This is a genomic window from Pontibacter rufus (assembly GCF_015694705.1).
In the GTDB taxonomy this organism is placed as follows: Bacteria; Bacteroidota; Bacteroidia; order Cytophagales; family Hymenobacteraceae; genus Pontibacter; species Pontibacter rufus.
Map to the genome: position 1 here is coordinate 57672 of NZ_JADQDR010000004.1, position 57671 is coordinate 115342.

Sequence of the window (57671 nt, forward strand, 5' to 3'; positions counted from 1 at the left end):
GGAGTATGATCTGCTGCATTACCTGCTCCTGCACAAAAACCGCATTCTTACCAGACTACAGCTGACGGAGCATATCTGGGGCAACATTCTGGAAGACGATTATGACTCGAATTACATTGACGTACACATCAAGAACCTGCGCAAAAAGCTCGCTTCCTATGTGTCGGGCGAGTGGCTGGAAACGGTGCGCGGCGTAGGTTACCGGCTAATTCAGTAATATGCGGCTACAATCCAAGCTCACCCTTTTCAGTGCAGCTTCTAAAATTATTATTTTTCTCCTGCTGGTACTGGTGCTACCGCCGCTCATCCATAAGGTGGCCCTGCATAATACCGATGAGCGCCTGCTTCAGAAAAAGGAGCAGGTGCTGCGTATAGTGGAGGAGCAGGGAATCGGAAATTTCATAGCTGAAGGCGATAACAGCGCCTACGGAAGCTACAACCTCCTGAAAGAAGAGTTTATATCCTTGGAGCAGGTGCCCGCCGGCCAGGAAGTAAACTCCATAGAGAACAGCCTGCGCAAAGTAGAGGACGAGGTGGTGGATTACCGGGTGCTGAGCCTTACGTTTCAGATAGATGATCAGACATATCTGCTGGAGATTGGCCGGAGCATCGCCACCATCCGCGAAAGCATCGACATACTTCAGCAATATGCCCTGATTTTCCTGGTGGTTGTGGTCGTGCTGACCGCTTTCGTAGATCTGGCTTTCAATAAAATACTGCTTCGCCCGCTGTCGCTTATCATCAGGCGGCTGCAGCGCATCGGTCACCCCGGCACCTTCCAACCCAAGCAACTGCATACTTCCACCAAAGATTTTATCTACCTGAATGATACCATCAACAGTATGATGGGGCAGGTGCAGGCTGCTTTTCTGAAAGAGAAGGAGTTTATCGGCAATGTATCGCACGAGCTGCTCACCCCGATTTCTATCCTGCAGAACCGCATGGAAAACCTGCTGGCAGATCCCGAAACGCCAGAGCACCTGCTCGTGAAGCTGGTAGATAACCAGCGCACGCTGCACCGGCTCAAAAGCATCGTTCAGGCACTGCTGCTTATCTCGCGCATCGAGAACGAACAGTACCTGAAGAACGAGGCAATAGACATAAAAACGCTGGCCGAAGAGGTGGCAGAGGAAATAAGAGATCGCGCCGAAGCCAGGGAAGTAGAACTCTCTGTTGCCATAGCGGACGACTGGACACTGCCGCAGGGAAATGAATCGCTGCTGTTCACGATGCTGTTTAACGTGGTAAACAACGCTATCAAGTATAACCGTCCGGGCGGAAAGGTTATGATAGAAGGGCGCGTTATGGATAAAGCATACGAACTCTGCATTATCGATACCGGAGTAGGCATAGCAGCAGAGCAACTGCCGCATATTTTCAGCCGCTTTAAACGGCTCCACGCTCCAGACGGCGAAAGTCATGGCCTGGGCTTGCCCATTGTACAAACCATCGCGCAGTTTCACCGCATTAAACTCACTGTTGATTCTGTACCTGGAGCGGGCACAACCTTCTGCTTCCGGTTTCCGGGTGCCTGATGCCGCACCTTTGCCTGTCTATAAAACTTTTCTTTCACTCTTTTCCGAACTATATCTGCTGTTTTACCGCATAAAGGAATCAGTATCTTTAAGCAGTTATACTTTAGACGCACATGAAGGTAGGATTTATAGGATTAGGCCTTATGGGCAGCCGCATGGCCGCCAACTTACAGAAAGCCGGGCACGAGTTGGTAGTATACAACCGCACACAGCAAAGGGCAGACGAAGTGGTAAACAAGGGCGCCACCCGCGCGCAGTCGCCGGAAGAGGTGGCGCAGCAATACCGGGTGCTGTTTACCATACTCTCTACACCTGAGGCAGTGGAAGATGTGGCGCTCGGCCACGATGGCTTTCTGAAAGCACTGCCGGGCAACTCGCTTTGGGTAAACTGTAGTACCGTGAACCCCTCTTTCGCTATAAAGATGGCCCAACACGCCCGGAAAATGGGCCAGCGCTACCTTGATGCCCCGGTATCCGGCACGACAGGACCTGCCGAAAAAGGCGAGCTGGTTTTTTTAATCGGCGGCGATGCAGCTGACATCGAACAGGTGCAGGAGTTGCTGGATGTGATGGGCAAAGAAACAGTGCACGTAGGCGAACACGGACAGGGCTCAGGCATGAAAATGGCCAACAACATGATGCTGGCGCAGGCGATGACAGCTTTTGCCGAAGCGCTTCGGCTGGGAACTTCGCTCGGCATTTCAGAGGAAATGCTCTGTAAAACCCTGCTGAACGGACCGGCGGCAGCTCCTTATCTCAAGCTAAAACAGCCGAAGATTTTGAGCCGCGACTTCTCGCCACAGTTCCCACTGGAGTGGACGCACAAGGATCTGCACCTGGCCAGCGTATCGGCTTATGAGCAGAGTATTGCCTTACCATCGTTGCAGGCCACCAAAGAAATTTATGCGCAGGCAAAGCAACAGGGTTTCGGCGAAGAGGACTTTACGGCCGTATACCGGGTATACTTGCCGGACGGAGAGGAAAAGTAACCGCAGTTATTGGTATCGTCTGTATCCGAATTTCTATAATCAAGGGATAACCAGAATTAGGCGCTTATCCTTTCGCTGGCGCGGGCTTGCAGCCCGTGCCCTTCCTGCACAGTGCTTTTTTATACTTGTTCAGACACTCGCAGGAGTTGAGCACGCTTCGAGGTCTTTGGAGCAGCCGCTATAGCGACAAATAGGGCCGCAGCTTCTGATACAGTTCCGGCGTTACCAGTTTTATCTGCTGCAGATCTTCTATACTTTTAAACTGGCCGTGCTGCTCCCGGTAGGCCACAATGGCGCGGGCAACATTGGAGGTGATGTAGGGATGTGCTTTCAGCTCGTCGGCGGTGGCTGTGTTTATACTTAGCTGTGGCGGGGCATAGGCATCGGGCACAAACGTATACTTGCGCAGGCTGTCTACCACCTCTGGCGACAGGCCATATACTTCCTGCAGTTGTGCCATACTATGAAAGCCGCCCAAGCCATCCCTATACTTTACAATGCGCGCCGACAGTTTGCTGCCAATACCCCTGATTTGCTTGAGTTGTGTGGTGTCAGCGGTGTTGATGTTGAAGGGGGCAAGTATAAATTTCTCGCGCGGCGGGCGGTTGCTGCTCCAGTCCGGACGTGGTTCGGAACGGCTGGAGGCATACTCGCTGCGTTTGCCATACTTACTCGGGCGTTCCTCCGGCAGTTGTATATGAGGATAGAGCCGCCGGAAAACGGAATCCGGCAGCCCGTAAATTTTGCCCAGCTCTGCTTTGTAAGTAAAATCGCCTACTTTGCTGCGGTAATTGAGGATGCGTTGCGCCAGGTACTTCGGCAACCCGAAAGCCTGCCACTCCTCCACCGTCAGCTCGTTTGGGTTGAAAGGCCGCAACGCTACGGTGGCTATTTTATACTTGTCATATCTGTTGCCGCGCTGCTCCGGCTGACGGGCCTCCAGTTGTGCCACCAGGCTGTCAAGCGTTTGCTTATCAGCAGTGATGTAATCTGCAGTGGATGGCTGGTAAAGTTTATTTAAAAGAAATGGTGCTGCCGTGAGCAGCACCATGATGCCTATCAGCCACAGAAAGCCGTTTACTTCGCCTTGTGAAAAGCCAAAGTAACGCCGGATCCAGTGCCTGATTTTCCTCATTTGTTTTTTAAGATTTAGGAAGCTGCCGTTCCGGTTCATCATCGTTGTCGATGTAGGAGTCCGGCTCCGGCCTTGGCGGGGTGCTCAGCACCTTGTAGAAGAAGTATATTGTCAGCCCGGTCACCATGATGATGGTGGTGAGCATGATGATGAGTGCGGATGTATTCATAGTTTCTTAGATTTTCCCTTCTCTCACTCTTTTCTTATAAGCCACATACACCAGCAGTGCGATGCTCAGGAACACGGCAATGAGCAGCACACGCGAGGCATTCACATAAAAGAGCGTGTTTTGCAGCCGCTCCACCTCTGCCGGGTTCACTGCCGCAATCGCTTCGGCCAGCTCTTTCTTTAAACTGCTGTTCATCATCTTCTTGATAATGGAGCTGTCGTCCAGTACCCAGTTGCCGCTAAATGCTGCTCCCCAGTCGCCGCCCTTCGGCGTTACCAGCGAACCGACAAACACCCACAGCAGCAGCAGCGGGGTGATGAACTTGATGATGAACTTGTAAATACCAGGCACTTTGATGTCAGAACCCGAGGTAATCTCCCGCCAGCCTTTCTTCATGCCAAACACCCACGCAAACAGGATAGACTCAAACAAGGCAAAGACCACCAGCGAGACGGTGCCTGCCCAGTAATCATACTCATCAAACACGCCATACTTGAAGAAGAGCACCGTCGGCATGCCCAGCACAAACACAATGATACCGAAAGACCAGGCGGAAGCTTTGCGGCCCCAGTTGAACTCATCCTGCAGGAAGCCCATCCAGGGAGTGCCCATGGCCAGCGAAGAAGTGATGCCGGCAAAGAAGAGCAGGCCAAACCACATCACCCCTGAAATGGCACCCAGCACATCTCCCCACTGGAAGAACAGGTACGGCAGCGTTTTAAAGGCAAGTCCCAGGCCACCCAGCTGCACCAGTTCTGTTACCCGTTCGATGCCCAGGTAGCCGATGGAGATGGGGATGAGAATGGCCGCGCCGAGCACCACTTCCACAAACTCGTTCATCCAGCCGGCAGACATGGCATTCAGGGCAATGTCATCCTTGGAGCGCACGTAAGAGGCATAGCAATGCACGGTGCCCATACCTACCGACAGGGTGAAAAATATTTGTCCGGCAGCAGCCAGCCACACGCTCGGTGACCAGAGCTGCTCGTAATTAGGTGTCCACAGATAGTTCAGGCCAACAGAGCTGTCGTTGATGGCTCCGTCCACACCGGCTGTGATGGTCACCCCTTTGTAGGCCAGGAACATGCCGAAGAGGATGAGCAGGGGCATGCCTACTTTGGCCACGCGCTCCACGCCACCCGAGAGCCCCTGTGAGAGAATGAAGGTGTTGAGCAGCAGGCAAAGTACATAGAAGACGATTGGCTCCAGCGGAATGCCTAAAGTAGACTTGCCGATGCTGATGTAGGAGTTGAAGAAAGCAGCTACTGCATCCTGGTCCATGCCCTCGAAAGTGCCCACAACAGAGTGCAGCATGTAAGAGAGCGTCCAGGATTCTATGTAGCAGTAGTATGCGGCTACGGCTATGTTGGTCCAGATGCCGAACACACCAATATACTTCCAGAGGCGGTTCTTGTGCATGGTATCCACGATAAAGGGCGTGGAGTGATGGCCGAACTTACCGCCAAAGCGCCCCATCGACCATTCGATCCAAAGAAGTGGAATCCCCATCACTAAAAAACAAACAAGATAAGGAATGATGAAGGCACCGCCGCCGTTCTGCACAGCCTGCACCGGAAATCGCAAAAAGTTTCCGAGCCCCACTGCGTTGCCGGCCATGGCAAGAATAAGACCCACACGCGAGCCCCAGGATTCTTTGTTAGCACTCATAGAGGAAGTAGTAGTGTTTGATTATTTTAAGTTTACTGGTTAACGAACGTCTTTCAAAGCTTACAATATAGGCAAAGCATCTGACTGTGCCATTAGGAATCCGATATTTTTAATATTCCAATACAGAAAAGGGCTGAAACCGGAAGAAGCGGAAACAGCAGGTAGAAGCGTTTACGCCTCTGTCTGGCCGGCCACAATGCGAATGCCTTCCCTGAAAGTATGGGGCTGGTAACCAAGCACGTGCTGTGCTTTGCTGATGTTAAAACCGGTGCGGGCCGGGCGCCGGGCTGCCTGCGAAAAAGTGGAACCATCAGCTCTATCTATAAAAGATTTGTCGAGACCGAAATATTCGGCTACCTGCAGGGCCATGTCGTAGGGGGTGAGCAGTTCGCTGCCGGAAATGTTGTAAATGCCCTCCGCGTTGTGCGCCACCGCCAGCCAGCAGCCCATGGCCAGATCCTCGGCCAGCGTGGGCGTCCGGAACTGGTCCGTCACGACCTTTATTACTTTTTCCGCCCGCAGGCTGTCGCGCACCCACAGCACGATGTTAGATCGGCCATAATCGTGCACTACGCCATACACCAGCACCGTGCGTAGTATAGCCCATTTGCAGGAGGCTTTCCGGACAATCTCCTCAGCCAGAAGTTTCGTTTCGCCATAAAAATTTACCGGGTTGGCTTCCGCTTCTTCGGTATAAGGCCCGTCTTCGCCATCAAAAATAAAATCGGTGGACACATGGATGAGGTGTACGTTATACTTCTCGCAGGCATCCACCAGATACTGCACCGCATCGCGGTTCAGCTTCAGCGCGCCTTCACGGTCGCTTTCGCATTGGTCTACGTTGGTCATGGCGGCGGTATGGATAAGGTGCGTGGGGCGGAATTCGCTGATGACGTCTTCTACCTGCACCGGGTCGGTAACATCCATACTTCTGAAAGCCAAATCAGGCAGCACCTGCGCCAGCTTGTTTTCGCCGCGGCTGGTGGCCAGCACCTCCACATCTTGCCTGGGAAGCAGCAGTTCGGCCAGTTTTTGCCCCAGCAGCCCGTTGGAGCCCGTAATCAGTACTTTCTTCATCGGTTATTTCTTTTCTAGCGCCTGTGTGTTGTAGTTGTAACCATATTTGCGGGCAATCTTTTTCTTTTTCACCTTCTCCACGGTTACGTTCATCTTTACATCACTTAATGGATGGTCGCGGCCGTCTTTGGGCAGTGCTGCAATTTTGTCGATCACATCCAGGCCATCTACTACCTGCCCGAAGACAGTGTAAGCTTCGTCCAGCATGGGGGTGCCGTCGTGGTTCTCGACAATGTAAAACTGTGAACCGCTGGAGGCACGCTCCGGGTTAGTCAGATCGCCCTGGCGAGCGGCTGCTACTGCGCCACGCACGTGCTTATGGTTTGGGTTGATTTCGGCCGGCACGGTATAGCCCGGATTGCCGGTGCCGTCGTTGCCTGGATCGCTGTCTTTGGTGTTCGGGTCACCTCCCTGTATCATAAAGCCATCTATAACCCGGTGGAAGGTGGTGCCATCGTAGAAGCCTTCTTTCGCGAGCTTCAGGAAATTTTCTTTGTGCCGGGGCGTATCGTCAAACAGCACCAGTTTGAGTTCGCCCTGGCGCGTCTGGATGGTTACCAACTCGTCTTTGCCTTTGGGTTTCTGGGCCAGCACGGTTAGTGGCAGGATGAAGGCAATCAGGGCAATGGAGGAGATGCTTTTCAGCAGTTTCATCAGCTTATAACAGGTTTAAGGTTCCGTGTCTTTTCCTGTCCTTAGCGAACAGTTTTCAAATTTAAGCCTTTTTAGCTCGCATTTATACTTTCCCGGCTATTTCTGTTGGCCGACGATGCTTCTGCCCAGGCATGGGTAACAATTTGGTACGGTAGTGTTAGGATATCAGGAATTAAGAGATAACTTCTTCTTCAGAAGTTATACGGGCACTTTTTTTCTGCTTCTTGTTAAACCACCAGTACATCGGAACGCCTGTTAACATCAGCCCCATCCCGATGGATGCTTCGCGTGGGCGAATAAAAATAGTGTTAAAAAACAGGGCTACGCAAAACAGAACCATGATGGCCGGTACCACCGGGTAACCCCATACTTTGTAGGGCCGCGGAGCATCCGGCATTTTTATTCTGAGGATGAAGACACCCAGCGTAGTGGCACCGTAGAAGATAAACACCGCAAACACAATCATGTCGGTGAGTTGGTCGAATGTGCCGGAGAGCACCAGCAGGCAAGCCCACACGCACTGGTACCGCAGCGAATTGGCGGGCGCCTGTGCCTCGTTCAGTTCTGCCGCACTGCGGAAAAACAAACCTTCGCGCGCCATAGCAAAATAAGTACGGCAACTTGCCAGAATGGTCGCATTGGTACAGCCCAGAGTTGTAACCAGAATGAGAACAGAGATAAACACAGCACCGCCGTATCCCCAGAAGCTTCTGACTGCTTCCACGGCTGCTATCCGGTTGCCTGCCTCATGCACCTGCTCCAGCACGCCTATCGGTAGTAAAGAAAGGTATGTTGCGTTTACCAGCAGGTAAATAGCCACAACGGTTAGTACGCCAATCGTAATGCCCCGCGGAATGTTGCGCTTGGCATCTTTGATTTCGCCGCCTACATAGCCGATGGCCGCCCAGCCCTGGTAGGCCCAGAAGGCTGACAGCATGGCCGCGAAAACAGCACTGAAGGTGACGGGTGCAGCAGAAACAGTGGACATATCCAGGTTTCTTGCCAGCTCTGCCTCACCACTGCCAAGCCCGAAAAAGGCGATAACCCCAATCCCGGCAAACACCAGCAGCAGGATAGCCGTGCTGAGCCCGGCGCCTGATTTAATACCTTTCGCATTCACCCAAGTCAGCACAACTATGAGAAGTATGGCCGTAAGCTTTATGCTGAAACCTGCGAAAGGGAAAAACACGCCGCCAATGGAAAAGTCGGCTAAGGAGCTTAGAATGGGAGGAAGCGGAACGATACTGTTGAACGACTGTGCAAAAACATAGGCTAAGGATGAGATAGCCGCTGTCTGAATAACCGTAAACAGGGACCAGCCGAAAATAAAGGCAAAAAAGCGGTTGTAGATTTTCTTGTAATAGGCATACTCCCCACCCGTATCGGCCAGCAGGCCCGCTACCTCGGCATTGCTTAAAGCGCCAAACAAGGTAATAATGCCTGCCAGCAGCCAGCAGATAAGCACCCATCCCGGCGATTGCAGTTCTGCGGCCATTGGCGCCACTTTTTTGTAAACGCCTGATCCGATGATATTCCCGATAACAACCACTATAACGAGGCGTAAACCTAAAGTGCGGTTGAGTTGGCTGCTCTTGCTCATAAAGTGTCTGTTTGCGGTTTACAGTATTTCCAGCTTGTTAGTGAAATACCTCTCAAGATAGAACAATAACCCGGAATCTTATACTTCTCAGGCATCAGAACCTGTCTTTCAGATACTGTCGGAAGTTTTATACCTTCGATGCTTTAAGAATAGCATAGGAAAGCATGTTTGTGTTATCGTATTTGTCATTCTGAAAGGCTCCTGGTTAAAACAGAGGGTGTCTACCCCGTGAGGTTGAGCTGCAAGTATATATAGAAAAGTTCTTCTTAGCTCACCAACAAGATCCTTTCAGGACGGCAACACCACGAAACCGTATTATTATTCCAGGCAAAGGAGATGATCAAGTATGAGAAAGCCAAAGCAAGGCTATACTCTGCTGGCTCTAACTCTTTACGCAATAGGGTTCCTGAATTTTATACAGGCAACTCTCCGCAAATACTCTAGAAAGTATTACCAAAGTATAACCCTGTTTTATTCCTTCGCTGCCCAGGCGCCCAGATTAGCCGGAAACCATACACAACAGTTTTCTCCTGGCTACTGAAAGCTTTTATACTTCAGTGCGCGCTGCTTTTATACTTCTGAGAATGTCGCTGCCGCCTTTTTCGAGGGTATTGTTTGCCAAGCCCTCACCTAATTCCTCTGCCGTTACAGTGGGGCCACTCAGCGTTTGCTGCAACAGCGTTTGTCCGTCCAGGCTCACAATACCGCCGGTTATATTGATGCCGCTATCTGTAAGCCTTGCCAGTGCAAACGACGGGATGCTGCAGCCGCCTTCCATGGTATGCAGGAAAGCCCGCTCGGCCAGCAGGCAGATATGTGTTTCAGTATGGTTTAGGGCCTGCTTCAGTGCTTTTTTGAGGTCAGGATCCAGGTTTCTGGCGCACTCGATGGCTACGCTGCCTTGTCCGGCAGCAGGCACGAATTCCTCCTCAGGAAAAGTATGAACTATTAAATTATCGTAGCCCATGCGTACCACGCCGGCATAAGCCAGCATCAGCGCATCAAACTGCTTTTCTTCCAGTTTGCGCAAACGGGTCTGCAGGTTTCCTCTCGATTCGGCTGTGGTGACGTTCGGATAGTATCTTTTCAGCAGAGCCTTGCGGCGGGTAGAAGAAGTGCCAATAACAGCTTTGCTGTCGCGGGTGAGTTTAAATTCCGGATCAAAGGAAAGGAGCACATCATTTACTTTCTCGCGCTCCATAAAAGCAACCAACTCCAAATCGGCAGGTATGGTAGACTGCACATCTTTGGCACTGTGCACGGCAATATCGATGGTGCCTTCGCGCAAGCCTACTTCCAGTTCCTCAGTAAACACGCCTTTAGAGCCAATCTTGTCCAGTGATTTATCCAACACCTGATCGCCTTTGGTGCTGATAATAACCAGTTCGGTTGCAAGGCCAGCCGCCTGCAGCTTTTCGGCGGCGGCTTCTGCCTGCCACAAAGCCAGTTTGCTGCCGCGGGTGCCAACGCGGATTGTTTTGTCTTTTATATCGTTTTGCATGAGATTCGTTTTCGTCTTTCGTTAATCGTTTTCCGATGCTCCTGTTTCCTTAACAGCTTACCCTTCACAAACGATGAACAAGCAACCATGAATGAACAACAGTTAAATTAAGCCACGCAGGTAACCGGCCATTTGTATAGAACTATCGACAAATACCATCTTCGGGTTCGCATTTCGCTCGATATGGTAGTGGGCTTGGTTTAATTCTTCGGCCAGTTGCCCGGCGTTGCCTTCGGTAATTACCTTGGAAAACTTCTGCACAAAGTCCAGCTCGGCAGGCGGCAGGTACGAAATCAGCGAAGCATCTACCCCATACAACATCACTTTCCGGAATAAGTTAAGGGCATAAAGCAGGAAATTTTTCTGGTTTTCGCGGCCCAGCGCCTGAAACCGGTCGCTCATCTCAATCACCTCGCCATATTTGTGGCTATAGCAATGGCGCATCCAATCCAGGAAAAACGAGAAATAGTCGCTGCTGATTTCGGAAGTAAGCTTGGCCGCGGCACTCAGGTTGCCTTCAGCCAGTTGCGCAATCTGGTAGGCGGTAGCTTCATCGGCGCCATACTTTTGCTGCAGGTGGGTCACTACTTCCTCCTCGGTAAAGCTGCGCACCTGCATAATCTGCGTGCGCGAAGTGATGGTAGCCAGCAGTTTCTCGGCCGACTGCGAAACGAGCAGGAACAGCGTTTTGACCGGCGGCTCCTCCAGCAGTTTCAGCAGGGCGTTGGCGGCTGCAGGATGCATCAGTTCCGGCAGCCAGATCAGCACGATTTTATAATCGCCTTCAAAAGCCTTCAGCGACACCAGCTTTACCAATTGGCGGCTTTCCTCTTTCGAGATGTTGCCCTGCTTGTTTTCCGCACCGATGTGCTGCATCCAGTCGTTAAAGCCCTGGTAAGGGCTGGCAAGTATAAACTGGCGCCACTCCGTCAGAAATTTCTGGCTCAGCGCTTCTTTGCTAACGTTTTTGGTTGTGGTGACAGGCATCACGAAGTTAAAATCCGGATGCACCAGCTTGTTCATTTTCAGGCAGCTGCCGCACGTTCCACATGAATCGTCGGGCAGTTTGCTTTCGCAGTTGATGTAGGTGGCATAGGCCAGCGCCAGCGCCAGGTTAGCGCTTCCCTCCTGCCCCAGAAACAGCTGCGCGTGCGCCACATGGTTCTGCTGCACCGATTTGCGTAGCAGCAGCTTTGTTTCCTGGTGGCCTATAATCTGTGAGAACTGCAAAGCTTGATGAGGTTAATGAAGTATAAACGGAGAATTACAGATGGCAAATTAAGAAAATGTTTCGTATTTGGCTTTCTGCCTGCTCCTGATATGCTTGCTGATCGGTAGGTTAGTGGCGCAGGTATAAATTGCTGTTAAAGGCAACAGGAATTAAAATTTCAACTCTTTAACGGGTGCCGGAAAAGTACGATGCCGTAAAGTAGCGCAAATGCAGCATAAACAATTCCTGCTACCCAGACGCTGACTAAACCCGGGCCGGCAACAGCTGCTTTAAGGAGCGCAAGCCCACCTATAAAAAAGTGCGCAAAGTTGGCCACAGCCACAGGGCGGCTATATATTCCACCGATAAGGTTCCCTTTTGCCATCCAGTTAAGCATCGCGAAAGCAAAGTAAAGCGCGCCCAAAAGCTGTAAGATTAACGGAAGCCACCCTGTTGCCTCCACATTAAGATAAACTGAAATCTCATCTGGCAGAAAAGTCAGGCTTATTCCTATCAAAGCCATCACTATTGCACTGGCAGACATTAGTAGCTTGGTGTTCATCATAAAGGCTGCTTAGTCATTACACGTTTTGCGCATTGCATTGGAATAAAAATATTACTTCTTGCTTAAATTTCTAAAGTTAGTTTTAAATGCCCGCCAAACCCTTTTTGTATTATCTTCATTAAGGTTGATAATCTTATATCCGAAGCATTATTTTCTATTCTTGAGATGTAGGATTTATTGGTACCGCATTTCTCTGCCAACTGCTCCTGGGTCATGTTCATCTTTTTTCGGGCTTCTTCAATCATTACGCCAATTGTAAAAGCCTCATATTCCTGCTCCCATTGCTCGCGCGCCGGTGCTCCCCTTTTGCCGTATTTCTTATCAAGGAGTTCATCCAGGGTAATTATATTCTTATTTTTCATGATGGTATTCCTCCATTATCCTGATAGCCTTTTCAATCTCACTTTTAGGTGTTTTTTGCGTCTTCTTTTGAAAACCATTCCCTAAAACAATCAGATTTCCTTTGTCAAAGAAGGAGAAGATGCGGTAAATGTTTCCTCCATATTCTACGCGTATCTCTTACAACCCTTTTGTTCCTTCTATATGCTTGAAATATTTATCAGGAACATTCAACGTTGTCTTTATCAGCTTTAAAGTCCATTCGATTTTCCTTTGTACTTTATCTGATTGAGCTTCATAAAAATCAAGAAAGTATCTTTTATAGGCAACTACCTGTCTCTCCTTATCCATATCTTTAAGTTACCTGATTAGGTAACAATTGTAACAGAAATAAGTTTATCAATCCTGCAACACGGTAGCTTTCTTTCATCCATCCAACAATTAAGCCCTGTCCCATACCCGGTACTGCTGTGTTTGTTCAAACACCTCGTCAAGTATGGCTTTTTCAGTTTCATCGAATTTGTGATTGCGGCGCTGCAGGACTTTTTCGGCTACCTCGTATACTTTGCGCAACTGGTAGGTCTCGAAACCGGCACTGCCGCCCCAGCTAAACGAAGGGATAAAATTGCGGGGATACCCTGAACCGAAGATATTGGCGCTCACGCCCACCACGGTGCCCGTGTTAAACATGGTGTTGATGCCACACTTGCTGTGATCGGCCATGATAAGGCCGCAGAACTGCCGACCCGTATCCTTAAAACCACCTTTGGCATAGTTCCATACCTTTACGTTGGCATAATTGTTTTTCAGGTTCGAGGTGTTGGTGTCGGCCCCCAGGTTGCACCACTCGCCCAGCACCGAGTTGCCCAGGTAGCCGTCATGCCCCTTGCTGGTGTAGCCAAAAATAACAGAATTGCTTACTTCGCCGCCTACTTTAGAGAAAGGCCCGATGGTGATGTCACCCCGCATTTTGGCGCCCATACTTACGTGGCTGCCCTCGCACAAGGCAAACGGCCCCCGTATCAGTGCGCCTTCCAGCACCTGTGCATCCCTGCCGATGTAGATTGGGCCGTCCTCAGCATTCAGCACGGCAGCTTTTATTTTTGCACCTTCTTCTATAAAGATATTTTCCTCGCCATATACCGCGGTAAACTTATCGTTTACAGGCTGGCTCTGGCGGCCTTCGGTCAGCATCTTAAAGTCGCTGCGGATCTGATCGCCGTTCAGCACAAAGATGTCCCATACATTACGCACCAGCAGGCAGTTTTCAGAACTGTCGCGGCGGCGCGCGGCGGCAGCGATCAGGTCAGCGGATGATTGTAATTCCTGCCCATCAGCATTCAGCGCCAGCAATGTATCTCCGCTGTACAGCGCCTCGCCCAGGGCCAGCGACCGGATCTCCGCCACCAGCGCCGGTGTTGGCAGCAAGGCGCCGTTTATATAGTAGTTCTGGCTGTGCTGCTGCCGGCCATACTTGCCCTGCAGGTATGGCGCGGTGAGGTAAGACACCGGCGCCACAGCACATTGCTGCCACTTCTCTGCAACAGTAAGTATACCTATCCGGATTTCCGCAACCGGGCGGGTGAAGGTGAGCGGGAGCAAATCCTCCCGGATGGAGGGCTCGTCGAAAAGAATGATATTCATAAAGGCGAAAATAAAAAAGTCTTCCTAAATTAATCAGGAAGACTTTTCTTTTAAAACGTTTTAACCGGGAAAAGCTGCTTATTGCTTGTAGCGTCTGTTGAACTTCTCTACGCGGCCGGCAGTATCCACAAAAATGTTTTTACCTGTATAGAACGGGTGCGAAGCAGAAGAAACTTCTACTTTGATAACCGGGTATTCCTTCCCGTCTTCCATCGTGATTTTTTCATCAGAAGTCATCGTGGAACGCGTGATGAATTTGTAATCGCTGGAAGTATCCTGAAAAACCACGTCTCTGTACTCCGGGTGAATGCCTTGTTTCATTAGTATAAACGTTAATTAACCTTAATTCTGTTTCGGACTGCAAATTTAACAAGAAATTTGTTAAAGTAAAATGTCCGCTATTAAATTATTTTCGGCCGCTGCCCTGCGCGCCGCTGCAAATATCTTCTTACATTTGCCCTGACCGCCCGCCAGGGCCCAAACAAAGCCTCCTGCTATGATTACACCACACCACAACCGCATCCTGGACAAGGCCCAGATTGACCAGAAACTCACCCGCATAGCTTACGAAATATACGAACGCAATTTTAAGGAGCAGGATATTGTGCTGGGCGGCATACAACCCAATGGCTATACTCTGGCAGGCATACTGGCCGAAAAGATAGCAGCCATCTCTCCTATCCGCGTGCAGTTGCTTTCCATTTCGGTCGACAAAGCATATCCGCTGAACATGCCTGTGGCGCTGCAACCCGAACAAGCTGCGCTGGAAGGCAAAGTAGTGGTGGTGGTGGATGATGTGCTGAATACCGGCAAAACGCTGGCTTATACTTTAAACGCGCTGCTGCAGCACAACCTCAAAAAGCTGGAGGTAGCCACGCTCGTAAACCGCCACCATACCTTGTACCCTATTGCCGCGGCCTACACCGGCTACTCGCTGGCCACCACGCTGCGCGAGCATGTGCAGGTAGTACTGGAGGGCGAGGAAGAGTACGGCGCTTTCCTGCATTAAGGTTTAATGGTAAATCTGCAGTTGCCGAAGCAAAGATTTAACCATTGAACAGCTGAACCATTAAGTCATAGATATTAAGTGATTATACAATGTTAATTTAAACCATGTGCGCTCTTTGTCATTCTGAAAGAAACCTGGTAGAAGGGAGGTCAAGTCTTTGCGGCTTGCCCACAGGATCCTTTCAGGATGACAAAGTAATTTAAACTAATAGTGTCCCAATACTTAAGCCTGCACCATTTTCTGAAAACGAAAACCGATAAACGAACATGCAACAACTCTGCTTTGCCACCAACAACAAGCACAAACTGGCAGAGGTAAGCCGGATGCTGGAAGGCAGGTATAAACTGCTGAGCCTGCAGGATATCGGCTGCCACGAAGAACTGCCGGAAGAACAGGACACGCTGGAGGGAAACTCCAGGCAAAAAGCTGCTTATGTATGGCACCACTATAAAGTAAGCTGCTTTGCCGACGACACCGGCCTGGAAGTGGAAGCGCTCCAAGGCACGCCCGGCGTATACTCAGCCCGCTATGCCGGCCCGCAGCGCTCCGATGCCGACAACATTAACCTGCTGCTGCAAAACCTCCATAACCAGGAAAACCGCAAAGCACGTTTCCGGACAAGTATAACCCTGTTGCTGGACGGACAGGAGCATCAGTTTGAAGGCATTGTAAACGGTACGATTGCCACAACCTGGCAAGGCAACCTGGGCTTTGGCTACGATCCGGTTTTTACGCCCGAAGGTTATAACCAGACTTTTACCGAAATGAGCGCCGATGCAAAGAATGCCATCAGTCACCGCGGCCGCGCCGTGCAGCAGTTGGTGGCCTTTTTGAAGGAGCATTAAGGCCGGGCCAAATTTATTCGACGCAGCTGTGGTCACTTACGGCCTAAAGTCATACTTTTGTAGCCTGAAACTATAGCTTCCTATGCAAAAGCCCTTCATCGTCGGAATTACAGGAGGCAGCGCTTCAGGAAAAACTACTTTTTTGAATAAGCTGCTGGCTGCATTCGCCCCCGAAAGCATTTGCCTGATCTCACAGGATAATTATTATAAAGCGCGCGAGCACCAAACCAAAGATCTGAACGGTGTAGTAAATTTCGACCTGCCTTCCTGCATTGATGACGAAGCTTACGCCCATGACATTCTGAAGGTGAGCCAGGGCGAAACCGTTTACCGCACCGAGTACACCTTTAACAACCCCAACGTAGTACCCCGCCAGCTGGAATTCCGGCCTGCGCCCATTGTGGTGGTGGAGGGCATTTTCGTGTTTTATTTTGAAGAAGTTGCCCGGCTGCTGGACCTGAAAGTATACATCGACGCCAAAGAATACATAAAACTGCAGCGCCGCATTATACGCGACCGCATCGAGCGCGGCTACGATCTGGACGATGTGCTGTACCGCTACACCAACCATGTAGCGCCCACTTACGAAAAATACATCAAGCCGTATAAAAACGATGCGGACATCATTATTCCCAACAACCTTAATTTTGAGAGGGGGCTGGATGTTCTGACTACATTTTTAAATACAAAAGTAAAGGCATGAGGCACAAGTTTGCGGTTATCGGGCTGGGAGTGTTTGGCAACTCTATTGCACGCACGCTGGCAGAGCGCGGCGCCGAGGTGCTGGCCATCGACAATGATCAGGAGCACGTAGAGGCCATAAAAGACGATGTAGCCTATGCCGTGCAGCTAGACGCCACCGACATACGGGCGCTGGAAGCCCAGAACATACAGGACATGGACGCCGTGGTAGTGGCCATAGGCGAAGATTTTGAAGCTGTGCTTATTGCGGCCGCCAACCTGCAGGAGCTTAACATCAAGCGTGTAATTACGCGCGCCTCCAACAAGCAGCAGCGCCGTATCCTTGAGAAAATGGGCGTTCAGGAAGTGCTTTCGCCGGAGGGAGAGGTGGGCACAACGGTGGCCGAACGCCTGCTGCAGCCCAGTATACGTACCTTTCTGCCGCTGCCCGACAACTACGAGATTGTAGAAATAAGCACCCCGAAAGGCATTGCCAACAAGAGCCTCGCCAAAATATCGCTGCGTGAGAAGTATAACATCAATATGATTACCATCAAGCGCTTTTTTGAGGAGATACTGGACGGCAAGCCAACCGAGGTAGAGCACATCATCGGCGTACCCAAAGCCGACACCATCATCTACCCTACTGACATCCTGATACTTATTGGTAAAAAGCAGGACATTAAGCGCTTTATTGAGATAAACCGCTAGAGATTTCTTTTTTTCCGGAAAAAGGCATTACATTTGCTTTTCTACATGTCAGTACATGCCAAGCATAAAAAACATATCCTGCTACTTCAGATACCTTCTGGTGTCGTTCACGCTGCTTTGGGCCCTGATGCTCAACGGGCATGAGGTAGTGGCTTATAGCGCTGCTGCCCCGGCAACAGAGCAGCAGGCTGACATGCAGCTGCATACAAAAGCTAAAAACGAGAAGAAAACCCTCGTAAAGCAAACGGTATCGCTGGAGGCAACCACCTCTTTTACCACCCTGAACCTGCAGCAGGTTTTAAAACCGCTGCCGCTGCCGGACTTTGCTGCCCCCACCAACGAGGCGCTGCCTGTAGCTTCAGCTGTTCCGGCCGGGGCAGGTTTTGCAGCACAGCTTTTTCCGGTTACCATACAGCCCAACGCTCCCTAATCTGCGCTGTCACCTCTTTTATTTCATTTCCTGTGCACTGATTTTTGTTCTGTTGCAGCAAATATTTTGATTTGCCGCAACGGGGCAGGCACTTTTTTCAGTTGTCTGAAAACCAGGGCATAACTTATCTATAGCATCATCATTTTTTTACTAATACATTTCTATCAACAAAAATGCGGAATAAAACCATTATAATCATCCTGACAGTGATTGTATCAGCGCTATGCCTGTACTACCTGTCGTTTTCGCTGGTGGCACGCAACGTGCAGCAGGACGCCGAGGCTTATGCTACCAATGCACAGGGCATTGTAGATATGGCTAAAAAACAGGCTTACCTCGACTCGGTATGGAAAGAGCCTGTATTTATGGGCTATACTTACCAGGAGGTAAAAGAGAACGAACTGGGCCTTGGCCTCGACCTGAAAGGCGGCATGCACGTGGTGCTGGAAGTATCGCCGGTAGAGATCATCAAGTCCATGTCCGGTAACAGCAAAGATCCTAATTTCCTGAAAGCGCTTGATCGTGCGCAGGAATTGCAGAAAAGCAGCCAGGAGCGTTTCACAACGCTGTTTGGTGAAGCTTACCGCGAGATTGAGCCAAACGGCAAGCTGAGCCGCATCTTCTCCAACACAGCCAACCGTGGCAAAATCAGCTACGAATCTACGAACGAGGAAGTGCTCGACGTTATCAGCAAGGAGGTAGAAGATGCCATTGAGCGCTCTTTTAACATCCTGCGTACCCGTATCGACAAGTTTGGGGTAAACCAGCCCAACATACAGCGCCTGAAAGGCTCCGGCCGTATTCAGATTGAGTTGCCGGGTATAGATAACCCTGACCGTGTGCGTAACCTGCTGCAGGGCATGGCCAACCTGGAGTTCTGGGAAGTATGGTCGCCACAGGAATACAGCCCATACTTTATGCAGCTGAGTGAATACCTGAACAAGCAGCAGGAATCCGGCAAGCTGAACCTGGCCAACACGACCACTGCACCTGCAAAACAAGCAGATGATGCCCTGGCCGCGGCCGCTGCCAAACCAGACAGCCTAACCAGCACTGCCACCGAAGATGTGCTGGCACAAGCTGCAGCCGGCGCCGACTCCGCTGCCCTGGCTGCTACTGACAAGACAAAATCCGACTCTGCTGCACTCGACTCGATGCAGACAGCACAAACAGGCGTTCTGTCCAGTCTGTTCACGCAGATGCCCGGCGGCCTTGGCGCCAACGTGCGCGACACAGCTAAAATAAACGACATCTTCGACCGTCCGGAAGTACGTGCCATATTCCCGCCTAACATGAAGTTCCTGTGGGGTGTTAAAGCCATACCGGGCGATAACAAGCAGGAATTCGTAGAATTTTATGCTATCAAGAAAGGCCGCGGCGGCAAAGCGCCGATGTCAGGCGACGTAATTAACGACGCACGACAGGATTATGACCAGAACGGCCGCCCTGAAATTACCATGACGATGACGCCGACAGGCGCCAAGAAATGGGCCCGCCTGACCGGTGACAACGTTGGCCGCCAGGTAGCCATTGTGCTCGACAACTATGTATACTCTGCCCCCGTGGTGCAGGGCGAAATTACAGGTGGCAGTTCCTCCATCACCGGCGATTTCTCGATTGAAGAAGCGCAGGATTTGGCTAACATCCTGAAGGCTGGTAAGATGCCCGCTCCTACCCGTATTGTAGAAGAGGCCGTGGTAGGTCCTTCACTCGGCCAGGAAGCCATCAACCAAGGCCTGATCTCTACTGCAGCGGGCTTACTGCTGGTGGTTGTTTTCATGGTTGCTTACTACAGCCGTGGCGGTTTTATTGCTGACCTGGCCCTGATTTTTAACGTGTTCTTCATCCTGGGTATACTGGCTCAGTTTGGTGCGGCACTTACGCTGCCGGGCATTGCCGGTATCGTGCTGACACTGGGTATGGCGGTGGATGCCAACGTGCTGATTTTTGAGCGTATGCGCGAGGAAGCAGCCAAAGGCCTGAGCATACGGGAGGTAATTAACAAAGGCTATGAAGGCGCTTTCATGACCATTTTTGATGCCAACGTAACGACCTTCCTGGCAGGCTTTATCCTGTACTTCTTCGGTTCAGGCCCGGTAAAAGGCTTTGCCATTACGCTGATGATCGGTATTGTTACTTCCTTCTTCACGGCTGTGTACATCTCCAGGCTGTTTATCGAAGCAACTTTCAAGAACGGCAAGAAGCTTTCTTTCTCTACCGCACTCGCTGATAACCTTTTCCGGAATGTTAACTTTGATGTGCTGAAGTGGAGAAAACCAGCTTATATTTTCTCTGCTACCATCATCGTGCTTGGCTTTGTGGCCATGGCCATCAACGGCGGTCCAAACCTAGGTGTTGATTTTACGGGTGGCCGCTCTTACGTGGTAAGTTTTGATGATGCTGTTCCGGCTACAGGTGTGCGCAATGCCCTGGTAGATGATTTCAAAAATGAGGGTACGGAAGTAAAAACATTCGGCGCCTCTAACCGCCTGAAAGTTACAACAAGCTGGCTGGCCAATGACGAAAGCGTGGAAGCTGATGCGCAGGTAAAAACAGCGCTCCTAAACGGTTTGCAGGAGTATGGCAGCTTGAACCCGCAAATACTGAGTTCCTCTAAAGTTGGCGCAAGTATAGCCGATGATATCCAGAACACAGCCCTGATTGCGGTACTACTATCGCTGGTAGGTATCTTTATTTATGTGATGGTTCGCTTTAGAAAATGGCAGTTCAGTTTGGGCGGCGTATTAGCCTTGCTGCACGACTCCCTGATGATTATTGCCATCTTCGCTATCTGCGATTTATTTGGCCTCTCTTTCGAGATTGACCAGGTATTTATCGCAGCGGTGCTGACCATTATCGGTTTCTCCATCAACGATACCGTGGTAATCTTCGACCGTATCCGGGAGTACATGCACGATAACCCGCGCCTGCGTGTGCGCGATGTAGTAAACCCCGCCCTGATCAGTACCTTCAGCCGTACCATCATCACCTCCTCAACGGTGTTCCTGGTAGTGCTGGTGTTGTTTATCTTCGGTGGTGAAGTGCTGCGCGGCTTCTCGTTTGCAATGCTGATCGGTGTAGTATTCGGTACTTACTCTTCGCTGTTTATTGCCTCACCAATTGTGGTAGATACCATGAAAGAGGACAAAGAGCCTGCAACCAGCGCTAAGCTGGCACAACGGGCCTAACATACTTTTGCCGGCACCAAACAGTGCCGGCAAAACTTTAACTTTATCAAACAGGAAGGCCGGTTCTTTGCAGAACCGGCCTTCCTGTTTATATTTTATTTATATGGATGTTAGAAGTATACTTTATACTGTTACGCCGTCGGCTACCACTTCGGTTACTTCCGGCACCATGCGCTTCAGCAGGTTTTCGATGCCTGCTTTAAGGGTAACGGTTGCAGACGGGCAGCCGCTGCAGGAGCCCTGCAGGTGTACGGTTACCACACCTTTATTATAAGATTTAAAAGTAATGTTACCGCCGTCCTGCTCTACTGCCGGGCGTACATAGTTATCCAGCAAGTCGATTACTTTTTTAGCAACAACAGTGTCCTCCTCCGAAGCATCGGCATGATTAGCATCAGTCGCTTTTCTGCCGGCATCAAAGCCTTCAGTAAAGACAGGACCACCTGCTTCAACATATGATTTAAGGAAAGCACGCAGTTCCGGGATCAGCTTTACCCACTCAATAGTAGTATTTTTGGTTACCGTAACAAAGTTGCTGGCGATGAACACGCGCGAAACATAATCGAAATTAAAAAGCTCCTGTGCCAATGGCGATTCCAGGGCGCTCTCCAGCGTGGGGTAGTCTACGCTCTGGCCTTCTGGCAGAAAGGTAACGTTCATCACGAACTTCATCGACTCCGGGTTTGGGTTAGCCTCAGCATAAACCGAAACCGTTTTTTCTTTATTGTCTATCATGAGATATCTCTGTTTTAATTTAAAACTTTTAGCTGTGCCTTAAAGTTTCCAAAATTAAGTAATATTTCTGATAAGTAAACAGCTCATGCCGTTGCGTGGCGGGCAGGCAAGGTATAAACACGAAGGGCACATAGCATTTTAGCTCAGAAAATGTAACTTTGCGTGCCGTTCATTTTAGTCCTGACGAAAACCTGCACATAAACTATATGCTTAACAACCTTATCCTGCTTGCGCAAACAGCACACGATGTTCCGCCATTTCTGATTATTCCTTTTCTGCTGCTCATCGGGCTGATTGCCAGCGGCCCTGTACTTTTCGGCCATTTCTGGGAGCACAATTACCGGAAAATAGCCATTACGCTGGGTCTGACCGTGCTGGCTTATTACCTGTTTGCACTGCAGAATCACCACATGCCCATCCATACTTTTTTTGAGTATCTGTCGTTTGCTGTGCTGCTCAGTTCGCTCTACATCGCGGCCGGTGGCATTTACATCAACATCAACGCCAATGCTACCCCACTCATGAATGTGGCCATCGTGATGGTTGGGGCCATGCTGGCTAATCTGGTCGGTACCACGGGCGCTTCGCTGCTGCTCATCCGGCCGTTTATCCGGATGAACGTGCACCGCATCAAGCCTTACCAGATCATCTTCTTTATCTTTATTGTGAGCAATGCCGGCGGCCTGCTGACGCCGCTCGGAGATCCGCCGCTGTTTATCGGTTTCCTGAAAGGCGTACCTTTTTTCTGGACATTGCAGCACTTGTTTTTTCCCTGGCTGCTGGCCATCAGTTTACTTAGTCTTTTCTTTTATATTATAGACAGCCGCAACAAAGAAACCGAGTTTACACCAGATCCGGCTGTGGTAGCCCGCAACAGGGAAAAGACGGAGTTTTACGTCAGCGGCAAACGCAACCTTTTCTGGCTGGCTATCATTATCGGCGCCATTTTCCTGGACCCGAATGTGATAGACGGGCTGCCGCACATCTCTTATGATGGCAGCAGATTCTCTTACCTCCGCGAAGTAATTCAGCTGGCGGCCGCCTTTTTCTGCTATCGTTATTCAAGCAAGACGGCCCTGGCAGGCAACAAATTCAGCTTCCATCCCATTCTGGAAGTGGTGTTCCTCTTTTTTGGTATTTTCTTTACGATGATGCCGGCACTGCAGCTCTCGGCTGCCATTGCCTCGTCGCCGGAGTATGCAGGTTATATCACGCCGAACTTCCTGTACTGGGCTACAGGTTCGCTTTCAGGCTTCCTGGACAATGCCCCGACCTATGCCAACTTTCTGTCGCTGGGTATGGCCAAGTTTGACATGGCCCAGAACAGCATCGTGGAAGTGCGCCAGTTTGCAACAGGCACTGGCGTAGGCGGCCACACCACAGTACTGCTGGAGGCTATTTCGCTTGCATCGGTACTGTTCGGCGCCTTTACCTACATTGGCAACGGGCCAAACTTCATGGTAAAAGCCATTGCCGAGAGCGCAGGCATCAAAATGCCGTCTTTCTTCGCTTATGTGTTCAAATACTCCATCCCGTTCCTGCTACCGGCTCTGATTCTGATCTGGTACCTGGTGGTGCACCTGGAGCTGTTTTAACACTAGTAGCCTGACACTTAACTCAAGCCGCTTCTGCTTAGCAGGGCGGCTTTTGCTTTAGCGGAATTATCAGATTTATACTTATCTTCATCAGCTTAAGACCTGCTGATGCACCAACTGAAACTGCTGCTCCACTACCACAAAAGTCTGCTGCGCTTTAACCTGCCGTTTTCGCTGCTGGCAAGCCTGACCGGATGCATGTTTCCGCAACAGGTTTTTACCGGCATGATCAACGGTTTCAGCCTGAGTTTGCTGACTGGCGGATTTATACTTGCCTTATACCTGTTTGAACAACGCCACAGCAACCAGTACTACTTTTATTACAACCAAAGCTTAAGCAAGATTTACCTGATTGCAGCCTCCTATGGTATGAATGCGCTGCTGGTTTTGCTGCTGTTCACCTTAAAGTTATACCTGTATGCCGCACAAACTGGAAGTTGACAGCGTGCGCTACCGTATCGGCGAAAGGCAGCTGCTAACGGATGTATACCTGAGCTGTGCGACAGGCGAAATAGTTAGCTTGCTGGGCCGGAACGGTTGCGGAAAATCCACGCTGCTGCAAATCATCTTCGGCACCAGGCATACTGACGACAAGCACATCTGCATCGACGGGAACGTATACCAGGCACCTTATAAAGTGCCCGGCCAGCTGGCATACCTGCCGCAGCACAACTTTCTGCCACAGGATAGCAAGCTTGATAAAATCGTAAACCTATACTTACCTGATCCGGCGAGGCGCGCGGCAGTGAAACGGGATGAACGGGTGCAGCCACATTTAATTAAGCACGCCCATGAACTATCGAAGGGAGAACAGCGCTACTTTTCGTTATTGCTCCTGCTGCAACTCGATGTTAAATTCCTGCTGCTGGATGAGCCCTTTTCAGGTATAGAGCCCTTGTATGTAAGCCAAATACAGGAACTGCTGCTGGCACACCTACCTTCCAAGGGCTTTATCATCACCGACCATCAGTACCAATCCGTACTGGAAATAAGCCACAGGATTATACTTTTAGCAGATGGTATTTGCCGCCCCATTACGCATCGGGAGGAGTTGGAGTAATGGGGCTATGTGTCTGCAGACTTATTTAAGTAAGGAATTATTAATTAATGCGAATCAGGAGTTACAATTTGAATTATATTGACTTGGATTCCTTACGAGAAAGTTTTGCGTTTTTCTGGCCAGGCAAGTATAATAAGGCTTAGTCTCTGCTGTTGCTCCTATGCTGGCGCGAGCTTGTAGCTCGTACCTTCACATCTATAGGAAAAAAGTATGAGCTACAAGCTCGCACCAGCAAAGAAGTTATCCTTCGGCAGCAGAGGTAACCGGCCTGTCCCGAAGAACTTCGGGTAGCTAAGCGCAACAAGGATTTTAACCCTGATTCGCATATTTTATACTTTGTTAGCCTGCCGGCGCAGCAGGAAGTCGGCAAGCACCAGGGCAGCCATGGCATCCACGATAGGCACGGCGCGCGGCAACACACAAGGATCGTGGCGACCTTTACCTTTCAGAGTGATGTCTTCGCCGGCATCGTTTATGGTTTGCTGCGGCTGCAGGATGGTGGCAACGGGCTTAAAGGCAACATCAAAGTAAATATCCTGCCCGTTGCTGATGCCGCCCTGGATGCCGCCGGAGTGATTGGTGCGGGTGCGTATGTTGCCGGCTTCATCGGTATAAAACTGGTCGTTGTGCTCGGAGCCGCGCATCTTTACGCCCTCAAAACCGCTGCCATAGGCGAAGCCTTTCACCGCATTTATACTGAGCATGGCCTTGCCCAGCTCTGCGTGCAGCTTATCAAAAACGGGCTCTCCGAGGCCTGCCGGCGTACCTTTTATCACACAGCTCACCACGCCGCCGATGGTATCGAGGCTGTCGCGGGCACCTTCTATCAAACCGATCATGCGGGCAGCAGTTTTACCGTCCGGGCAGCGTACGATGTTCGTATCAATTTTAGTCAGATCAAGCTTGTCATAAGAGTCCTGCAGCTTTATACTTCCCACCTGCGACACATACGACTGTACCGTAATGCCATGCTGCTGCAGCAATTTGGCCGCCAGTGCACCGGCCGCCACGCGCGCTACTGTTTCGCGGGCAGAGCTGCGGCCACCACCACGGTAATCGCGCGTGCCATACTTGGTGGTGTAAGTATAGTCGGCGTGCGATGGCCGGAAAGCGTGTTCGATGTGGCTGTAGTCTTTGCTGGCCTGATCTTTATTGTTTACCACCAGGGTGATAGGTGTACCGGTAGTTTTGCCCTCAAAAATACCCGAGAGTATGTTTACCTTATCTTCCTCTTGGCGTGGTGTGGTAATTTTAGACTGACCGGGCCGGCGGCGATCCAATGCGTGCTGAATCTCTTCGATGCTGATGTCGAGCCCGGCCGGGCATCCGTCTACAATAACGCCCACTGCCGGGCCATGCGATTCGCCAAAGGTGGTAATGCGGAATATGGTTCCGTAAGAGTTGCTCATGATGTTATTTTTTGAGGAAGACAATGGCTGAAACCGCCAGCAGCACCATCAGAATGATATTGGCATATTGCTTTACCTGATCAAACAGGTGCAGGCTTACCAGCGTATCGTCTTCGTTTTCGATAATGTTATAAAATGTACCCAAATCCCTTGACAGCACCAGGGCGTCATCGTCCTGCACACCGGTAACGCGCAGCGCCAGCGTGGGATGCAACGTATCGTACCGGGCGGTGGCGGGGTTAAAATAAATCCACTGCAAGGCTTTGCGCATCTGGTAACTGCCTGGCTCGCGCGGCAGCACCGTATAGCTGAATGTTTTGGACCCCAGTACCCGCCCGCTACGCCGCGTAACATCCTGCCGCACATCCGGCGGATAAAAATCGAGGCCGGGCGGCGGGGTTGGCACAGGCGGCATAATAGCAGCCAGATTGCCCTCGCCCGCTATCTGAAACTGGTAAGTGACGCTTTTGCCTACCTGCACACTTTTCCCTGATAGCCGCTCGTGCAGGCTGTAATCTCCTACCGGCACCATGTCGCGCAGCGGATGCGGGGGCAGCTCGCGTACGGGCACCACCTTCTCCCTGGCATAAAAGGTTTTAAAACCTTCCTGCCTGTCTTCGGCCACCAGGTTCGGGTTTTTGGCCACTTTATACTTTATCATCTTCAGCGTCAGCGCCGGGAAATGGAGGGGTTCGCTGTTTAAAGGGTATAACACCGCTTCATAAAGCTTAAAACGCAGATAAGGTACGCCTTTTATCGTTACGTTTTCAGGTGTTATCTCAGCAAAGTCAAATCTTTCTTCCCAGGCGTTTGGCTGTTTCAATTGCTGTATAATGTCCGACATCTGGTTGGCGAAATCATAAAAATCGAGCAGGCGCTGATCTTCTTCGGCCAGGTAAAAGTATAGCGATGCGGTAACACCTTCGCCCACAAATACTTCCTTTTTGCTGGTATAAAGCGTCAGGAAAGCGTTATCTTCTTTCTCGATAAATTCGGGCTGGGCCTCGGCTACCGGATCAGGCGCCTGGGGCGCAATCAGGTTCGGCAGGTTGATGCCCTGGGGCGAGTTTGCCGTCATGGGCAGCACTTTTAACTGCATGCCCGCCGACTGCACCGTCTGCCCGTTCACCTTCATTGTAAAAGGCTTCAGCTCATACGTACCTTCTTCCAGCGCCGCATAGTTTTGGGTGATGGTCAGGATGGTGGTTGTGGTGCCGCCGGTAATAATGGTTTTGGTAGACGAAAACTTGCTGCTCTTTTTAAAACCTTCAATGTCCGGAAAAGGTGTGTAGTCTTTCAGCGGCTGGTTCTGCAGCTTGATAGATATGGTATAGTACTGGTTAATGGGTACCGGGCTTTTGCCCAACTCAATACTTACCTGCTGGCCCCGCGCAGGCAGGGCAAGTATAACATAAGATAAAAGAAGCAGGGCAAGAAAGCGCATAAGGCAGTGCCGCTTTTAAGTATAAAGTATAACAGCCAAAGTTAAGTATATATGCCGGTATTGCATAGCAGCACCCCTATAAAAGCCACCGAACAACCAGCCCGGCCAGAGACTAAATCGCTTTGTGTATAAAATTGGGGCCTATACCGGAGTATTTTATACCGGTTTATACTTAAAACCTGCTGCCCGAAAAGCTGAAGTTTTACGGGCATCTCCACCAAATCCTGTACCCACATACCGCTTCTCCTGCCCCAGCAACTATAAAACAGGGCATGTTGCTCTTTTATTTCGGTTTACCTGTACCACAGCTCCCTGTTATACCCGAACCGGCGGTGCAAATTATTTTATAGCAGCCCGCAATCCGGCTGCAAAACGGCGCCGTAGGTTCTTATACTTTGCAGGGGGTCACTGCTGTTGCGGTCTTTTGCGGAGGTGGTTCTATTAACAAACTAAAAGATAAAATTATGACTAAACTGACAACGCCTGAGGAGAACAACCAGGGCGGCCTTGGCAAAGCACTCCAGAGCCCTATGCAAAGACGCGCATTCTTTAGGTATGCCGGCGGCACTGCCGCAGCTGCTGCCCTGTTGCTTACTGCCTGTAACGATGACGACGACATTGATCCAATGCCTCCCACCATGGACGGTGTTGACCTTGGCTCCGGCGATATAGGTATCCTGAACTATGCCTATGCGCTGGAACAACTCGAAGCTGCTTTTTATACCGAAGTAGTTGCCAAATCGGCCGGTGCCCTTTCTTCGGATGAGATGAAGGTGATGATGGACATCAAAGCACACGAAGTAGCCCACCGCGAATTCTTTAAAGCTGCCCTCGGCGACAAAGCTATCAGCGGCCTGGAAGTGGACTTCAGCAAAATTAATTTCTCTGACAAGAACAGTGTGCTCACCACAGCCATGACTTTCGAGGATCTGGGAGTTGCTGCCTACAACGGTGCCGGCAAGCTCTTTACAGACTCCGGCAATGGTCTTACCTACCTCCTGCTGGCCGGTAAAATTGTATCCGTAGAGGCACGCCACGCTGCTGCCATACACGACCTGATGGGTAACAATGCCCGGAAATTTGGGGAAGAACTGATTGATATGAACGGCCTCGACAGAGCCTTAATGCCGGATAAAGTTCTGGCAGCTGCCGGCCCTTACATCAAAACCAAAATCAATTACAGCAATTTACCTAAATAAGAGGAGGAACAGAGAAATGAATATATTTAAGATTATACAGGATATTGAGAAAGTTGACGGCGATGTATACGAAAGACTTTCCTCCCGCCGCAGCGCCATGAGCAGCTTCGGCAGCTTTGGCAAAAAAGTAGCGGTTGCCGCGGTGCCACTGGCGATGGGTTCCATGTTTAAGAAAGCTTATGGGCAGTCTACCGGTGGTGTGCTGGATGTGCTGAACTTCGCTCTGACGCTGGAATACCTGGAGTCAGAGTTTTACAGCCAGGGCCTGGCCGCATCAGGGCTTAACCTGGGTGATAACAAGAACTTCTTTATGGAAGTCAGTAAGAACGAAACAGCTCACGTTAAGTTTCTGGAAGATACCATCAAGGCGCTGAAAGGCACCCCTGTAGCTAAACCTACCTTTGATTTCTCGGCTGGCGGCGCTTTTGCTGACTGGAATTCTAATCCGCAAACCTTCATGGCGATATCGCAGGCGTTTGAGGACACAGGCGTACGCGCTTACAAAGGCCAGGCAGGCAATCTGGTAAGCAACAGTGATGTTTTAACGGCAGCTTTGCAGATACATGCTGTGGAAGCGCGGCATGCCTCCATCATCAGAAGAATCCGCGGCCTGAATGGCTGGATTACGGGCGATGAACGCGGTGCCGGCATGCCAGCACCCACTCAGGCAGTGTACGACGGCGAGGCAGAAACCATGCAGGCCGGTGTAGATATTACAGCTGTATCCAAGGTGTCTGCAGCCAACGCAACCGAAGCCTTTGATGAGCCATTAAGCAAGGATGCTGTGCTTGCCATTGCCACCTTGTTCATCAAAGCGTAAAGCTTTAAACGCTTTGCCCAGGTATAAAAGGGAAGCCGGTGTACACCGGCTTCCCTTTTATACTTATCTGGTTATCTCTAAACAGGTTAGCCGTATATTTGGTATAATTTTATTATAAACCTGCCACTTTTTCAAGCTACTCCCGTATTCAGAACTATCAGAATCAATTTATCATTCATCAAAATGTTAGAATACGTTAAGACCATTCTGTTGAAGGTAAGCTTCGATAAAATGTTGTTTGAAAAAGAACTGAGAAAGGCTTTGAAGGTTTTATTAGTAGAAGAACTGCAACAGTTAAAGCAGTGGTGCTATGATCAGTTTTCGGGCATGTACCTGCTCATTCTGAACAAGGTTTTCACCAAAACGCAGGCTTAATCAGTCCTTGCCTTCCACAAAACGAATGTTGCGTAGCAGGCCCTTGTAGCCGGTGCGCTTCACAGCTGATTTTTTAAACAGCTGCGCAAACACTTCCTGTGTCAGCTCCTCCCAATCATTTGTTTTCATATTCTTCAGTTGCGGGTGCGGGGCAAAGGCAGGTTCCTGGTGTGGCTTGCTGAAGCGGTTCCAGGGACACACATCTTGGCAAATGTCGCAGCCAAACACCCAGTTCCCAAACTTCCCGTTCATTTCCGGCGGCAGCTGGTCTTTTAGTTCGATAGTAAAGTAGGAGATGCATTTGCTGCCATCCACCACGTATGGCTCCGTAATAGCGTTTGTCGGGCAGGCATCGAGGCAGCGGGTGCAGGAGCCGCAGTAATCTTTTATCGACCCGTCGGGTTCCAGTTCCAGGTCAATGATGAGTTCGGCGATAAAGTAAAAGCTACCCACCTGCGGCGTAATCAGGTTTGAGTTTTTGCCTACCCAGCCCAGCCCGCTCTTTTTCGCCCAGGCCTTGTCCAGCACCGGCGCAGAATCCACGAAACAGCGGCCACCGACCTCTCCAATTTCCTCGTTTATATACTGCAGCAGCTCCTTCATTTTGTCTTTTATCACAAAATGATAATCGGTGCCGTACGCATACTTCGATATTTTATAGGTATCCTCCTCCGGCTGCTGGTTTTCCTTTTCCGGGTAATAATTCAGCAGCAGCGACACCACCGATTTGGCACCCTCCACCAGCAGGCGCGGGTCCAGGCGTTTGTCGAAATGGTTCTCCATGTAGTGCATCTGCCCGTGCATGTGCTGGTTGAGCCAGCGCTCCAGCCGTGGCGCTTCCTCCTCCAGAAAATCCGCTTTGGAGATGCCGCAGTACATAAAGCCCAGTTCGCCTGCTTTCTGCTTTATCAGGTGGGTGTAATGCTGCTTGTTCAAGATTTATACTTTGATGCCGCTTATACTTAGCGGCTATACTCTGAGAGAAACAAAATTACGGTAAAATAAATCCGGCTCCTGATTTTAAAAGACTTTTAAGTGGTTGAGCATAGCAACGGCTGTTGTCCAGACACTCGCGGGAACTGCGCACACCGCGAGGTCTTTAGAGTGCATTTATACTTGCATGCCTTACTTATAGATGCTGGTACTACTGCTGGGCGGCATTTGTAATCCCGTTCTACTTATACTAAATTGAAATAAAGAAGACGTAAGTATTTCTAAACCCGGTAGGTTTTTAAAACCTACCGGGTTTGTTGCGCCACTATTTCAGCAAACCTATCATAAACAAGTATGTCTTTTTCAAATCAATCCGGTAAGGCCCTTGCCCTCGTCCCGACAGTTGTCGGGACGAGGGCAAAAAAGGGTATAAGTATAAAAAGCAGGCTTATGGCCCGCTTTTTATACTTATCACAAAACAACTAAACAACGCTCTTTATACTTCGGGCTGGCTGAATAATCCGCCGGAAGCAATCTCCTGCGGCGGAATTTTACCTAAATGGCGGTAAGCCAACTCGGTTGCTTCACGGCCACGTGCGGTGCGCTTGATGTAACCTTCCTGAATCAGGAACGGCTCGTATACTTCCTCAATCGTCTCTGATTCTTCGCCGCAAGCCGTGGCGATGGTCGTAAGTCCTACGGGGCCGCCTTTAAACTTATCAATGATGGTGCTGAGAATACGGTTGTCCATGTCGTCCAGGCCGTTGTGGTCTACATCCAGGGCATTCAGCGCAAATTTGGCTATTTCTACGGTTATGGTGCCGTCACCTTTTACCTGGGCAAAGTCGCGGGTACGGCGCAGCAGGTTGTTGGCAATACGGGGCGTACCGCGGCTACGCCTGGCAATTTCAAAAGCCGCGTCCTCATGTATAGGCGCACCCAGTAAATAAGACGAACGCTTCACAATGGAAGTGAGCAGCTCGGCATCGTAATACTCCAGGCGCGAGTTGATGCTGAAACGGGCACGCAAAGGAGCCGTGAGCAAACCGGAACGGGTGGTGGCACCAATCAGCGTAAAAGGGTTCAGGCTGATTTGCACCGAGCGCGCGTTCGGGCCGGAATCCAGCATGATGTCTATCTTGTAATCCTCCATGGCCGAGTACAGGTACTCTTCCACAATCGGGTTCAGGCGGTGAATCTCGTCGATAAACAGCACATCGTTTGCTTCCAGGTTGGTCAGCAGGCCGGCCAGGTCGCTGGGCTTGTCCAGCACCGGGCCCGACGTCATCTTAATGCCCGCATCCAGTTCAGAAGCAATAATGTGCGAGAGCGTGGTTTTGCCAAGCCCCGGAGGGCCGTGCAGCAGCACATGGTCCAGCGCCTCGCCCCGGCGTTTGGCTGCCAGCACAAATATCTTCAGGTTCTCTACTATTTTATCCTGCCCCGTAAAGTCCCGGAAACTGAGCGGACGCAGCGCTTTGTCGATGTCGCGCTCGGCTGGCGACATCTGTTCTTTTTCGCCGGTGAGATAATCTTCTCTCATGGTATACTTTATACTTTAAAATCAGCTTTGGCTATACCTGAAGGTAACAGTTTCCGCTGCTTTTTTGCTCCATTTATACCTACGAAGTTACGCTTTTTTGCTAATTATTTTATACTTATTATCTATAAATCTAATACAATTAGCAAAAAAATTAGATAAGAACTACTCTTTGGGGTTTATTTTTTCATCTTCAATTTCTTTAAGAGTTTTCCCAAACTTGTTTTTCCACGCAGTTCTACCATTAACTGAATACCCTAATATTATTGCGGCTGCAGTTGAAGGACTAGAAAATTCATAATTCTCTAAAAAGATAAACTTTCCATTCTTTTCCTCAACAACACTCTTGGTATGCAAAGTCTTTCTTAGGTTAGAATAGCTCCCAGACAGCGATGCCGTTTCTTTTATATTCATTTCACTTCCTTTCTGCACTTCAATACCATTTGAGGTTAGTATAGCTGTTGCCTTGAACCCACCTACTTCTATATTCAGAACTTGAGGTTTATTTAATAATTCAATAGACTTTAACTTATTATCAACATGCAGAACAGCATATCCTAATGAGGGAAGTATAACCCTCATATTATCAAAGTAGGTGTCCATCTCATCCTGTACCATTTTGGGCAAGTTGATTAATGAGCCTTCCTTTTTATTGACAAGACGGAATTCGCTTGATTTCGAAATTTGGGAGATCGTCTTCTGTTCTAAATACTTTGTATGTGAAACAGTTAGGTTTTCATCTTTAGAACTAAAACAAATAATAGTTTCTGCAAATGACTTATCAGAGTCTCTTAAATGCTGAATAAGCCTCTCAGACAAGTTGTTTGCCTCTCCTACATACACCAATTTATCATCTGGATTTTCTAAATCTTGTCCTAAAAGAAAGTAAATACCCGGTCTCTGCAATTCAATGATATCTCTAGCATCAGCAAAAAGATTCCGAGGAATTTTAATTGCTTGTCCAGTCCAATTTGACATGTAAGCAAAAATCACACCCTCTGGATCGCCTGTTGCCAAATAGTTTGTGACTGTAATTCCTCTATAATACTTCATTCCCAATTTTTAATTACTTAAACGCCTGAATGCCGGTAATATCCGCACCCGTTATCAGCAAATGAATGTCGTGTGTGCCTTCGTAAGTAATCACGGATTCCAAGTTCATCATGTGGCGCATAATCGGGTACTCGCCGGTGATGCCCATGCCGCCGTGAATCTGGCGTGCTTCGCGGGCGATGTGCAGGGCCATGTCTACGTTGTTGCGCTTGGCCATCGAGATTTGCTGCGTCGTGGCTTTGCCTTCGTTCATCAGCGTGCCGAGCCGCCAGGCCAGCAGCTGCGCTTTGGTAATTTCGGTGAGCATTTCAGCCAGTTTTTTCTGCGTAAGCTGGAAAGCGCCGATGGGCTTGTCAAACTGGATGCGCTCCAGGCTATACTTCAGGGCCGATTGGTAGCAATCAATCGCCGCGCCGATGGCTCCCCACGAAATACCGTAACGGGCAGAATCGAGGCAGCCGAGCGGACCTTTCAGGCCGTCGATGTTGGGCAGCAGGTTCTCCTTCGGCACTTTCACATTATCAAATACCAGTTCGCCGGTGGTGCTGGCGCGCAGGCTCCATTTGTTGTGAATTTCGGGCGTGGAGAAACCTTCCATGCCGCGCTCCACAATCAAGCCTTTGATGCGACCTTCCTCGTTCTTTGCCCACACAACCGCCACCTGACATTCCGGCGAGTTGGAAATCCACATTTTAGCACCGTTCAGCAAGTAATGGTCGCCCATGTCTTTGATGTTGGTCACCATCCCGCCCGGGTTTGAGCCGAAGTCTGGCTCTGTCAGGCCGAAGCAACCGAGCCACTCGCCACTGGCCAGTTTGGGCAGGTACTTGTTGCGCTGTTCCTCGGAGCCATACTTGTAAATCGGGTACATCACCAGCGAGCCCTGCACCGAAGCCGTGGAACGCATACCGGAGTCGCCGCGCTCAATTTCCTGCATAATAATGCCGTAGGAGATATAATCGAGACCGCCACCACCATACTCCGCTGGAATCGTCGGCCCAAAAGCACCTACTTCGCCAAACTTCTTCACAATCTCGGAAGGGAAATGCGCTTCCTGCGCCCATTGCTCGATGTAGGGAGAGATTTCGCGCTTCACGAAATCGCGCATGGTCTGGCGGATAAGCTTGTGCTCGTCGGTAAGCAGCTCGTCGATATCAAAGTAATCAGGCGCTCCTGCAGGTTCATAAGCCATAGTTCTGTGTTATAGTGAGACCGGATGAGAATACACAAAGTTAAAATTTTAAGCAAAACCCCCATGCTCCTGACGAAATATAAAGAGCAAAAGGCACCCCTACAGAAACGTCAGCAGGTAGCCAAGGGCGGCACCGCCCAGCACAATAAAGGCACTGTTCAGCTTTTTAAATACAAACGTGACCAGCAGGCTAACGATAGCTATTAAAACCGTTCGCCAGTCGGTGAGCGCAGCCTGTCCCATTTCCACGCAAACGGCTACGATAACAGCCACAGCAGCTACGTTCACAGCGTCCAGAAAAGCACCCATCACTTTCGAACGGCGCATTTTAGGAATCAGCGGGTTGAGCAGGGCCGTGAACAGAAAAGATGGAAGAAAAATACCGGCCGTTGCGGCCAAGGCGCCCCAGGCACCATGCAGCTGCCAGCCAACAAAGGTGGCGGTGCTCAACACTGGTCCCGGCGTAAATTGCCCCACGGCAATCGCATCAATCAACTGCTGCCGGGTGAGCAGGCCTTTGCTTACCAGTTCGGCATCCAGAAAGGCAAATAACACATAACCGCTGCCATACAGCAAGGCTCCTACTTTGAGGAAAGACCAGAATACCCTGACGTTGGACAGGTGCGGCGTCACAGCCACCGCCTGCAAAAACAGCAAAGGCAGGAAGCTGTGCGCCGTGGATTTCCAGTGCCGGACAAGGTATAGCCCAACACCCGCCAGTCCGCAGCCAAACAAAGCTATTATCTCGTTTACGCCAGCCAGGCATGCGATCGCGGTAGCCGCTCCAAGTATACCCAGTTCCACCGACTTGAGGGCTTTTTTACCAAGCGCAATAACTGCGGAAATGATAATGGCGATAACAGCAGGCTTGATACCATAGATAAAAGCCTCCACTTCGGGCAGCTGCCCGTACTGCTGATACGCCCACGCGAAAACAGAAGTGATGGCAACGGCCGGGAAAATGAAGCAGGTACCGGCCACTATTAACCCCGGCCAGCCGGCCCGCTCGTGGCCGCAGTGCATAGTCATTTCGGTGGAGTTTGGGCCCGGAATCAGGTTGGTGGCACCTACCAAATCCAGGAAATGTTCGTGGCTCATCCACTTCCGCTTTTTCACCACCTCATCCTCCATCATGGCGATGTGCGCTGCAGGTCCCCCGAAGGCAATGCAGCCGAGCTTAAAGAACAGCCGGCCTATTTCTGAAAGGGTGCTTTTGTTACCGCTCGTTGCACTGTCAGGCAATTGGTCCTTCATCCTGATACTTTTTATACTTTGCTATTGTAAGCACGGCCACCTGTATGCTGCGAAGCAAAGGAGCGGCAATGCTGCTCCAAATATAAAAACAAAAAAGCCCCGCCAACCGGCAGGGCTCTGTAATTTATACTTCTAAAATCAACCTAAAACTTAAGCCCCACCGACAGCAGGAAATTGCGTGTGGCCTGTGGATAATAGTAGTTATAGTCGTAGCGGGTGGCGTCGCCGGAATACTCTTCGCTGAAAGTATAGCCATTGGCTTCATACTTCTGGTTGAACAGGTTGTTAACCAGCAACGCTACTTCCAACTCCTTCATAAACGGCGGCTGCAAGGTATAACGCAGGCGTAAATCCGCTACCTGGTACCCATTAATTTTGCGTGCATCCGAAGCCGTATTATCCAGGTATTGCTTGCTCACGGTTTTGTACAGCAAAGCAGCTTTCAAACCTTTCAGCGGCTGCACCTCCAGGCTGTGCGACGAAATAACGGCTGGTGAAAATGAGATATCAGTTTCGTTATACATGTTCTCTATCGTGTTCTCCACGTTGTAATCGGCATCGTATACATACACCGTTTCGCTGTAATTCCTGATTTTGTTGCGGCTCAGGGTCAGGGTACTGCGCAATTCCACAACATCATCCAGGTTCAGCATGCCAGCCAGTTCAATGCCGGTGCGGTAGCTGTTTTTGATATTGGTGCGCAGCGGCGTGCCCACATCGTTCAACTGACCGGTCAGTACCAGTTGGTTGTCGTAATCCATGTAGTAGTAGTTGGCATCTAAAGTATAGCGGGCACTCTGGCCAAGCAGGTTTTGGCTGGTGCCGCGCAGCCTGTAACCTGCCTCCAGGTTATACATGGTTTCGGCATTGGGGCGGGCAACATCCGCCGTGTTGCTTCTGGGGCTGTCGGTAAAATCAGAGCGGGTGGGTTCGCGGTGGCCTACGGCATAGGAGGCATATACCGAATTGCTGCCGTTTATTTCGTAGGTTACTCCGGCTTTGGGATTGAAAAACTGAAAGTCGGCTTGCTGCGTTACGTCGCGCTTGTCGTCGTCCAGGCCGTCAATCTCATAATTTATACTTCGGTACTGCATATCCCCGAATACACCTAACCTGTCGGTGAGCTGGTAATTTACTTTGCCGAAGATGTTGAAATCGGTTTTCACGGCATTGTTGAAGTAATAACGCTGCCGGATCTCGCTGTCGGAGGCAAAGCGGGTCCAGATAACTTCGCCGTAATGGTCGCCGTCATACTTGTTCCAGGCGCCGCCGATGGTAGCGTTCAGTTTACCATTCTCCGTAAAATAATTCAGGGCATAAGTGGCGCCGTAGAAATAGTTATCCAGCCACTTACGGCGAATCAGGTCAGAACGGCTGATGAGGGTATCGCCCAGCACCACCGGTGAAATGGTATAACTGGCTAACTTCTGATCATCTTTATACTGCTCATAATAGCCGCGGCCGCGGGTCAGGTGAAAAGCGCCGCCCAGGTTCAGGCGCGGCAGCAGATCTTTGGAATAGTGCAGCTGGTAATGATCCTGCTGGTAGTGATCAATTTCATTTTCGTAGGAGAGGCCGTTGTAGGTGCGGTCTGTTTCCAGTTTATCCTCCGGTACACCATCCCAGGCCTGGTGCGTGTTTTCGATACCGGAAAAGCTGATAAACTTCAGCATACCTGTTTTGCCATAATAACCCGCCGCAAAATAGTATGATTTCAGGTCGGAAGAAGCATAGTCGATGTAGCCATCTGAACTGACTTTAGACAGCCGCCCGTCGAACGTAAACTTGTCCTTCAGCAGGCCTGACCCAAATGACACAGTATGTTTCCAGGTATCGAAAGAGCCGTAGCTGTTGCTGATTTCTGCATAGGCCTCGCGCCTGATTTGCTGCGTCCGGATATTTATACTTGCCCCGAAGGCACCGGCGCCGTTGGTAGACGTGCCCACGCCGCGCTGCACCTGTATGTCCTGCACCGAGGAGGCAAAATCCGGCATGTTCACAAAAAACACGCCGTGGCTCTCCGAGTCGTTTATCGGAATGCCATTTACGGTAACATTGATGCGCGTAATATCGGAGCCGCGGATACGGATGCCGGTGTAACCCACGCCTGCGCCCGCATCGGAGTTTACCACAACTGAGGGTGTCTGGTCGAGCAGGTAAGGCAGGTCCTGTCCGAAGTTGCGTTCCTCCAGTTCCTCCCTGCTAACGTTGGTAAAAGTGGTGCCCGTTTTGGCGTTGGCGCGCGTTGCCGATACCACCACCTCGCCCGTCTGCAGGGCCTGCTGCTGCAGGGTAATATCCTGTTGCATATCCTGGTTGATATCAATTTGCTGTTGCACCGGCCCGTAGCCCAGGTAACTCACACGCAACGTATAGCTGCCTGCCGGCACACTGGAAAACTCGTAGTAACCATTCTGGCCCGCAGACACGCTGTTGCGGCCATCCAGCACCACGTTAGCTCCTGCCAGAGCCTGGCCGGTGGCTACATCAGATACGCGCCCACTCAGTTTATACTGGGCAAACACCTGCAATGGCAACAAAGCAACTGCCACTGCTAACAATACATTTTTCATTAATGTGATAAAAAGAAATGGGTATAACATACAGGCATGCCAGGGGTTAGCATCCTGCTTTTTTGTTCCCCGTGTTTTTCCCTTCGCCGGCATTACCCGGATCAGGTTCAATGGGTATGATCTCAGCCCGTTTTGATAAGGCACCCCCTAAACTGGGGCAAAGGTAAAGCGGTTTTCTGTTAAATCAAAAGCAAGCGGCTTGTGTATACCTCGCAGAAAATGAAATCAGGCAAAATATATTGCTTCCCACCACTCCTCATAACCAGGTTGCAGGATTTTGATTATCAGTTTTAAATAAAGAAAGGCTTCTGATCCGGGGCTGGCTGAGGACATACTTTTACCTGAAATATGGAAGCAATTCAGGAGTATATTTTTTTAAGCAAAGGGAAAAACCTCATTGCCAAAACCTACGTTCTAAAACTTACAACGGTATGTGTACCTGCTGCTTTGGCCTTGCGCAGGCAGTGCCGGAAAGATATTAAGGGAAGATTAATTTTAAGTAGAACTGTGATGATGATCAGTATATTGTATACCCTGGCCCTGCTCACAATATTGGCATATTATGCGTTCGCGCCACAGAAGCGATTCAAAAAACCACCCTTCACGGATAACGACGACGATGGTGGCGAACCCCTCGGAGATGACCTGCCCGATCTGGACCTGCCACCCGGCATATCATTGCCCATTAATGATTATGAGCCGGAGTATGATTTCCGGAAGATCAAGTTTCCGAAGTTTCCGGAGCCTTCCCTGCAGTAACGCTTTAACGGGCACATAAAAGCCCCGGCCATACCTGTATAGCCGGGGCTTTTATGTGCCCGCTACTTCTCTGTCAGGATACGGTGATGTGGATGGTGCGCTCAAAAGTTGCTTCGGGGCGCAGTTCGTTTATTCCTTCTTTTTCTTTGAGCTCAGAGGAGCCTCCTTCCCGGCTGGCAATGCCGCACCAGGGCTCTATGCATACATAACGCGACGGCCCCGGCTTAGCCCAGATGCCCAGGTAAGGAAATCCGGGAAATGTTAGTTCTATGCGGCGTGGGTTGGTGTGGCTGGCCAGCGTTACTGTATCTGATTTCAGCCGCTTAAATACCAGCGCATCCTTGTCGAAGTATGCATGCTGGAGGGGCAACACGCGCTGCTGCGTCAGCACCCGCTCGGTATCGCCGCTCAGCAGGCCTTCAGAGTTCAGCAGGTGCCGGCTCAGGGTTTCTTCTTTCTCAAACTCCAGGTAATAGTCTTCATACTGCTCGCCGGCATATAGCGGCACGTTAAAGCCCGGGTGTGCGCCCAGCGAGAAATACGAGGTGTGGTCGCCGGTATTGGTAACCAGGTAAGTGATGGACAAGCGGTTGCCTTCCAGTTTATAGGCAATAAGCAGCCGGAACTTAAACGGGTATTGCTGCAGCGTTTCATCATCATCCGTCAGTTCAAACACCAGTTTGTCATGATGCTGCTCTACCAGTTTAAATTCTCTGCGTCGGGCAAAGCCGTGGCGGTCCATGTGGTACGTTTTGCCGTTGAACGTATACTGCTGCCCCGGCAATTCGCCCACTATCGGAAAAAGGTTAGGCGCGTGGCTGGCCCATACAGCCGGATTGGCCTGCCAGATGAGTTCCAGCTTTTCGTCCTGCTTTATAAAGTGCTGCAGTTCGGCGCCCAGGCTCTCGATGCCCACTTCATAATTATCGCTCTGAAGAAAGTATAGCATAAGGTTGATGTTAAATAAGAAGACAAAAGGACACAAGTATCAGGACATAAGACACAAGACTTTTCAAGTATAAGTAATCAGACAAAACAAGCTTCATACTTTAAACACCCCGTTATCAAGTATAATATAGTTCTGGCTTTACAGTGGCGTAGCTACCGTAAAGATGTTGTTAGTATCAGCATTTACATATTTATCTTCTCCATCATTATTTCAGGATTGGATAAAGATGTAAATCCAAACTTTTTATATAGACTATGTGCATTATTTGTGGCTAACCCCCACCTTTTTAAACCCTGTAAATCAGGATGTGAGAATACGTTTTGCATTAGCAACTTCCCTAAACTTTTTCCTCGATATTCTTCAAGTACAAATACATCGAGTAACCAGGCATAAACAGCAAAATCCGTGATAACCCTAGCAAACGCAACTTGTTTTCTATTTTCGTCAAATACTCCGAAACAAAATGAATTGTTAATGGATCTTTCTATAGTTTCTCGGTTTCGGGCACTAGCCCAATAAGATTTATTTTGAAGAAAATCAACTATTAGGTCTATATCTAACTGATCTTTATCAGTAGTTATGTAAAAATTATTGCCCATTCTTTATTTATAATGTATTGCTGCTAACAATCTTTTATCTTAATACAAGTATTCTTTTGGTCACTGTACTTACAAAAGGCGATGCTGGCGGAGCAGATTGTCTACGTGCCGGCGGGCCAGGGCAAAGCGTTCTTCATCCAGTCCCGAAATTTCGACAAAGGGCACTTTTAACTGCTCCAGTTCACGTTTATACCAGTCGTAGAAGAACTGCCGCAGGTGCGGGTGTTCGCGCTGCGGGTCCGGCTCCCAAGGCAAATCAACGCCCATCAGCAGGCAAAGGTTGTAGCTTTGCTGCGTTAGTTTTTCCAGAATCCAGACGGGGCAGCAGCCAAAGGCATGTTCGCTCCAGATTTTAAGCACCAGCAGGTCGGTATCAGCAAAAAGTATGGTATCGGCCTGCTGCGCCATTCTCTCTTCCAGTGCCAGCTGTCCGCGGGCGATAGCTTCAATGTCCTGTAAAGTATAAGGTTTATCAAGCGTGCCGACATAGCTGCGGGCATATTCAGGCACCCATACGGTACCGTAATGGGTAGCCAGCTTTTCGGAGATGGTGGATTTGCCCGTAGATTCCGGGCCGGTAATAGCGACTTTGAGCATGATGGTAACTCCTGAGGCAGGCCTCCGGAACTTAGTTGCGGCGCAAGATACATTTATAATTACAGCAGGAAAACTGTCGCGCCGGGGTATGGATAAAAGCAAAAACGCTTCAGGGCTGTTGCCGCAAAAGCGTTTTAAAATTCAAGGCACTTGAAATTGTGTTAATTCTCGGTGAAGCTATAGCCAAAGAAGTTATAAACCTCTACCTCCCGAGGCCGTTTATCGCCATGCTGCCGGAAGTAAACGCGCTTGGGACTCTCATCCGGTGATTCATATCCCCACTTCAGGCGGTTAACATACTTCAACTCCTCGGGCAATTCAATGTTTCGCTGTTTCATGGTGTTGCACAGTTTCAGGTTAAACAATTGGCGCCTGCACAAGAGGCACATCTGGTCGGAAGTATAGGAATGTACGTAGCCCGTCTGTTTTAGGATGGTAACTTTGGGCAAGTATGGCAAACTATTTTGCGCCTGCCGGTTTGCTGCTTTGCATCGGCTCTTTTTCAGATTATACGGGCCTTTTGTGCAAAGTGGCAGTGAAAACCCTATAAAAAGCCGGCATGGCAAATTGCACGGCAAGTATAAATATCTATGTTAGTCTCCTGTGTTACAGACAGAAACATCCGGCATACCTGCTATCTTCCTGTGAATAACGATCTGCAGTCCAAAACCTTGCCACAATTAGTTTACCTTTTTCTGGTGGGCTACCCGTATGCCGGATTCCCTTGCTTTTCTTTTCCATTCTGACAGGCCCGAAAAGGCCATCAGGAGCAGTATAAAGTAAAATACGGAAGTAAATGCAAGGCCCTTCACAAAGTATAGCGGCACGGATGCAATGTTGGTCGCTATCCACCAATACCAGCTCTCTATTTTCTTCCGGGCCATCAGCCACATGCCGGTATAGGCGGTAGCGCTGGCAAAGGCATCGCCCCAGGGTATAACGCCCGGATAAAAAGCATTTTTCAGGTATACCAGGCAGAAGTAAATGGCAACATAAAGCACTGCAAAGAATGTTAGTTGTACTATCCACTCTCTGCGCCCGGAAAAACTTACCTGCAGCACAGGGTGCTGCTCCCTGTCGGTTCTGGCCCATAGTATCCAGCCATAAATGCTTAAGGCCGAATAGTATACATTTACGCTGGCCTCGCCTATTAAATGGTATTTAAAACTCAGATACACGTATATCACCGTGCTGATAAGGCCGGTAGGATACACCCAGATATTTTCTTTTTTTGAAAACCACACGCTTATTATTCCGGCGGCTACGGCAACATACTCCAGCCAGGTGGTTTGCAGCATACCTGCTTTAAACTGCTGCCAGGCTTCGGCTATACTTTGTATGATAATATCCATTGTTGTAAAACATGCGGTACGGGGCCGCCGTTAATCCTGAATCGTGTGCTAAGTTTGCAGTTTGAAACCAAACGGCCAAAAGGCACACGACAATATGCCTTGCCGGGTACAATAAATTAAGAAAATGATAAGCGAGATTACAGTACAGGAGTTAAAGGAGCGCCTGGCAAGCAGCAGCAAAATGCAGCTGTTGGATGTGCGGGAGCCGGAGGAGTTTGAAATCTGCAACCTGGGCGGCGAGCTGATTCCGCTGGGCGACCTGCCCAAGCAGGCGGGCCGCATCCGGCAGGATGTGCCGGTGGTCGTTATCTGCCATCATGGTTTCCGCAGTGCCCAGGCCATCAACTATCTTACCCAGCGCCTCGGCTACGAAAACCTCCTCAACCTGAAAGGCGGCATTCATGCCTGGGCCACAGAAATTGACCCGAACATGGCAGTGTATTAAGCATGCAAACTGCTTCCGGTCAGGTTACATTCCTGTTCAACATCTTATTCTGAATAAATTTTCTGGCATTATACCGGATTATTCTGAATCTTTTTCGTAGTTTTACGCGGCAAATAACCACCTGTAAATTATTTGCCATGATCTCCGATCAGTCTAAGATAGTATTCGAAGCACTCACCTACGATGACGTGCTTTTGCTCCCGGCTTACTCCGAGGTGCTCCCCCATCAAACCGATACATCCTCTCAGCTTACGCGTAACATCCGCATCAACACGCCGCTTATTTCAGCTGCCATGGATACCGTTACCGAGGCTGATCTGGCTATTGCAATGGCACAGGAAGGCGGCATCGGCATTATCCACAAAAACATGTCGGTCAAGAAACAGGCTGCCCAGGTGCGCAAGGTAAAGCGCTCGGAAAGCGGCATGATCCTGGACCCCATCACGCTGAATGAAAAAGCCACCCTGGGCGATGCCGTGCAAATCATGACCGAGCACAAAATCGGCGGCATCCCTATTGTAAGCGACCAAGGCGAACTGAAGGGCATCATTACCAACCGCGACCTGCGCTTCGAAAAAGACCTGACACAGCCTGTTTCGGCCATTATGACGCAGCACAACCTGATAACAGCTGAAAAAGGCACCGATCTGGCCAAGGCAGAAGATATCCTGCAACAGTATAAAATTGAAAAACTACCTGTTGTGGACAGCGACGGCAAGCTGGTAGGCCTTATCACTTATAAGGATATCCTGAAGAAAAAAGATCGCCCTTTTGCCTGCAAGGATGAGTTTGGCCGCCTGCGTGTAGGTGCTGCCGTTGGGGTAACACCCGATGTGCTGGAGCGCGTAAAAGCACTGGTAGAGGCGGGTGTAGACGTCATCAGCATGGATACAGCGCATGGACACTCGAAAGGGGTGCTCGAAGCAGTGCGCAAAATCAAAAGCTTATACCCTGCTGTAGAGCTGCTGGCTGGCAACGTAGCCACTGCCGACGGGGCAAGGGCCCTGGCTGATGCAGGCGCTGATGCGGTGAAAGTAGGCGTTGGCCCGGGCAGTATCTGTACCACACGCGTGATAGCAGGTATCGGTATGCCGCAGCTTTCGGCAGTAATGGAAGCTGTCAGGGGATTGCAGGGCACCGGCGTTCCGGTGATTGCGGATGGCGGCATCAAGTTCTCCGGCGATGTTGTGAAAGCCTTGGCAGGCGGCGCCAGCACCGTGATGATTGGATCGCTGCTGGCAGGCACTGAAGAAGCGCCGGGCGAAGTGATTATTTACGAGGGCCGTAAGTATAAAACCTACCGCGGGATGGGCTCCGTAGAAGCAATGGAAGAGGGCTCGAAAGACCGCTACTTCCAGGGTAACGAAACCGATGCCCGCAAGCTGGTGCCCGAAGGCATTGTGGGGCGGGTGCCGTTTAAAGGACTTGTATCGGAAGTAATCTACCAGTTGGTAGGCGGTTTAAGAGCCGGTATGGGTTACTGCGGCACAGGCACCATCGAGGAGCTACAGAAAGCCCGGATGGTAAAAATAACCGGCGCCGGTCTGCGCGAGAGCCATCCGCATGATGTGCAGATAGTGCGCGAAGCACCAAATTACAGCCGCTAACTTATCGGCTGTGTATCACCTCTGAAGTAGGTTAGCTCATGGGGTTAACCTGCTTCTTTGTTTTTACGTTATGCAATTTGTTTTCATGAACACACCCTGATACCTTGGCCAAAGAGCGAAATTTTTTCTTACCTTTCACGTCAGATAAATCAAAGAAAGGCCTTCTTTTGTCGCTGCAAAAACTATCTACGGTATTTCGTTTTATGTTGTACAAAACGAACGCCAAATCTTTGCTGATTACGACCGCCATTGTAAGCTGGGCGCTATTGCTGGCTACTGTGCTGTTCTCAGCAGAAAGCGCCAGGCAGGCAGGTGTTGCCCGGGTAGCGCTGCCTTATGTCAATAATCTGCTCATTATTGCGTTTATTACCGCTACTTTCCTGCACCAGCGCCTGAGCGCCGATAACCTGAAAGGTATTGATTTTATCGGTTATCTCTGGAACCTGTTCTCCAAAGCCGGTGTAGCCGCTTACCTGAGCGTGGCCTTATACCTGAGCTATCGCATGGTAACGGGCTATGCTAACCTGCAGTCGCCTTTGCTGCTGCACCTGGTGTATCTCATTAATTTCGGCCTGCTGGTTATTTTTCTGGCAAAGGCATTTTATATCTGGCGGCAGTTGCTGCTCTACCACAAAAACAAGTTCCTGCAGATTGCCTGGAACTGGTTTGAGCTGCTGCTCTTCGGCACCCTGCTGCTCACGCTGTTCAACTTCGACTATACAAGCTACGTCTTTCTGCCGCTGCTGGCACTGCTGGGCTTTTACATCCTGTTTCTGTGTACCAACCTGAAATGGGTGGCCTACCTTACTTTTAACAACAAGAGCCGCTCGCTGGTGCTGCTGGGCGCTATTTTGCTCAGCTGCTATATTTTTGCCCGCTTTTTTCATCAGCTGGCCAACAGCAGGGAGCTGATCATCGATTTTACGGATGTGGCCTTTCTGCCGCTGGCCATGGTGTTTGTCGGGGCTTATACGTTGGCTGCCTTCCTGGTGTCGCTTTTCAGCCTGCCTACATCCAGTGTGTTCGAGCAGAAAAGCGAGGATTTGCTCAACTTTCAGCGCCTGAGCCAGTCGATACAGCAGGGCCAGAGCGAAGTGCAGGTGTACGACATGCTCTTCGACAGCACCATTAAGGCGGCAGATGCAAGTGCGGCCTGGTTTGAGCAGATGCGCAACAGCGAACCCCAGGTAACCCACCTGCTCCACATCGGCAGCGAGCAGATACAACGCATCCGGCACCTACTACTGGCCTACAACATCCATAACATCGATTATATCAACAACAACCTGGATCGCAATCCCGGTTTCCGTGAATTGCAGCTGCCCTGGAAATCGCTGATTATACTTCCCATCAAATCAAAAAAGAACCTGTTTGGCGTGTTATACCTGCTGAAAGATATTGAGCAGGGTTTTGACCGGGAAACAGTGAACGTGCTGCGCACGTTTACCAGCCAGACTATCCTGACGATCGAAAACCTGCGGCTGGTAAAAGAATCCTTACAGAACGAGCGTTATAAGGAGGAGCTGAAGATTGCCACCCAGGTACAGGAAAGCCTGATTCCGAAAACATTTCCGGTGGATAGCTGGTTTGAGATCAGTACCCATGCCGTGGCTGCCAAAGAAGTGGGCGGCGACTTTTACGATTTCCTTCAGCTGAGCGAGTCGCGTATTGCCATCATCATCGGCGACGTATCGGGCAAAGGTATTTCGGCGGCTTTCCACATGGCACAAATGAAGGGCATTTTTCACGGACTGATGCAGCAGGACATGCCGCCCAGCGAGTTTATGAAGCAGGCCAACAGTGCCCTGAGCCGCTGCCTGGAAAAGACGTCCTTCATCACGTCGTCACTGTACATCATTGATTACCGCATGAAGGGCTTTGTGTTTGCCCGCGCCGGCCACTGCCACACGCTTTATTATAATGCCATGATGGACGAAGTATTTTACTTCCAGACAGAAGGTTTGGGCCTGGGCATTATCCGCGATAAAAGTTATAATAACCATGTGCGCGAGATGTACTATGATTATAACCCCGGCGATGTGATGGTCATTTATACCGATGGCATTGTGGAAGGCCGCAGCCCCGCCAACGAGGAATATGGAGAAGATCGGCTGCTGTATATGCTTACACAGACCTATCACCTGGACGCCGAGGACATCAAGTATGCCATCATTAATGACCTGCAAGATTTCACGGGACCCGACAACTTATATGATGATCAAACGTTGCTTGTTATAAAATTCAAAACAATCCAACCAAATAGCTAAACAGACGTAACAATGCCGATGAAAATCACAAACGAACCAAAAGACACTACCATCATCATCACGCTGGATGGCGAACTGGACGCGAGCTCGTCCGTTTTACTGGACGAAGAACTTTCCGATCCGGAAATTATGAAGTACAGCAAAATCCTTGTGGATTGCAAAAACCTCCATTACATTTCATCTGCCGGCCTTGGGGTGTTTATTTCACACCTGCAGCGCTTCGAGGACGCGCAAATCAAACTTATCTTTTTTAACATGCAGGAAAAGGTGCGCAACGTTTTTGAAATCTTAGGCCTGGATCTGCTGATGACCATCGTATCCAATTACGAGGAAGCTATTACCGTTTCAAATGAATAATTTTATTCGGGTAAACTGCACTAAAAAAAACCTGAAGCCGATACGCGATTTTGTCTCGGGTTATCTGCACGGGCTCTCCCTGTCAGACATCCTGACGAACCAGATAGTGCTCGCCGTAGATGAGATATGCGCCAACCTTATTATCCACGCAAACCACGAAGATCCAACTAAATTCATATCGCTCACCATAGACCTGCCCAAAGATATGATCCGGTTTGAAATATCAGACAATGGCCTTGCCTTCAAGCGGTCAGAGTATAAAGAACCTGATATCGGAGAGCACATAAAGGTCGGGAAAAAAGGCGGCGTGGGCATTGCCCTCGTCAACCGTATTATGGATAAAGTAGAGTTCCGGAGCAGCGATGGCCGGAACACCTGCCTGCTCTACAAAAAAATAAAATAGCCCGCTTTCATATACTTAACCCGCACGTTGCCCGTTATCCGGAACAAAACAGCAAGCAATAGCATTATAGCTATACTTTCTGGCTATTCTGTCAGAAAAAATCACTAAAATTGCACTGTCTGATCCTGATCAACGAAACCAAATATTGTTTAATTCACTTATGCGCAGCAATCACCTGTTTGTGGCAGCCTCATTTGTGCTTTTAGCCGGATGTACTGCCTCAAAGAATAGTAAAATAAAAGAACCCGTAATCGCTACGCTGGGCTCCGAGCCAATCTCTACAGCTGAATTCCGGTATGTTTATGAGAAAAACAACGGCGGCAACGACGATGCCTATACCCGCCAGAGCATCTCCGACTACCTGGACCTGTATACCAACTTTAAGCTGAAAGTAAAAGAGGCCGAAAACCGCGGGCTGGACACGACCACTGCCTTTAAGCGCGAACTGGAAGGGTATAAAGAGCAGCTCGCACAGCCATACCTGACCGATAAAAGTGTAACAGACCAGCTGGTAAAGGAGGCATACGAGCGACTGAAAAAAGAGATAAATGCTTCGCATATTCTGCTCACCCTGAGCCCCGACGCTGCCCCGGCAGATACGCTGGCCGCCTGGAACCGCATGATGGATTTGCGCAAGCGCGCCCTGGCTGGTGAAGATTTCGGGAAGCTGGCGCAGGAAAACTCGCAGGACCCTTCAGCTGCCGACAACAAAGGTAACCTGGGCTACTTCACGGCAATGCAAATGGTGTATCCGTTTGAGGACATGGCTTACAAAACGCCGGTCGGCGAGATTTCGATGCCTGTGCGCACCCGCTTTGGTTACCACCTGATAAAAGTAAACGATGTGCGCGACGCGCGCGGCGAAGTAAAGGTAGCACACATTATGGTGCGCGCTACGCCCGGCATGCCCAAAGCAGACTCGCTGGCCGCCAGGCAGCGCATAAATGCCATTTACAAGCGTGTGCAGCAAGGTGAAGACTGGGATAAGCTGGCCGCCGAGTTCTCGGAAGATGCCAACTCGGCCAGTAATGGCGGTGAGCTGCCCCCGTTTGGCACCGGCCGTATGATTCCTTCTTTTGAAGAAGCAGCTTTCGCCCTGCAAAAACCCGGCGACATATCCAAGCCGGTGCTTACGCCGTACGGCTGGCACATTATCAAGCTCATCGACAAGCAGGAATTGCCGCCTTTTGAGGAGATGGAGCAGAACCTGCGCAATAAGATAGCCAAAGACTCCCGTTCTGAGCTGAACAAAGCCGCTTTCCTGAAGCGCATTAAGGCAGAAGACAATTTTACAGAAAATGCTGAAGCCAAAACAGCAGCGATGGCAAACGCCACTGACGAACTGCTGCAGGGCAAGTGGAACTACGACGAGAATGACAAAGCGCTGAAGCAAACCCTGTTTTCTATACAGGGCAAGCCTTATACTATCGGCGATTTTTATACTTACGTAAAGGCCGAACAGCGCCCACGCGCTGCCGGTACTGCACAGCACGCTATGTCTTTGCTGTATGATGATTTTGTGAATAAGAGCCTGATGGCCTATGAAAAGGCCAACCTGCAAAACAAGTATGACGATTACCGCATGCTGGTAAAAGAGTATCACGACGGCATTTTGCTGTTCCAGCTGATGGATGAGAAAGTATGGTCCAAGGCAGTAGAAGACACGGTAGGTTTGCTGGCATACTTTAACCAGCACCGCGACAAGTATAAATGGCCACAACGCGCGCAGGCCATTGTGATAAGCGCCGCCAGCAAAGACCTGCTGCAGAAAGCACAACAACAGCTCGGCACCCGCCGCTATGCTGTAAAATCAGCGAACCTGCCCGATATTGTGTTTGAAGCCAACCAGGCAGAATTGAGCGATGAGGCTAAAGCTAAACTGAACAACCTGGCGGAACTGCTCAAAACCAACCCGGGGCTTATGCTGGATGTGAATGGCCACGCTGATGCCCGTGAAGCCGCCACAAAGCAGGATGTCGCCGCAGATCGCGCCGCCAAAGCTGTAGCATACCTGGTGCAGCAGGGTGTGCCGGCAGCCCAGTTGCAGCGCAACAGTTACGGGAAAACGCAGCAGGCAGGACCTGATAATACCGAAACAGGCCGCCGCCGCAACCGCCGCGTGTCCTTTATCCTGTATTCTTCTGACCTGGGTGCGCTGGCCGATAACCTGAATACCAGTACAAACAACCCGCTGGCTGCGCAGATAACAGAGAAGAAGTTTCAGAAAGGCGATAACAAAGCGCTGGATTCTGTTCCTTGGGAAAAAGGCACTTATACCACACAGCTGAATGGCCGCGAGTACCTGATTATAGTGCAGGATGTGCTGGAACCCGCTTACAAAGAACTGGACGAAGTCCGCGGCACGGCCATCTCTGATTACCAGAATTACCTGGAACAACAGTGGGTAAGCCAGCTGCGTGAGCAGTACCCGGTACAGGTAAAGCAGGAAGAAGTAACAAAACTGATAAAAGAGTAACCGGCAGTTTAGCTGGCTTTGTTATTGCTGTAGCCTTTATAAAGGATAATGTTAGAATAAAGCCGTAACTTGTGCGTTGGTTTAGCAGCACAGTAATTATATGTTGAGAACATTGAATCAGAAAAACACATTTCATAAACTGGTGTGGGTGGCTTTTGGCCTGCTCCTCACCGCAACCAGTGCCTTTGCCCAGGCACCCGTACAGCGCAAGGTAGACGGCATTATTGCCAAAGTAGACAATTACGTAATTCTCCGTTCTGACCTGGAGTTTGGCTACCTGCAATACCTGGCCCAAACCAAGCAGCAGCCGAGTGAAGATCTGAAATGCCAGATATTAAAGTCGCTGGTGCAGGACAAATTGTTACTCGCCCGCGCAGCCATCGACTCCATTACGGTAGAAGATGCCCTGGTGACAGATCAGCTGAACCGCCGCATTGAGTATCTGACCGCACAGGTGGGTGGCGTAGAAAAACTGGAGCAGTATTACAACAAAAGCATCAACCAGCTGAAAGCCGACCTGCGCCGCACCGTGCAGGAGCAGATGATAATGGAACGGATGCAGCAGGAAATCAGCGGCAAAGTAAACGTTACACCCAAAGAGATTAAACAGTATTTCAATGCTATCCCCAAAGACAGCCTGCCCTATTTCTCTTCTGAAGTAGAATTGGGCCAGATTGTGAAATTTGCAGAAGTAAGCAAGCAGCAGAAAGAGGAAGCCAGAAAGCAGCTGGAAGATATCCGCAAGCGCATACTTGCCGGCGAGGACTTTGCCACCCTGGCCAAGCAATATTCCCAGGATCCTGGGTCGGCTGCAGCCGGCGGCGAACTGGGCTTCTTCAAGAAGAAAGAACTGGTGCCTGAGTATGAAGCTGCTGCCCTGCGACTGGAGCCTGGCGAGATTTCGAATGTCGTGGAGTCGCAATTTGGCTTTCACCTTATCCAGATGATAGAGCGCAAAGGACAGGAATTTAACACGCGCCATATCCTGATAAAACCGGCTACGGCCACAGTTGATGTGGCTGAGGCTGTTGAGGCCCTGGACAGCATCCGCACCCTGATACTGAACGACAGCCTGACTTTTGCCAAAGCCGCCAAGGAATTTTCGGACGACAAAAGCACCAAAGATAACGGCGGCATGCTTACAAGCCAGGCTAATGGCAGCACCTATATCTCTATGGATCAGGTGGACCCGTCTGTGTTTTTCGTGATTGATACCATGAAGGTGGGTGATATTTCAAAACCGATTCCGTTCCGTACCGAAGATGGCAAAGAGGCTGCCCGCATTATCTATCTCAAATCAAAATCTACCCCGCACCTGGCCAACCTGCAAGACGATTATCAGAAGATAGCCGCTGCCGCCCTGAACCAGAAAAAGGGGAAAGCCGTAGACGAGTGGTTCCGGAAAAACTTCGACACCGTGTTCATCGAAATTGATCCCGAATATCAGAATTGCCAGGTACTACAGCTAAACCAATAAAGGATTTATGACGCAGTTTACCTCCGACAAAGAAGCAGCCGACGCGCTGTACCGGTCTTACCGCGACCTTACTTCTGAGATTTCTAAAGTAATTGTAGGCCAGGAAGAAGTGGTGCGGCTGGTACTGACTGCTGTTTTTTGTCAGGGGCACTGCCTGCTGGTGGGCGTACCCGGGCTGGCCAAAACGCTCCTCATCCAAACCGTTGCCTCCTCGCTCGACATGTCGTTCAACCGGGTACAATTTACCCCCGACCTGATGCCTTCCGACATTGTGGGCGCCGAAACACTGGACAAGGACCGCAGCTTTAACTTTGTAACAGGCCCTATTTTCGCCAACATTGTGCTGGCTGATGAGATAAACCGCACGCCACCCAAAACTCAGGCGGCGCTGCTGGAGGCCATGCAGGAGCATGCGGTAACGGTAGCTGGCCACCGCTATACTTTACCCGAACCCTTTTTTGTACTGGCCACCCAAAACCCTATTGAGCAGGAAGGCACCTACCCTTTGCCGGAGGCGCAGTTGGATCGCTTCATGTTCAATATCTGGCTGGGCTACCCGGACTATGCCTCAGAGCTGCAGATTGTAAAAAACACCACGGGCGCAGTGAAGTATAACCTGGATAAAATCCTGCATGCTGATGACATACTTGCTTTCCAGCAACTGGTACGCCGTGTGCCGGTGGTAGACAACGTGGTGGAATATGCTGTAAAACTGGTGCACAGCACCCGTCCGAACGAGCCGATGGGCTCACGGCAGGCCAGCCAGTACCTGGAGTGGGGAGCAGGCCCCAGGGCCTCGCAGCACCTGATAGTGGGCGCCAAATGCAACGCCCTGCTCAACGGCAAGTATAGCCCCGACATTGAAGATGTGCAGGCCGTAGCGCTGCCTATACTCCGCCACCGCATTGTGCGCAACTTTAAAGCCGAAGCCGAAGGCGTTACAGTAGAACAGATAATCCGCGAGTTGCTTTGATTGTTATTATTAGTTGTTGATTGCTGATAATTAAACTGTTGTTCTGCTATAATACAGGCACTTGCCGCACAACCAAAAACGATCAGCGAAATTGCAATCCATCCAAATTGGTGTAATTTTGCGCTTATAATTCTGACGTACATCACCCCTTATACTTATGGAAGCGGCTGCTTTATACCTGCGCTTTAAAGATAATCTCGCCATCATTGTAGGCGCCCTCAACAGCAAGCTCGAAAGACGCACCATGCCTTTTGACATTACCATTCCACTGGAAGTAGATCTTCTGGCCGACGTGCTGCGCCTGCACGGGCTCGATTTTAGCTCGGCAACAGCCGGCGCCATGCGCATTCAGGACTTTCAGCAATGGTTTCTGCAGCATGAGGAGCAGGTTTCGGCCGTGCTGCACCACGTGCTGGAGGACAAGAAAGCGTATATGAAAACCACAACCGGCACCGTATTGCAGAAAGAAATGCTGATGCGCCGCCTGGAGTTCATCAACCAAACCGCACATACTTTAGCTGTAATGATGGAACAGCAGCAATTAGGAAGCCCCAAACATCACAACTACCCTTTCCTGAATCAATAGCAAGTATACTTATACTATAAATACAGAAAAGCCGCTGTTTCTCCGGGAGAAGCAGCGGCTTTTCTATCTGGCATACTTCATACACGCTCCGGGCCTGCTGGCGGCCTACAAGGTTGGCACGTACACCAAATGGTGCCTGCCCGGCAGCTGTGCCTTTCGTTAAAGCAAGCACAAAGCTGCTAAACGCCCAAAATACACAAGCACTACTGCCTGGGCTTTGCCAGGAAAAAGTCGGTATCAAAAGTCAGGTATAGGGCATTGGAAAATTCCAGCTTCGGCTCATCCAGGTCCAGTACGGGCTCCAGCCGGATGGTCAGGTACAGATTATCGAGCAGCTCAATATCTTTCATCAGGCGCAGAATCAGCAGGCGGCGCTCCTTGTCCAGAAAGTCAGGATCTTTGAAAGTAGTGGAAGCCGATTGATACAGTTTACCACCCAACTCCGAAATATAACCGTTGCCCTGCCAGTAGCTCAGCATCACGTTCTGGTATTTGGTGTCTGCCCCCACATTGAGGTAAATGCCGTGTCCTTGCCCGTAAGGTTTCTGGAGCTCGTTCGAGAAATCCTTAAAGCCTACCATATAGTTTTTGGTATAAAGGCGTTGCAGCACCTCCCCTGCAAACAATTTCTCCAGTTCAAGGCCAACTGCTACATTTACCAGCGTTACCAGCGGCAACGCTGATGCATCTATCTGGCCGCCTTTGTGCTGTACCGTAAGCTGAACAGGCAGCAACAGGCGCAGGCTGTCGCCGGCGGTATGCGTTGCCTCCCGCTCCAGCAGTTTAAAAGCTGTAGTAGCGCCGCCATGTATCTGCTCCTGATCATCTTCTCCCCTGTACAGCATGTGCGCCCAGTCTATCCAGGCATCCAGCTTTACGGCGCTGGTATTCAGCTTGTACTGTACGCCATTTTCCAGCCGGTCGGTCATCACCCGCTCAAAATCATACAAAGGTTCTATGTAGCCGTGGTTCAGGTTTCCCTCCAAGGTACCAAACAACAGGGCCCAGTTGTGGCGCTGCACTTTGATGGTAAAAGTGGGCGCAACGCGCTGATAACCGTCACTGCCAAAATCCTTCCACAGCAAAGCGCCCGCCTCTATACGCACCGTTCCGGAAGGGTAATAAATCAGTTTTGGCTGAAGATGGTAACCGAATAAAGTATAACCATCTGCAATTTTATTGAAGTACTCGTTGTTCTTAGTAAAGCCGAGCGCATACAAGCCAAACCTAAGCTCATTAGCATTATCAGGATTTACAGGCAATTGTTGCCTGAGTGCCGTATTGTTTAACTGGGCGCATGCTAAGTTACTGTAAAACAAAACAGAGAGTATCAGAAAAAGCTTTAAAACGCGCATAAAAAAGCGTAATATGTGGCACAAAAAGGCTATGTGGTTTGTTATAATCAGACATCGCTAACCAGCTAAAAAAATTAGCAAAATACTTGACAGGCATTTTGTATTCTGGCTCCGATTTTGTAATTTCACCTTCAATATAAAGCTAATTAATCAAACGCACATGAGTGTAAGCAACGAAAAATTAAAGGCCCTGCAGCTGACTATAGACAAGCTCGATAAAACATACGGCAAAGGAACCGTGATGAAAATGAGCGATAACCACGTGGAAGATGTTCCGGCTATCTCTACCGGCTCTCTCGGGCTGGATATTGCGTTGGGTATCGGCGGTTTGCCGCGCGGCCGCGTTGTAGAAATCTACGGCCCGGAATCATCCGGTAAAACCACGCTGACCATGCATTGCATTGCCGAAGCACAGAAAAAAGGTGGCCTGGCTGCTTTTATCGATGCTGAGCACGCATTTGACAAAATATACGCCAAGAAACTCGGCATTGACATAGACAACCTCCTGATCTCGCAGCCTGATAATGGCGAGCAGGCCCTGGAAATTGCAGATCACCTGATTCGCTCCGGCGCCATCGACATTATTGTAATTGACTCTGTGGCGGCTCTGGTGCCAAAAGCTGAGTTGGAAGGCGATATGGGCGACAGCAAAATGGGTCTGCAGGCACGCCTGATGTCACAGGCACTGCGAAAGCTTACCGGTACTATCAACAAAACGGGCTGTACCTGTATTTTCATCAACCAGCTGCGCGAGAAGATTGGTGTAATGTTCGGTAATCCCGAGACAACCACTGGCGGTAATGCCCTAAAGTTTTATGCTTCGGTGCGTCTTGATATCCGCCGCATTGGCCAGATCAAAGAAAGCGCCGACAACATAACCGGTAACCGTACCCGCGTGAAAGTGGTGAAAAACAAAGTAGCGCCACCGTTTAAAGTTGTGGAATTCGACATCATGTATGGCGAAGGCATCTCTAAAGTAGGCGAAATCCTGGATTTGGGCGTGGAACTGAATGTTGTGCAGAAATCCGGTTCATGGTTCTCTTACGACGGCAACAAACTGGGGCAAGGCCGCGATGGCGTAAAGCAAATCCTGCTTGATAACCCGGAACTGATGGACGAAATTGAGGAGAAGGTAAGAGCCATTGTAAAAGGCGAGCCGGAAAAAGTGGCTGCCGTAATGGACGCTGCTGCCGCCGAGTGAACTCTTTTTCCCAACTATAAGTAATACAAAGAGGTGCTATACTATATGTAGCACCTCTTTTGCTATATAGTATAGCAGGAGAGGCTATATATTTTGGCTACACTAATCTGACGGGGAACACTTTATACTTAAAAACGCTTATACTTATAGTAAATTGATTAACATATATAATTCTTATATTAGGCCATGAAGACACAGTTGGTATAAAAGTTGATAAATTATATACAGATGCTGTTCTAAATGCTGAATATCTATGAAAAAGTTTTTCCCGCTTATACTTTTAGTTTTGATCGTCGCGAGTGGCTTTGTGGCAAAGGAGAAAATGCGCAGTATTCCGAATGAGAGCTTCTCTACCGGCGAAATACTGAAGTATAAAGTGCATTACGGCCCTATTACGGCTGCCGAGGCTGTGATAGATGTATCGCCCAATATTCACCACATCAATGATCGTCCTTGCTATCGTGCCACTGTGTTCGGCAAAACCACTAGCTCTTTCGACTTTTTTATCCGCATCCGCGATACCTGGCAGTCTTACATTGATACTGCTGCCATTGTGCCGCACCGCTCATTCCGCAATATAGAAGAAGGCCGGTACAGAAAGAAAGAAACGGTTGACTTTGACCACAATGCTAACACGGCTTTTGTAGAGAAAAAGAAAAAATCGCAACCTAAAGAGACAGGTAACTACAAAATACCGGATAATGTGCAGGATGTGGTCAGCAGCTTCTATTACCTGCGCACCATCGACTACAATAATCTGCGCCCCGGCGACAAAATAGCAGTACAAGGCTTTTTTGATGAGGAAACCTTTAACATGAAGGTAATATACAAAGGCCGCGAAACGGTTAACACCATAGCCGGCGATTTCAGAGCGATTAAACTGGTGCCCGAAATGCCCGAAAACGATATGTTTAAAGGTAAAAATGCAGTTACGGTATACCTTTCTGATGATAAAAACAAAATACCGGTACTGATTGAGGCTGAAATGTTCGTCGGTTCGCTGAAAGTAGACTTATACGACTATAAGAACCTGAAACATAAACTCCTGATTGCCCAGAACTAATGTACAGCCAGCCTTACCAGCTGGCTTTTTTTTTGCGGTACGTTTGCGGGCGGGTGTGTTAACAAAATATTATGATTTGATGAAGCCGGGCCAACCTGCTATAATCTATAGTATATTTACAGGGGGTTCAGGTTTTGCAGCCCAACCCGTTTATAGCTAACGCTGGCCTGCGGCACTGCCCCGGCAGCTTTTGCACAAGTTTATTTATCCTTAAGTATAAATACCAGATACCGTGCAAACCACATCAACTTATAAGATTTTAGTAGTAGACGACGATCCGGACATCGTAGAGATGCTGCACTATAACCTTACCCGCGAAGGCTATCACGTAGCCCAGGCCGGAAACGGGAAAACAGCCATAGAAGAAGCACAGGCTTTTAAGCCCGACATTATTTTGCTCGACGTAATGATGCCCGTGCTTGATGGGATTGCCGCCTGCCGGCAGCTGCGCGATATAAGTGAATTTCGCCACACCCATATCATTTTTCTGACAGCCCGCTCCGAGGAGTTTTCGGAAGTAGCTGCTTTTGAGGCAGGCGCAGACGATTTCCTGACCAAGCCCATTAAACCACGTGCGCTGCTGAGCCGCCTGGCCGCCTTTAAGCGCCGCGATGCACAGCAGGACGAGATAAGTAACGTAATTGAAATTGCCGGGCTGCGCATCGACCGCACCAGCTTTGCCGTGTACAAAGGCGACAGCAAAATTACTTTACCTAAAAAAGAGTTTGAGCTGCTCTCTTTCCTGGCTGCCACGCCGAATAAAGTATTCTCGCGCGAAGAGTTGCTGCACAATATCTGGGGCAGCGATGTGTATGTAATTGCCCGCACCGTGGACGTGCACATCCGTAAAGTACGGGAGAAGATTGGCGAAGAAAACATCAGAACCATCAAAGGTGTAGGCTACAAGTTTAATACCGACTGATTACGCATCACGACACACGTATCAGGACTTTCAGGTATGAGTAATCAAACAAAATAAACTTTATACTTTAAGCGCTTCGTTATTAAGTATAAAATCAGGATTATCAGATATTAACGCATAAGATAATCTTGATATCTATGTTTCTTACATG

Annotated in this window: 58 protein-coding genes and 1 riboswitch (2 of these 59 cut by a window edge); of the genes, 29 read left to right on the forward strand and 29 right to left on the reverse strand. The window is 49.8% G+C overall.

Annotated elements, in window-relative coordinates:
- The 3 genes from I2I11_RS08200 to I2I11_RS08210 all read left to right on the forward strand — a co-directional run.
- Positions 1-217: the 3' end of a response regulator transcription factor gene (locus I2I11_RS08200; protein ID WP_196267213.1), read on the forward strand. The gene continues 458 nt to the left of window position 1, outside the view; only the last 217 of its 675 coding nucleotides appear in the window; its start codon lies off the left edge, out of view; the stop codon is at positions 215-217.
- A 1-nt stretch (position 218) separates the two neighbouring features.
- On the forward strand, positions 219-1535 hold the full coding sequence (locus I2I11_RS08205) for a sensor histidine kinase (RefSeq protein WP_196267214.1): 1317 nt from the start codon (positions 219-221) through the stop codon (positions 1533-1535).
- A gap of 113 nt (positions 1536-1648) precedes the next feature.
- Positions 1649-2524: an NAD(P)-dependent oxidoreductase gene (locus tag I2I11_RS08210; protein ID WP_196267215.1), complete on the forward strand. Its 876-nt coding sequence runs from the start codon at positions 1649-1651 to the stop codon at positions 2522-2524.
- A gap of 178 nt (positions 2525-2702) precedes the next feature.
- Here I2I11_RS08210 and I2I11_RS08215 read toward each other — a convergent pair whose 3' ends face one another.
- The 14 genes from I2I11_RS08215 to I2I11_RS08275 all read right to left on the reverse strand — a co-directional run bounded on the left by I2I11_RS08215 (position 2703) and on the right by I2I11_RS08275 (position 14407).
- Complete coding sequence (locus I2I11_RS08215; protein ID WP_196267216.1) at positions 2703-3659, reverse strand: ComEA family DNA-binding protein; 957 nt, start codon at positions 3657-3659, stop codon at positions 2703-2705.
- A 7-nt stretch (positions 3660-3666) separates the two neighbouring features.
- Entirely contained in the window at positions 3667-3828 is a 162-nt protein-coding gene (locus I2I11_RS08220; protein WP_196267217.1) for a hypothetical protein, read from the reverse strand.
- A gap of 6 nt (positions 3829-3834) precedes the next feature.
- Positions 3835-5496 (reverse strand): sodium-dependent transporter, encoded by a 1662-nt coding sequence (locus I2I11_RS08225; protein ID WP_196267218.1) that lies wholly within the window; start codon positions 5494-5496, stop codon positions 3835-3837.
- A 171-nt stretch (positions 5497-5667) separates the two neighbouring features.
- A complete protein-coding gene (locus tag I2I11_RS08230; protein ID WP_196267219.1) occupies positions 5668-6573 on the reverse strand; it encodes an SDR family oxidoreductase in 906 nt (301 codons plus the stop codon).
- Between the two features lie 3 nt (positions 6574-6576).
- A complete protein-coding gene (locus I2I11_RS08235; protein ID WP_196267220.1) occupies positions 6577-7227 on the reverse strand; it encodes a peptidylprolyl isomerase in 651 nt (216 codons plus the stop codon).
- A gap of 172 nt (positions 7228-7399) precedes the next feature.
- Positions 7400-8827, reverse strand: a complete 1428-nt coding sequence (locus I2I11_RS08240) for an APC family permease (RefSeq protein WP_196267221.1) — start codon at positions 8825-8827, stop codon at positions 7400-7402.
- Positions 8828-9374: 547 nt separating this feature from the next.
- Entirely contained in the window at positions 9375-10328 is a 954-nt protein-coding gene (gene hemC, locus I2I11_RS08245; RefSeq protein ID WP_196267222.1) for a hydroxymethylbilane synthase, read from the reverse strand.
- 102 nt (positions 10329-10430) lie between these two features.
- Entirely contained in the window at positions 10431-11558 is a 1128-nt protein-coding gene (locus I2I11_RS08250; protein ID WP_196267223.1) for a DNA polymerase III subunit, read from the reverse strand.
- Between the two features lie 158 nt (positions 11559-11716).
- On the reverse strand, positions 11717-12103 hold the full coding sequence (locus I2I11_RS08255; RefSeq protein WP_230679979.1) for a hypothetical protein: 387 nt from the start codon (positions 12101-12103) through the stop codon (positions 11717-11719).
- 62 nt (positions 12104-12165) lie between these two features.
- Positions 12166-12465 carry a helix-turn-helix domain-containing protein gene (locus I2I11_RS08260; protein ID WP_196267224.1) on the reverse strand — a complete coding sequence of 100 codons (300 nt, stop codon included), beginning with the start codon at positions 12463-12465 and terminating at the stop codon, positions 12166-12168.
- Positions 12455-12619, reverse strand: coding sequence for a type II toxin-antitoxin system RelE/ParE family toxin (locus tag I2I11_RS21545; RefSeq protein ID WP_370582955.1), 165 nt, complete (start codon positions 12617-12619; stop codon positions 12455-12457). The genes I2I11_RS08260 and I2I11_RS21545 overlap by 11 nt, the downstream gene beginning before the upstream one ends.
- A gap of 3 nt (positions 12620-12622) precedes the next feature.
- Positions 12623-12793 carry a hypothetical protein gene (locus tag I2I11_RS21550; protein WP_370582948.1) on the reverse strand — a complete coding sequence of 57 codons (171 nt, stop codon included), beginning with the start codon at positions 12791-12793 and terminating at the stop codon, positions 12623-12625.
- Positions 12794-12883: 90 nt separating this feature from the next.
- Positions 12884-14086 (reverse strand): GlmU family protein, encoded by a 1203-nt coding sequence (locus I2I11_RS08270; RefSeq protein ID WP_196267225.1) that lies wholly within the window; start codon positions 14084-14086, stop codon positions 12884-12886.
- Positions 14087-14164: 78 nt separating this feature from the next.
- Entirely contained in the window at positions 14165-14407 is a 243-nt protein-coding gene (locus tag I2I11_RS08275; RefSeq protein ID WP_196267226.1) for a type B 50S ribosomal protein L31, read from the reverse strand.
- A gap of 175 nt (positions 14408-14582) precedes the next feature.
- Here I2I11_RS08275 and I2I11_RS08280 point away from each other — a divergent pair, with 175 nt between their 5' ends.
- The 6 genes from I2I11_RS08280 to secDF all read left to right on the forward strand — a co-directional run bounded on the left by I2I11_RS08280 (position 14583) and on the right by secDF (position 20950).
- Positions 14583-15095 carry a phosphoribosyltransferase family protein gene (locus I2I11_RS08280; RefSeq protein WP_196267227.1) on the forward strand — a complete coding sequence of 171 codons (513 nt, stop codon included), beginning with the start codon at positions 14583-14585 and terminating at the stop codon, positions 15093-15095.
- Between the two features lie 266 nt (positions 15096-15361).
- Entirely contained in the window at positions 15362-15940 is a 579-nt protein-coding gene (locus I2I11_RS08285; RefSeq protein WP_196267228.1) for a non-canonical purine NTP diphosphatase, read from the forward strand.
- Positions 15941-16022: 82 nt separating this feature from the next.
- The gene (locus I2I11_RS08290; RefSeq protein ID WP_196267229.1) at positions 16023-16643 is read left to right on the forward strand and encodes a uridine kinase family protein; all 621 of its coding nucleotides are present in this window, start codon (positions 16023-16025) and stop codon (positions 16641-16643) included.
- On the forward strand, positions 16640-17332 hold the full coding sequence (locus I2I11_RS08295; protein WP_196267230.1) for a potassium channel family protein: 693 nt from the start codon (positions 16640-16642) through the stop codon (positions 17330-17332). The genes I2I11_RS08290 and I2I11_RS08295 overlap by 4 nt, the downstream gene beginning before the upstream one ends.
- A gap of 55 nt (positions 17333-17387) precedes the next feature.
- Positions 17388-17762 (forward strand): RNA methyltransferase, encoded by a 375-nt coding sequence (locus tag I2I11_RS08300; RefSeq protein WP_230679980.1) that lies wholly within the window; start codon positions 17388-17390, stop codon positions 17760-17762.
- Positions 17763-17935: 173 nt separating this feature from the next.
- Entirely contained in the window at positions 17936-20950 is a 3015-nt protein-coding gene (secDF, locus tag I2I11_RS08305; protein ID WP_196267231.1) for a protein translocase subunit SecDF, read from the forward strand.
- 123 nt (positions 20951-21073) lie between these two features.
- Here the strand turns inward: secDF and I2I11_RS08310 are convergent, their stop codons facing one another.
- Complete coding sequence (locus tag I2I11_RS08310; RefSeq protein WP_196267232.1) at positions 21074-21685, reverse strand: NifU family protein; 612 nt, start codon at positions 21683-21685, stop codon at positions 21074-21076.
- 206 nt (positions 21686-21891) lie between these two features.
- Here I2I11_RS08310 and I2I11_RS08315 point away from each other — a divergent pair, with 206 nt between their 5' ends.
- The 3 genes from I2I11_RS08315 to I2I11_RS08325 all read left to right on the forward strand — a co-directional run bounded on the left by I2I11_RS08315 (position 21892) and on the right by I2I11_RS08325 (position 24340).
- Positions 21892-23280, forward strand: a complete 1389-nt coding sequence (locus tag I2I11_RS08315; RefSeq protein WP_196267233.1) for a sodium:proton antiporter — start codon at positions 21892-21894, stop codon at positions 23278-23280.
- Between the two features lie 108 nt (positions 23281-23388).
- Positions 23389-23721, forward strand: coding sequence for a hypothetical protein (locus tag I2I11_RS08320; RefSeq protein WP_196267234.1), 333 nt, complete (start codon positions 23389-23391; stop codon positions 23719-23721).
- Positions 23699-24340, forward strand: a complete 642-nt coding sequence (locus I2I11_RS08325; protein ID WP_196267235.1) for an ATP-binding cassette domain-containing protein — start codon at positions 23699-23701, stop codon at positions 24338-24340. Before I2I11_RS08320 ends, I2I11_RS08325 begins: the two co-directional genes overlap by 23 nt.
- 329 nt (positions 24341-24669) lie before the next feature.
- Here the strand turns inward: I2I11_RS08325 and aroC are convergent, their stop codons facing one another.
- Both aroC and I2I11_RS08335 read right to left on the reverse strand, forming a co-directional pair.
- Positions 24670-25749, reverse strand: a complete 1080-nt coding sequence (gene aroC / locus I2I11_RS08330; RefSeq protein WP_196267236.1) for a chorismate synthase — start codon at positions 25747-25749, stop codon at positions 24670-24672.
- Between the two features lie 4 nt (positions 25750-25753).
- A complete protein-coding gene (locus tag I2I11_RS08335; protein ID WP_196267237.1) occupies positions 25754-27193 on the reverse strand; it encodes a BatD family protein in 1440 nt (479 codons plus the stop codon).
- A 464-nt stretch (positions 27194-27657) separates the two neighbouring features.
- On the opposite strand from I2I11_RS08335, the gene I2I11_RS08340 reads away from it, so the two are divergent.
- From I2I11_RS08340 to I2I11_RS08350, 3 genes are all read left to right on the forward strand, one after another.
- Positions 27658-28392 (forward strand): ferritin-like domain-containing protein, encoded by a 735-nt coding sequence (locus tag I2I11_RS08340; RefSeq protein ID WP_370582949.1) that lies wholly within the window; start codon positions 27658-27660, stop codon positions 28390-28392.
- Positions 28393-28408: 16 nt separating this feature from the next.
- Positions 28409-29212 carry a ferritin-like domain-containing protein gene (locus tag I2I11_RS08345; protein ID WP_196267238.1) on the forward strand — a complete coding sequence of 268 codons (804 nt, stop codon included), beginning with the start codon at positions 28409-28411 and terminating at the stop codon, positions 29210-29212.
- Positions 29213-29395: 183 nt separating this feature from the next.
- Positions 29396-29587 (forward strand): hypothetical protein, encoded by a 192-nt coding sequence (locus tag I2I11_RS08350; protein WP_196267239.1) that lies wholly within the window; start codon positions 29396-29398, stop codon positions 29585-29587.
- Here I2I11_RS08350 and queG read toward each other — a convergent pair whose 3' ends face one another.
- From queG to I2I11_RS08380, 6 genes are all read right to left on the reverse strand, one after another.
- Positions 29588-30523, reverse strand: a complete 936-nt coding sequence (gene queG / locus I2I11_RS08355; RefSeq protein WP_255531358.1) for a tRNA epoxyqueuosine(34) reductase QueG — start codon at positions 30521-30523, stop codon at positions 29588-29590. It abuts the gene before it with no gap.
- A 493-nt stretch (positions 30524-31016) separates the two neighbouring features.
- A complete protein-coding gene (gene ruvB / locus I2I11_RS08360; RefSeq protein ID WP_196267240.1) occupies positions 31017-32063 on the reverse strand; it encodes a Holliday junction branch migration DNA helicase RuvB in 1047 nt (348 codons plus the stop codon).
- Between the two features lie 162 nt (positions 32064-32225).
- Complete coding sequence (locus I2I11_RS08365; RefSeq protein WP_196267241.1) at positions 32226-33113, reverse strand: GIY-YIG nuclease family protein; 888 nt, start codon at positions 33111-33113, stop codon at positions 32226-32228.
- 13 nt (positions 33114-33126) lie between these two features.
- Positions 33127-34305 (reverse strand): acyl-CoA dehydrogenase family protein, encoded by a 1179-nt coding sequence (locus tag I2I11_RS08370; protein ID WP_196267242.1) that lies wholly within the window; start codon positions 34303-34305, stop codon positions 33127-33129.
- Between the two features lie 99 nt (positions 34306-34404).
- Complete coding sequence (chrA, locus tag I2I11_RS08375; RefSeq protein ID WP_196267243.1) at positions 34405-35559, reverse strand: chromate efflux transporter; 1155 nt, start codon at positions 35557-35559, stop codon at positions 34405-34407.
- A 143-nt stretch (positions 35560-35702) separates the two neighbouring features.
- Positions 35703-38132: a TonB-dependent receptor gene (locus I2I11_RS08380; protein ID WP_196267244.1), complete on the reverse strand. Its 2430-nt coding sequence runs from the start codon at positions 38130-38132 to the stop codon at positions 35703-35705.
- A gap of 61 nt (positions 38133-38193) precedes the next feature.
- Positions 38194-38290: riboswitch (TPP riboswitch) on the reverse strand.
- Between the two features lie 352 nt (positions 38291-38642).
- Here I2I11_RS08380 and I2I11_RS08385 point away from each other — a divergent pair.
- Entirely contained in the window at positions 38643-38891 is a 249-nt protein-coding gene (locus I2I11_RS08385; protein WP_196267245.1) for a hypothetical protein, read from the forward strand.
- 73 nt (positions 38892-38964) lie between these two features.
- On the opposite strand, the gene I2I11_RS08390 is transcribed toward I2I11_RS08385, so the two are convergent.
- The 5 genes from I2I11_RS08390 to pnuC all read right to left on the reverse strand — a co-directional run bounded on the left by I2I11_RS08390 (position 38965) and on the right by pnuC (position 42388).
- Positions 38965-39840: an aldose 1-epimerase family protein gene (locus I2I11_RS08390; protein ID WP_196267246.1), complete on the reverse strand. Its 876-nt coding sequence runs from the start codon at positions 39838-39840 to the stop codon at positions 38965-38967.
- Positions 39841-40022: 182 nt separating this feature from the next.
- Positions 40023-40439, reverse strand: coding sequence for a GNAT family N-acetyltransferase (locus I2I11_RS08395; RefSeq protein WP_196267247.1), 417 nt, complete (start codon positions 40437-40439; stop codon positions 40023-40025).
- Positions 40440-40508: 69 nt separating this feature from the next.
- Positions 40509-41036: an AAA family ATPase gene (locus I2I11_RS08400; RefSeq protein WP_196267248.1), complete on the reverse strand. Its 528-nt coding sequence runs from the start codon at positions 41034-41036 to the stop codon at positions 40509-40511.
- A 161-nt stretch (positions 41037-41197) separates the two neighbouring features.
- On the reverse strand, positions 41198-41374 hold the full coding sequence (locus I2I11_RS08405) for a hypothetical protein (RefSeq protein ID WP_196267249.1): 177 nt from the start codon (positions 41372-41374) through the stop codon (positions 41198-41200).
- Positions 41375-41716: 342 nt separating this feature from the next.
- Positions 41717-42388: a nicotinamide riboside transporter PnuC gene (pnuC, locus tag I2I11_RS08410; protein ID WP_196267250.1), complete on the reverse strand. Its 672-nt coding sequence runs from the start codon at positions 42386-42388 to the stop codon at positions 41717-41719.
- A gap of 124 nt (positions 42389-42512) precedes the next feature.
- Between pnuC and I2I11_RS08415 the strand changes: the two genes are divergently transcribed.
- From I2I11_RS08415 to I2I11_RS08455, 9 genes are all read left to right on the forward strand, one after another.
- Positions 42513-42833 (forward strand): rhodanese-like domain-containing protein, encoded by a 321-nt coding sequence (locus tag I2I11_RS08415; protein ID WP_230679981.1) that lies wholly within the window; start codon positions 42513-42515, stop codon positions 42831-42833.
- 137 nt (positions 42834-42970) lie between these two features.
- Positions 42971-44440: an IMP dehydrogenase gene (gene guaB / locus I2I11_RS08420; RefSeq protein WP_196267251.1), complete on the forward strand. Its 1470-nt coding sequence runs from the start codon at positions 42971-42973 to the stop codon at positions 44438-44440.
- A 203-nt stretch (positions 44441-44643) separates the two neighbouring features.
- Complete coding sequence (locus tag I2I11_RS08425; protein ID WP_230679982.1) at positions 44644-46707, forward strand: GAF domain-containing SpoIIE family protein phosphatase; 2064 nt, start codon at positions 44644-44646, stop codon at positions 46705-46707.
- 18 nt (positions 46708-46725) lie between these two features.
- On the forward strand, positions 46726-47064 hold the full coding sequence (locus tag I2I11_RS08430) for an STAS domain-containing protein (RefSeq protein ID WP_196267253.1): 339 nt from the start codon (positions 46726-46728) through the stop codon (positions 47062-47064).
- Positions 47057-47467: an ATP-binding protein gene (locus I2I11_RS08435; protein WP_196267254.1), complete on the forward strand. Its 411-nt coding sequence runs from the start codon at positions 47057-47059 to the stop codon at positions 47465-47467. Before I2I11_RS08430 ends, I2I11_RS08435 begins: the two co-directional genes overlap by 8 nt.
- Before the next feature lie 160 nt (positions 47468-47627).
- A complete protein-coding gene (locus I2I11_RS08440; protein WP_196267255.1) occupies positions 47628-49943 on the forward strand; it encodes a peptidylprolyl isomerase in 2316 nt (771 codons plus the stop codon).
- A gap of 100 nt (positions 49944-50043) precedes the next feature.
- Positions 50044-51420, forward strand: a complete 1377-nt coding sequence (locus tag I2I11_RS08445) for a peptidylprolyl isomerase (protein ID WP_196267256.1) — start codon at positions 50044-50046, stop codon at positions 51418-51420.
- A gap of 7 nt (positions 51421-51427) precedes the next feature.
- Positions 51428-52393 (forward strand): AAA family ATPase, encoded by a 966-nt coding sequence (locus I2I11_RS08450; RefSeq protein WP_196267257.1) that lies wholly within the window; start codon positions 51428-51430, stop codon positions 52391-52393.
- A 157-nt stretch (positions 52394-52550) separates the two neighbouring features.
- Entirely contained in the window at positions 52551-52979 is a 429-nt protein-coding gene (locus I2I11_RS08455; RefSeq protein WP_196267258.1) for a hypothetical protein, read from the forward strand.
- A 203-nt stretch (positions 52980-53182) separates the two neighbouring features.
- On the opposite strand, the gene I2I11_RS08460 is transcribed toward I2I11_RS08455, so the two are convergent.
- Complete coding sequence (locus I2I11_RS08460; protein WP_230679983.1) at positions 53183-54241, reverse strand: hypothetical protein; 1059 nt, start codon at positions 54239-54241, stop codon at positions 53183-53185.
- 253 nt (positions 54242-54494) lie between these two features.
- Between I2I11_RS08460 and recA the strand changes: the two genes are divergently transcribed.
- From recA to I2I11_RS08480, 4 genes are all read left to right on the forward strand, one after another.
- Entirely contained in the window at positions 54495-55535 is a 1041-nt protein-coding gene (recA, locus tag I2I11_RS08465; RefSeq protein WP_196267259.1) for a recombinase RecA, read from the forward strand.
- 253 nt (positions 55536-55788) lie between these two features.
- A complete protein-coding gene (locus tag I2I11_RS08470; RefSeq protein WP_196267260.1) occupies positions 55789-56598 on the forward strand; it encodes a DUF3108 domain-containing protein in 810 nt (269 codons plus the stop codon).
- Positions 56599-56830: 232 nt separating this feature from the next.
- Complete coding sequence (locus tag I2I11_RS08475; RefSeq protein WP_196267261.1) at positions 56831-57520, forward strand: response regulator transcription factor; 690 nt, start codon at positions 56831-56833, stop codon at positions 57518-57520.
- A 148-nt stretch (positions 57521-57668) separates the two neighbouring features.
- Positions 57669-57671: the beginning of a sensor histidine kinase gene (locus I2I11_RS08480; protein ID WP_196267262.1), read on the forward strand. It continues 1035 nt past the right edge of the window; only the first 3 of its 1038 coding nucleotides appear in the window; the start codon lies at positions 57669-57671; its stop codon lies off the right edge, out of view.

Excerpts from the sequence above, each read along its gene's own strand:
- I2I11_RS08205 (WP_196267214.1), top strand. The coding sequence starts at position 219 with ATGCGGCTACAATCCAAGCTCACCCTTTTCAGTGCAGCTTCTAAAATT.
- I2I11_RS08210 (WP_196267215.1), top strand. The coding sequence starts at position 1,649 with ATGAAGGTAGGATTTATAGGATTAGGCCTTATGGGCAGCCGCATGGCC.
- I2I11_RS08215 (WP_196267216.1), bottom strand. The coding sequence starts at position 3,659 with ATGAGGAAAATCAGGCACTGGATCCGGCGTTACTTTGGCTTTTCACAA.
- I2I11_RS08220 (WP_196267217.1), bottom strand. The coding sequence starts at position 3,828 with ATGAATACATCCGCACTCATCATCATGCTCACCACCATCATCATGGTG.
- I2I11_RS08225 (WP_196267218.1), bottom strand. The coding sequence starts at position 5,496 with ATGAGTGCTAACAAAGAATCCTGGGGCTCGCGTGTGGGTCTTATTCTT.
- I2I11_RS08230 (WP_196267219.1), bottom strand. The coding sequence starts at position 6,573 with ATGAAGAAAGTACTGATTACGGGCTCCAACGGGCTGCTGGGGCAAAAA.
- I2I11_RS08235 (WP_196267220.1), bottom strand. The coding sequence starts at position 7,227 with ATGAAACTGCTGAAAAGCATCTCCTCCATTGCCCTGATTGCCTTCATC.
- I2I11_RS08240 (WP_196267221.1), bottom strand. The coding sequence starts at position 8,827 with ATGAGCAAGAGCAGCCAACTCAACCGCACTTTAGGTTTACGCCTCGTT.
- hemC (WP_196267222.1), bottom strand. The coding sequence starts at position 10,328 with ATGCAAAACGATATAAAAGACAAAACAATCCGCGTTGGCACCCGCGGC.
- I2I11_RS08255 (WP_230679979.1), bottom strand. The coding sequence starts at position 12,103 with ATGATGAACACCAAGCTACTAATGTCTGCCAGTGCAATAGTGATGGCT.
- I2I11_RS08260 (WP_196267224.1), bottom strand. The coding sequence starts at position 12,465 with ATGAAAAATAAGAATATAATTACCCTGGATGAACTCCTTGATAAGAAA.
- I2I11_RS21550 (WP_370582948.1), bottom strand. The coding sequence starts at position 12,793 with ATGGATAAGGAGAGACAGGTAGTTGCCTATAAAAGATACTTTCTTGAT.
- I2I11_RS08270 (WP_196267225.1), bottom strand. The coding sequence starts at position 14,086 with ATGAATATCATTCTTTTCGACGAGCCCTCCATCCGGGAGGATTTGCTC.
- I2I11_RS08275 (WP_196267226.1), bottom strand. The coding sequence starts at position 14,407 with ATGAAACAAGGCATTCACCCGGAGTACAGAGACGTGGTTTTTCAGGAT.
- I2I11_RS08280 (WP_196267227.1), top strand. The coding sequence starts at position 14,583 with ATGATTACACCACACCACAACCGCATCCTGGACAAGGCCCAGATTGAC.
- I2I11_RS08285 (WP_196267228.1), top strand. The coding sequence starts at position 15,362 with ATGCAACAACTCTGCTTTGCCACCAACAACAAGCACAAACTGGCAGAG.
- I2I11_RS08290 (WP_196267229.1), top strand. The coding sequence starts at position 16,023 with ATGCAAAAGCCCTTCATCGTCGGAATTACAGGAGGCAGCGCTTCAGGA.
- I2I11_RS08295 (WP_196267230.1), top strand. The coding sequence starts at position 16,640 with ATGAGGCACAAGTTTGCGGTTATCGGGCTGGGAGTGTTTGGCAACTCT.
- I2I11_RS08300 (WP_230679980.1), top strand. The coding sequence starts at position 17,388 with ATGCCAAGCATAAAAAACATATCCTGCTACTTCAGATACCTTCTGGTG.
- secDF (WP_196267231.1), top strand. The coding sequence starts at position 17,936 with ATGCGGAATAAAACCATTATAATCATCCTGACAGTGATTGTATCAGCG.
- I2I11_RS08310 (WP_196267232.1), bottom strand. The coding sequence starts at position 21,685 with ATGATAGACAATAAAGAAAAAACGGTTTCGGTTTATGCTGAGGCTAAC.
- I2I11_RS08315 (WP_196267233.1), top strand. The coding sequence starts at position 21,892 with ATGCTTAACAACCTTATCCTGCTTGCGCAAACAGCACACGATGTTCCG.
- I2I11_RS08320 (WP_196267234.1), top strand. The coding sequence starts at position 23,389 with ATGCACCAACTGAAACTGCTGCTCCACTACCACAAAAGTCTGCTGCGC.
- I2I11_RS08325 (WP_196267235.1), top strand. The coding sequence starts at position 23,699 with ATGCCGCACAAACTGGAAGTTGACAGCGTGCGCTACCGTATCGGCGAA.
- aroC (WP_196267236.1), bottom strand. The coding sequence starts at position 25,749 with ATGAGCAACTCTTACGGAACCATATTCCGCATTACCACCTTTGGCGAA.
- I2I11_RS08335 (WP_196267237.1), bottom strand. The coding sequence starts at position 27,193 with ATGCGCTTTCTTGCCCTGCTTCTTTTATCTTATGTTATACTTGCCCTG.
- I2I11_RS08340 (WP_370582949.1), top strand. The coding sequence starts at position 27,658 with ATGACTAAACTGACAACGCCTGAGGAGAACAACCAGGGCGGCCTTGGC.
- I2I11_RS08345 (WP_196267238.1), top strand. The coding sequence starts at position 28,409 with ATGAATATATTTAAGATTATACAGGATATTGAGAAAGTTGACGGCGAT.
- I2I11_RS08350 (WP_196267239.1), top strand. The coding sequence starts at position 29,396 with ATGTTAGAATACGTTAAGACCATTCTGTTGAAGGTAAGCTTCGATAAA.
- ruvB (WP_196267240.1), bottom strand. The coding sequence starts at position 32,063 with ATGAGAGAAGATTATCTCACCGGCGAAAAAGAACAGATGTCGCCAGCC.
- I2I11_RS08365 (WP_196267241.1), bottom strand. The coding sequence starts at position 33,113 with ATGAAGTATTATAGAGGAATTACAGTCACAAACTATTTGGCAACAGGC.
- I2I11_RS08370 (WP_196267242.1), bottom strand. The coding sequence starts at position 34,305 with ATGGCTTATGAACCTGCAGGAGCGCCTGATTACTTTGATATCGACGAG.
- chrA (WP_196267243.1), bottom strand. The coding sequence starts at position 35,559 with ATGAAGGACCAATTGCCTGACAGTGCAACGAGCGGTAACAAAAGCACC.
- I2I11_RS08380 (WP_196267244.1), bottom strand. The coding sequence starts at position 38,132 with ATGAAAAATGTATTGTTAGCAGTGGCAGTTGCTTTGTTGCCATTGCAG.
- I2I11_RS08385 (WP_196267245.1), top strand. The coding sequence starts at position 38,643 with ATGATGATCAGTATATTGTATACCCTGGCCCTGCTCACAATATTGGCA.
- I2I11_RS08390 (WP_196267246.1), bottom strand. The coding sequence starts at position 39,840 with ATGCTATACTTTCTTCAGAGCGATAATTATGAAGTGGGCATCGAGAGC.
- I2I11_RS08395 (WP_196267247.1), bottom strand. The coding sequence starts at position 40,439 with ATGGGCAATAATTTTTACATAACTACTGATAAAGATCAGTTAGATATA.
- I2I11_RS08400 (WP_196267248.1), bottom strand. The coding sequence starts at position 41,036 with ATGCTCAAAGTCGCTATTACCGGCCCGGAATCTACGGGCAAATCCACC.
- I2I11_RS08405 (WP_196267249.1), bottom strand. The coding sequence starts at position 41,374 with ATGAAACAGCGAAACATTGAATTGCCCGAGGAGTTGAAGTATGTTAAC.
- pnuC (WP_196267250.1), bottom strand. The coding sequence starts at position 42,388 with ATGGATATTATCATACAAAGTATAGCCGAAGCCTGGCAGCAGTTTAAA.
- I2I11_RS08415 (WP_230679981.1), top strand. The coding sequence starts at position 42,513 with ATGATAAGCGAGATTACAGTACAGGAGTTAAAGGAGCGCCTGGCAAGC.
- guaB (WP_196267251.1), top strand. The coding sequence starts at position 42,971 with ATGATCTCCGATCAGTCTAAGATAGTATTCGAAGCACTCACCTACGAT.
- I2I11_RS08425 (WP_230679982.1), top strand. The coding sequence starts at position 44,644 with ATGTTGTACAAAACGAACGCCAAATCTTTGCTGATTACGACCGCCATT.
- I2I11_RS08430 (WP_196267253.1), top strand. The coding sequence starts at position 46,726 with ATGAAAATCACAAACGAACCAAAAGACACTACCATCATCATCACGCTG.
- I2I11_RS08435 (WP_196267254.1), top strand. The coding sequence starts at position 47,057 with ATGAATAATTTTATTCGGGTAAACTGCACTAAAAAAAACCTGAAGCCG.
- I2I11_RS08440 (WP_196267255.1), top strand. The coding sequence starts at position 47,628 with ATGCGCAGCAATCACCTGTTTGTGGCAGCCTCATTTGTGCTTTTAGCC.
- I2I11_RS08445 (WP_196267256.1), top strand. The coding sequence starts at position 50,044 with ATGTTGAGAACATTGAATCAGAAAAACACATTTCATAAACTGGTGTGG.
- I2I11_RS08450 (WP_196267257.1), top strand. The coding sequence starts at position 51,428 with ATGACGCAGTTTACCTCCGACAAAGAAGCAGCCGACGCGCTGTACCGG.
- I2I11_RS08455 (WP_196267258.1), top strand. The coding sequence starts at position 52,551 with ATGGAAGCGGCTGCTTTATACCTGCGCTTTAAAGATAATCTCGCCATC.
- recA (WP_196267259.1), top strand. The coding sequence starts at position 54,495 with ATGAGTGTAAGCAACGAAAAATTAAAGGCCCTGCAGCTGACTATAGAC.
- I2I11_RS08470 (WP_196267260.1), top strand. The coding sequence starts at position 55,789 with ATGAAAAAGTTTTTCCCGCTTATACTTTTAGTTTTGATCGTCGCGAGT.